The sequence below is a fragment of the Roseibium sp. FZY0029 genome (genome assembly GCF_036350355.1).
Taxonomy (GTDB): Bacteria; Pseudomonadota; Alphaproteobacteria; order Rhizobiales; family Stappiaceae; genus Roseibium.
The window spans coordinates 1-54,570 of the sequence record NZ_JAZDVZ010000006.1; the positions used below are offsets into that span (position 1 = coordinate 1).

60 protein-coding genes and 1 tRNA gene (1 of these 61 only partly in view) are annotated in these 54,570 nt (G+C 60.2%); 28 read left to right on the forward strand and 33 right to left on the reverse strand.

What is annotated here, in order from left to right; all coding sequences use genetic code 11:
• The coding region (locus V1T76_RS17755; RefSeq protein WP_330561988.1) for a hypothetical protein at nt 1–368 on the reverse strand (368 nt) is incomplete at its 3' end.
• A 282-nt stretch (nt 369–650) separates the two neighbouring features.
• Nucleotides 651–1,022, reverse strand: coding sequence for a hypothetical protein (locus V1T76_RS17760; RefSeq protein WP_330561989.1), 372 nt, complete (start codon nt 1,020–1,022; stop codon nt 651–653).
• 329 nt (nt 1,023–1,351) lie between these two features.
• On the opposite strand from V1T76_RS17760, the gene V1T76_RS17765 reads away from it, so the two are divergent.
• The 3 genes from V1T76_RS17765 to V1T76_RS17775 all read left to right on the forward strand — a co-directional run bounded on the left by V1T76_RS17765 (nt 1,352) and on the right by V1T76_RS17775 (nt 4,618).
• A complete protein-coding gene (locus V1T76_RS17765; RefSeq protein WP_330561990.1) occupies nt 1,352–2,350 on the forward strand; it encodes an aldo/keto reductase in 999 nt (332 codons plus the stop codon).
• Nucleotides 2,351–2,606: 256 nt separating this feature from the next.
• Nucleotides 2,607–3,770, forward strand: coding sequence for an MFS transporter (locus V1T76_RS17770; RefSeq protein ID WP_330561991.1), 1,164 nt, complete (start codon nt 2,607–2,609; stop codon nt 3,768–3,770).
• Nucleotides 3,771–3,898: 128 nt separating this feature from the next.
• Entirely contained in the window at nt 3,899–4,618 is a 720-nt protein-coding gene (locus V1T76_RS17775; RefSeq protein ID WP_330561992.1) for a spermidine synthase, read from the forward strand.
• 159 nt (nt 4,619–4,777) lie between these two features.
• Here V1T76_RS17775 and V1T76_RS17780 read toward each other — a convergent pair whose 3' ends face one another.
• Nucleotides 4,778–5,497 (reverse strand): DUF2161 domain-containing phosphodiesterase, encoded by a 720-nt coding sequence (locus V1T76_RS17780; protein WP_330561993.1) that lies wholly within the window; start codon nt 5,495–5,497, stop codon nt 4,778–4,780.
• 328 nt (nt 5,498–5,825) lie between these two features.
• On the opposite strand from V1T76_RS17780, the gene V1T76_RS17785 reads away from it, so the two are divergent.
• A complete protein-coding gene (locus V1T76_RS17785; RefSeq protein WP_330561994.1) occupies nt 5,826–6,314 on the forward strand; it encodes a twin-arginine translocation pathway signal in 489 nt (162 codons plus the stop codon).
• Between the two features lie 19 nt (nt 6,315–6,333).
• Nucleotides 6,334–6,945, forward strand: a complete 612-nt coding sequence (locus V1T76_RS17790; RefSeq protein ID WP_330561995.1) for a ferric reductase-like transmembrane domain-containing protein — start codon at nt 6,334–6,336, stop codon at nt 6,943–6,945.
• A gap of 48 nt (nt 6,946–6,993) precedes the next feature.
• Here V1T76_RS17790 and V1T76_RS17795 read toward each other — a convergent pair whose 3' ends face one another.
• The gene (locus tag V1T76_RS17795) at nt 6,994–7,392 is read right to left on the reverse strand and encodes a hypothetical protein (RefSeq protein WP_330561996.1); all 399 of its coding nucleotides are present in this window, start codon (nt 7,390–7,392) and stop codon (nt 6,994–6,996) included.
• Nucleotides 7,393–7,798: 406 nt separating this feature from the next.
• On the opposite strand from V1T76_RS17795, the gene V1T76_RS17800 reads away from it, so the two are divergent.
• The gene (locus tag V1T76_RS17800) at nt 7,799–9,346 is read left to right on the forward strand and encodes a hypothetical protein (protein WP_330561997.1); all 1,548 of its coding nucleotides are present in this window, start codon (nt 7,799–7,801) and stop codon (nt 9,344–9,346) included.
• 20 nt (nt 9,347–9,366) lie between these two features.
• Here V1T76_RS17800 and V1T76_RS17805 read toward each other — a convergent pair whose 3' ends face one another.
• A complete protein-coding gene (locus V1T76_RS17805) occupies nt 9,367–10,272 on the reverse strand; it encodes a LysR family transcriptional regulator (RefSeq protein ID WP_330561998.1) in 906 nt (301 codons plus the stop codon).
• Between the two features lie 100 nt (nt 10,273–10,372).
• On the opposite strand from V1T76_RS17805, the gene V1T76_RS17810 reads away from it, so the two are divergent.
• Entirely contained in the window at nt 10,373–11,560 is a 1,188-nt protein-coding gene (locus V1T76_RS17810; protein ID WP_330561999.1) for an MFS transporter, read from the forward strand.
• A gap of 16 nt (nt 11,561–11,576) precedes the next feature.
• Nucleotides 11,577–12,611, forward strand: coding sequence for an aldo/keto reductase (locus V1T76_RS17815; protein ID WP_330562000.1), 1,035 nt, complete (start codon nt 11,577–11,579; stop codon nt 12,609–12,611).
• Between the two features lie 64 nt (nt 12,612–12,675).
• Here V1T76_RS17815 and V1T76_RS17820 read toward each other — a convergent pair whose 3' ends face one another.
• On the reverse strand, nt 12,676–13,509 hold the full coding sequence (locus V1T76_RS17820) for a hypothetical protein (protein WP_330562001.1): 834 nt from the start codon (nt 13,507–13,509) through the stop codon (nt 12,676–12,678).
• 374 nt (nt 13,510–13,883) lie between these two features.
• Between V1T76_RS17820 and V1T76_RS17825 the strand changes: the two genes are divergently transcribed.
• Nucleotides 13,884–14,561, forward strand: coding sequence for a FadR/GntR family transcriptional regulator (locus tag V1T76_RS17825; protein WP_330562002.1), 678 nt, complete (start codon nt 13,884–13,886; stop codon nt 14,559–14,561).
• Nucleotides 14,558–15,838, forward strand: a complete 1,281-nt coding sequence (locus tag V1T76_RS17830; RefSeq protein WP_330562003.1) for a CynX/NimT family MFS transporter — start codon at nt 14,558–14,560, stop codon at nt 15,836–15,838. The genes V1T76_RS17825 and V1T76_RS17830 overlap by 4 nt, the downstream gene beginning before the upstream one ends.
• Here V1T76_RS17830 and V1T76_RS17835 read toward each other — a convergent pair.
• Nucleotides 15,822–16,337: a GNAT family N-acetyltransferase gene (locus V1T76_RS17835; RefSeq protein WP_330562004.1), complete on the reverse strand. Its 516-nt coding sequence runs from the start codon at nt 16,335–16,337 to the stop codon at nt 15,822–15,824. The two genes, V1T76_RS17830 and V1T76_RS17835, sit on opposite strands and share 17 nt — an antisense overlap.
• A gap of 147 nt (nt 16,338–16,484) precedes the next feature.
• Nucleotides 16,485–17,015 (reverse strand): winged helix DNA-binding protein, encoded by a 531-nt coding sequence (locus tag V1T76_RS17840; protein ID WP_330562005.1) that lies wholly within the window; start codon nt 17,013–17,015, stop codon nt 16,485–16,487.
• Nucleotides 17,016–17,135: 120 nt separating this feature from the next.
• Here V1T76_RS17840 and V1T76_RS17845 point away from each other — a divergent pair, with 120 nt between their 5' ends.
• The 3 genes from V1T76_RS17845 (at nt 17,136) to V1T76_RS17855 (ending at nt 19,168) form a co-directional block, all read left to right on the forward strand.
• Nucleotides 17,136–18,227, forward strand: a complete 1,092-nt coding sequence (locus V1T76_RS17845) for an LLM class flavin-dependent oxidoreductase (RefSeq protein WP_330562006.1) — start codon at nt 17,136–17,138, stop codon at nt 18,225–18,227.
• A complete protein-coding gene (locus V1T76_RS17850) occupies nt 18,227–18,712 on the forward strand; it encodes a flavin reductase family protein (RefSeq protein ID WP_330562007.1) in 486 nt (161 codons plus the stop codon). Before V1T76_RS17845 ends, V1T76_RS17850 begins: the two co-directional genes overlap by 1 nt.
• 273 nt (nt 18,713–18,985) lie before the next feature.
• Nucleotides 18,986–19,168: a hypothetical protein gene (locus V1T76_RS17855; protein WP_330562008.1), complete on the forward strand. Its 183-nt coding sequence runs from the start codon at nt 18,986–18,988 to the stop codon at nt 19,166–19,168.
• Between the two features lie 146 nt (nt 19,169–19,314).
• Here V1T76_RS17855 and V1T76_RS17860 read toward each other — a convergent pair whose 3' ends face one another.
• The 3 genes from V1T76_RS17860 to V1T76_RS17870 are packed head-to-tail and all read right to left on the reverse strand — an operon-like array spanning nt 19,315 to nt 21,642.
• Nucleotides 19,315–20,481 (reverse strand): glutathionylspermidine synthase family protein, encoded by a 1,167-nt coding sequence (locus V1T76_RS17860; RefSeq protein ID WP_330562009.1) that lies wholly within the window; start codon nt 20,479–20,481, stop codon nt 19,315–19,317.
• Between the two features lie 15 nt (nt 20,482–20,496).
• Nucleotides 20,497–21,168 (reverse strand): PspA/IM30 family protein, encoded by a 672-nt coding sequence (locus V1T76_RS17865; RefSeq protein ID WP_330562010.1) that lies wholly within the window; start codon nt 21,166–21,168, stop codon nt 20,497–20,499.
• Nucleotides 21,169–21,201: 33 nt separating this feature from the next.
• Nucleotides 21,202–21,642 (reverse strand): YjfI family protein, encoded by a 441-nt coding sequence (locus V1T76_RS17870; RefSeq protein WP_330562011.1) that lies wholly within the window; start codon nt 21,640–21,642, stop codon nt 21,202–21,204.
• Nucleotides 21,643–21,805: 163 nt separating this feature from the next.
• Between V1T76_RS17870 and V1T76_RS17875 the strand changes: the two genes are divergently transcribed.
• The 7 genes from V1T76_RS17875 to V1T76_RS17905 all read left to right on the forward strand — a co-directional run bounded on the left by V1T76_RS17875 (nt 21,806) and on the right by V1T76_RS17905 (nt 26,759).
• On the forward strand, nt 21,806–22,861 hold the full coding sequence (locus tag V1T76_RS17875) for a potassium channel family protein (RefSeq protein ID WP_330562012.1): 1,056 nt from the start codon (nt 21,806–21,808) through the stop codon (nt 22,859–22,861).
• Entirely contained in the window at nt 22,842–23,489 is a 648-nt protein-coding gene (locus V1T76_RS17880) for a DUF2491 family protein (protein WP_330562013.1), read from the forward strand. The genes V1T76_RS17875 and V1T76_RS17880 overlap by 20 nt, the downstream gene beginning before the upstream one ends.
• A 20-nt stretch (nt 23,490–23,509) precedes the next feature.
• Nucleotides 23,510–23,920, forward strand: coding sequence for a DUF350 domain-containing protein (locus V1T76_RS17885; RefSeq protein WP_330562014.1), 411 nt, complete (start codon nt 23,510–23,512; stop codon nt 23,918–23,920).
• A gap of 91 nt (nt 23,921–24,011) precedes the next feature.
• Nucleotides 24,012–24,578 carry a DUF1190 domain-containing protein gene (locus V1T76_RS17890; RefSeq protein WP_330562015.1) on the forward strand — a complete coding sequence of 189 codons (567 nt, stop codon included), beginning with the start codon at nt 24,012–24,014 and terminating at the stop codon, nt 24,576–24,578.
• Nucleotides 24,579–24,678: 100 nt separating this feature from the next.
• Nucleotides 24,679–25,257: a glutathione peroxidase gene (locus tag V1T76_RS17895; RefSeq protein WP_330562016.1), complete on the forward strand. Its 579-nt coding sequence runs from the start codon at nt 24,679–24,681 to the stop codon at nt 25,255–25,257.
• Between the two features lie 282 nt (nt 25,258–25,539).
• Entirely contained in the window at nt 25,540–26,226 is a 687-nt protein-coding gene (locus V1T76_RS17900; protein WP_442970141.1) for a ZinT family metal-binding protein, read from the forward strand.
• Between the two features lie 182 nt (nt 26,227–26,408).
• Complete coding sequence (locus V1T76_RS17905) at nt 26,409–26,759, forward strand: carboxymuconolactone decarboxylase family protein (RefSeq protein WP_006933902.1); 351 nt, start codon at nt 26,409–26,411, stop codon at nt 26,757–26,759.
• Between the two features lie 42 nt (nt 26,760–26,801).
• Here V1T76_RS17905 and V1T76_RS17910 read toward each other — a convergent pair whose 3' ends face one another.
• Nucleotides 26,802–27,644: a LysR substrate-binding domain-containing protein gene (locus V1T76_RS17910; RefSeq protein ID WP_330562017.1), complete on the reverse strand. Its 843-nt coding sequence runs from the start codon at nt 27,642–27,644 to the stop codon at nt 26,802–26,804.
• 146 nt (nt 27,645–27,790) lie between these two features.
• Between V1T76_RS17910 and V1T76_RS17915 the strand changes: the two genes are divergently transcribed.
• Entirely contained in the window at nt 27,791–28,711 is a 921-nt protein-coding gene (locus tag V1T76_RS17915; protein WP_330562018.1) for a DMT family transporter, read from the forward strand.
• Nucleotides 28,712–28,730: 19 nt separating this feature from the next.
• Here the strand turns inward: V1T76_RS17915 and V1T76_RS17920 are convergent, their stop codons facing one another.
• From V1T76_RS17920 to V1T76_RS17950, 7 genes are all read right to left on the reverse strand, one after another.
• Entirely contained in the window at nt 28,731–29,561 is an 831-nt protein-coding gene (locus V1T76_RS17920; RefSeq protein WP_330562019.1) for a TolB family protein, read from the reverse strand.
• A gap of 69 nt (nt 29,562–29,630) precedes the next feature.
• Nucleotides 29,631–30,659 (reverse strand): LacI family DNA-binding transcriptional regulator, encoded by a 1,029-nt coding sequence (locus V1T76_RS17925; RefSeq protein WP_330562020.1) that lies wholly within the window; start codon nt 30,657–30,659, stop codon nt 29,631–29,633.
• Nucleotides 30,660–30,670: 11 nt separating this feature from the next.
• The gene (locus V1T76_RS17930) at nt 30,671–32,152 is read right to left on the reverse strand and encodes a glycerophosphodiester phosphodiesterase (RefSeq protein WP_330562021.1); all 1,482 of its coding nucleotides are present in this window, start codon (nt 32,150–32,152) and stop codon (nt 30,671–30,673) included.
• Nucleotides 32,152–33,210, reverse strand: coding sequence for an ABC transporter ATP-binding protein (locus tag V1T76_RS17935; RefSeq protein ID WP_330562022.1), 1,059 nt, complete (start codon nt 33,208–33,210; stop codon nt 32,152–32,154). The genes V1T76_RS17930 and V1T76_RS17935 overlap by 1 nt, the downstream gene beginning before the upstream one ends.
• Nucleotides 33,210–34,037, reverse strand: coding sequence for a carbohydrate ABC transporter permease (locus V1T76_RS17940; RefSeq protein ID WP_330562023.1), 828 nt, complete (start codon nt 34,035–34,037; stop codon nt 33,210–33,212). The genes V1T76_RS17935 and V1T76_RS17940 overlap by 1 nt, the downstream gene beginning before the upstream one ends.
• 13 nt (nt 34,038–34,050) lie before the next feature.
• On the reverse strand, nt 34,051–35,358 hold the full coding sequence (locus V1T76_RS17945) for a carbohydrate ABC transporter permease (RefSeq protein ID WP_330562024.1): 1,308 nt from the start codon (nt 35,356–35,358) through the stop codon (nt 34,051–34,053).
• A 65-nt stretch (nt 35,359–35,423) separates the two neighbouring features.
• On the reverse strand, nt 35,424–36,794 hold the full coding sequence (locus V1T76_RS17950) for an ABC transporter substrate-binding protein (RefSeq protein ID WP_006933880.1): 1,371 nt from the start codon (nt 36,792–36,794) through the stop codon (nt 35,424–35,426).
• 363 nt (nt 36,795–37,157) lie between these two features.
• On the opposite strand from V1T76_RS17950, the gene V1T76_RS17955 reads away from it, so the two are divergent.
• Complete coding sequence (locus tag V1T76_RS17955) at nt 37,158–37,535, forward strand: HAD hydrolase family protein (protein ID WP_330562336.1); 378 nt, start codon at nt 37,158–37,160, stop codon at nt 37,533–37,535.
• A gap of 74 nt (nt 37,536–37,609) precedes the next feature.
• On the opposite strand, the gene V1T76_RS17960 is transcribed toward V1T76_RS17955, so the two are convergent.
• From V1T76_RS17960 to V1T76_RS17985, 6 genes are read right to left on the reverse strand one after another with little or no spacing between them, the layout of a single operon-like run.
• A complete protein-coding gene (locus V1T76_RS17960; RefSeq protein WP_330562025.1) occupies nt 37,610–39,277 on the reverse strand; it encodes a hypothetical protein in 1,668 nt (555 codons plus the stop codon).
• Complete coding sequence (locus tag V1T76_RS17965) at nt 39,274–40,032, reverse strand: glycosyltransferase family 2 protein (protein WP_330562026.1); 759 nt, start codon at nt 40,030–40,032, stop codon at nt 39,274–39,276. The genes V1T76_RS17960 and V1T76_RS17965 overlap by 4 nt, the downstream gene beginning before the upstream one ends.
• Nucleotides 40,032–41,504: a hypothetical protein gene (locus V1T76_RS17970; RefSeq protein ID WP_330562027.1), complete on the reverse strand. Its 1,473-nt coding sequence runs from the start codon at nt 41,502–41,504 to the stop codon at nt 40,032–40,034. Before V1T76_RS17970 ends, V1T76_RS17965 begins: the two co-directional genes overlap by 1 nt.
• The gene (locus V1T76_RS17975; RefSeq protein ID WP_330562028.1) at nt 41,501–42,439 is read right to left on the reverse strand and encodes a lysylphosphatidylglycerol synthase domain-containing protein; all 939 of its coding nucleotides are present in this window, start codon (nt 42,437–42,439) and stop codon (nt 41,501–41,503) included. The genes V1T76_RS17970 and V1T76_RS17975 overlap by 4 nt, the downstream gene beginning before the upstream one ends.
• Nucleotides 42,440–42,449: 10 nt before the next feature.
• Nucleotides 42,450–43,238 (reverse strand): glycosyltransferase family 2 protein, encoded by a 789-nt coding sequence (locus V1T76_RS17980; protein WP_330562029.1) that lies wholly within the window; start codon nt 43,236–43,238, stop codon nt 42,450–42,452.
• A 9-nt stretch (nt 43,239–43,247) separates the two neighbouring features.
• Nucleotides 43,248–43,781: a GtrA family protein gene (locus V1T76_RS17985; RefSeq protein ID WP_330562030.1), complete on the reverse strand. Its 534-nt coding sequence runs from the start codon at nt 43,779–43,781 to the stop codon at nt 43,248–43,250.
• Between the two features lie 392 nt (nt 43,782–44,173).
• Between V1T76_RS17985 and V1T76_RS17990 the strand changes: the two genes are divergently transcribed.
• The 3 genes from V1T76_RS17990 to V1T76_RS18000 all read left to right on the forward strand — a co-directional run bounded on the left by V1T76_RS17990 (nt 44,174) and on the right by V1T76_RS18000 (nt 46,048).
• Nucleotides 44,174–44,980 carry an AraC family transcriptional regulator gene (locus tag V1T76_RS17990; protein WP_330562031.1) on the forward strand — a complete coding sequence of 269 codons (807 nt, stop codon included), beginning with the start codon at nt 44,174–44,176 and terminating at the stop codon, nt 44,978–44,980.
• 66 nt (nt 44,981–45,046) lie between these two features.
• Entirely contained in the window at nt 45,047–45,448 is a 402-nt protein-coding gene (locus tag V1T76_RS17995) for a DUF2000 domain-containing protein (RefSeq protein WP_330562032.1), read from the forward strand.
• A gap of 30 nt (nt 45,449–45,478) precedes the next feature.
• Nucleotides 45,479–46,048, forward strand: coding sequence for a LysE family translocator (locus V1T76_RS18000; RefSeq protein ID WP_330562033.1), 570 nt, complete (start codon nt 45,479–45,481; stop codon nt 46,046–46,048).
• Nucleotides 46,049–46,198: 150 nt separating this feature from the next.
• On the opposite strand, the gene V1T76_RS18005 is transcribed toward V1T76_RS18000, so the two are convergent.
• Nucleotides 46,199–46,274 (reverse strand) — tRNA-Ala (locus V1T76_RS18005).
• Nucleotides 46,275–46,426: 152 nt separating this feature from the next.
• The gene (locus V1T76_RS18010; protein WP_006940296.1) at nt 46,427–46,819 is read right to left on the reverse strand and encodes a TIGR02300 family protein; all 393 of its coding nucleotides are present in this window, start codon (nt 46,817–46,819) and stop codon (nt 46,427–46,429) included.
• A gap of 323 nt (nt 46,820–47,142) precedes the next feature.
• On the opposite strand from V1T76_RS18010, the gene aroA reads away from it, so the two are divergent.
• From aroA to rpsA, 3 genes are all read left to right on the forward strand, one after another.
• On the forward strand, nt 47,143–48,498 hold the full coding sequence (gene aroA, locus V1T76_RS18015; protein ID WP_330562034.1) for a 3-phosphoshikimate 1-carboxyvinyltransferase: 1,356 nt from the start codon (nt 47,143–47,145) through the stop codon (nt 48,496–48,498).
• Nucleotides 48,495–49,121 carry a (d)CMP kinase gene (gene cmk, locus V1T76_RS18020; RefSeq protein ID WP_330562035.1) on the forward strand — a complete coding sequence of 209 codons (627 nt, stop codon included), beginning with the start codon at nt 48,495–48,497 and terminating at the stop codon, nt 49,119–49,121. The genes aroA and cmk overlap by 4 nt, the downstream gene beginning before the upstream one ends.
• A gap of 272 nt (nt 49,122–49,393) precedes the next feature.
• Complete coding sequence (gene rpsA / locus V1T76_RS18025; RefSeq protein ID WP_330562036.1) at nt 49,394–51,091, forward strand: 30S ribosomal protein S1; 1,698 nt, start codon at nt 49,394–49,396, stop codon at nt 51,089–51,091.
• A gap of 185 nt (nt 51,092–51,276) precedes the next feature.
• Here the strand turns inward: rpsA and V1T76_RS18030 are convergent, their stop codons facing one another.
• The 6 genes from V1T76_RS18030 to V1T76_RS18055 all read right to left on the reverse strand — a co-directional run.
• A complete protein-coding gene (locus V1T76_RS18030) occupies nt 51,277–51,531 on the reverse strand; it encodes a hypothetical protein (protein WP_330562037.1) in 255 nt (84 codons plus the stop codon).
• Nucleotides 51,532–51,637: 106 nt separating this feature from the next.
• Entirely contained in the window at nt 51,638–52,045 is a 408-nt protein-coding gene (locus V1T76_RS18035; RefSeq protein ID WP_330562038.1) for a hypothetical protein, read from the reverse strand.
• Nucleotides 52,046–52,110: 65 nt separating this feature from the next.
• A complete protein-coding gene (locus tag V1T76_RS18040; RefSeq protein WP_330562039.1) occupies nt 52,111–52,821 on the reverse strand; it encodes a hypothetical protein in 711 nt (236 codons plus the stop codon).
• A 179-nt stretch (nt 52,822–53,000) separates the two neighbouring features.
• Nucleotides 53,001–53,666 carry a hypothetical protein gene (locus V1T76_RS18045; protein ID WP_330562040.1) on the reverse strand — a complete coding sequence of 222 codons (666 nt, stop codon included), beginning with the start codon at nt 53,664–53,666 and terminating at the stop codon, nt 53,001–53,003.
• A 208-nt stretch (nt 53,667–53,874) separates the two neighbouring features.
• A complete protein-coding gene (locus V1T76_RS18050; RefSeq protein ID WP_330562041.1) occupies nt 53,875–54,225 on the reverse strand; it encodes a helix-turn-helix domain-containing protein in 351 nt (116 codons plus the stop codon).
• 169 nt (nt 54,226–54,394) lie between these two features.
• Nucleotides 54,395–54,570 carry the 3' portion of an FAD-binding monooxygenase gene (locus V1T76_RS18055; protein WP_330562042.1) on the reverse strand. 1,756 nt of this gene lie beyond the right edge of the window, so 176 of the gene's 1,932 nt are visible here — the last part of the coding sequence; its start codon lies off the right edge, out of view — the gene reads right to left on this strand; its stop codon occupies nt 54,395–54,397.

Consider the following 54,570-nt stretch of genomic DNA (forward strand, 5'->3'; position numbering starts at 1 on the left):
ATCACACCGTGAACAGAGCTAACTTTTGAATGCGGACAATCAGGGGAGCAGGTCAACGAGGTCGTAATATGCCTAAGATGCACCTCAAGTTGCGGGTTTCGGGTTTGTAATTCCACGAAACTGTCAATCGACGCAATGATATCCGGTGAGTTTATGGTGACAGCGCCAGAAGTCCTCTTGACTTGAGTTCCCTGCAAGGCATCTCGCGCGACAATTGTGTAGTCCTCAGAGACCTCTAAGAATAGGAACTCATCATCGTTTAAGTCCATACAAGCGAGGGCTGACTGGTACAATTGATATACGTAACCACCAAGGGAATCGATTGCCTCGCGCGCCTCGTTACCTTTGGGTGCCTTTGGTTTTTGCATTCGTGTTATTCGCTTGCAGAAGGAATTAGGCGAAGAATCACTAAGATATCCATCTTAGCGTAGCGCAAACCGGCCCTGGTTACACCCGTAGCTCTTGAGCAAGTCTGCATTTAGTAAGAGGCTTCGTATGGCCGAAATGGGGGATGCCAACGAACTATTGAATCAAAGGGAATCGAACAACCGCTATGGGACGTTTGTGTCCACCAAGCACCAGCTAAAGTCAGGAATGGAGCGCTGCATCGCCACCTGGAGCCCGGAGTGGTCAGCAGGCCACCAGGTTCATCATGAAACACATGGCTCGCTTCCGGGGATTGGGCGGAGTTCAATTTCTCCTGTCTGGGACACTTCGAATTCCAATGCCGTTGTCTGGGGGCTACTGCCAACGACGACGACAGTGTGGTCACCTTTTTCGAAGTTGCTCCTGTGCAGTCCGGAAGCTGAAATCATGGTTTCCAATTCCGACAAAGACTTATGACGCAGGAATTGCTGTAAAAGCTTCTCGGAGCTTTTCAGGGCATCAGCCTCTCGAGCCAGTTGGTCGCACCGGTAGGTGTGCGAAATGCCTTTGTCCAATTGCTCCGCCCCTTCCGTGACAACATACGTTATTCCCCCACCAAGCAGCACGCCCGCCAACATCAGTCCGAGTGCACGCATCAATCATCATCCTTCGTCTTCGAACTCAAACGCATTATCTCCACTGGAAATGTTTACGGCAGGTCTGTTCCGCGTTGCAGTCACTCAACCGTCCATAATTCTGCATCCTGCATAATTGGCCGCTTCGGTGAAAGCTGTGCGAAACAGGTGCTTTTCAAGTTGGTCCGGAAGCCCACTCCAAGCCAAAAGCAGGAGACTGCCTCGGAAGGCCTGTCCGCGCCTGTCCAGAAAATCAACACCGGCTGAGCTGTCACTTCCGCCCTTTCAGCGCCCGGGACAATGGCTTAAGAAAAGAACTCTTCAGCTTTTCCAGCGCGTAGAGGGGACACATGGAACAACGCAGATTGGGTGCCAACGGGCCGGAAGTGGGTGCCATCGGCTATGGGGCGATGTCCTTTTCCGACATGTACGGGCCGACGAACGAAACGGAAAGCCATGCCATTCTGAATGCCTGCCGCGATCTGGGTGTCACGCATCTGGATACGGCCAATGTCTACGGCATGGGCAAATCGGAAAGCGCCATCGGCACCTATCTGAAAGCCAATCCGGGTGCGCGGGACGAGTTCGTGATCGCGACGAAGGCCACGATCACCAAAGATGCGGACGGCAACCGCAGCTTCGACAATTCGGCGGAGCACCTTGAAGCCGAGCTGGACAAGTCTCTGCAGCGGCTCGGCCTGGAGTGCGTGGACCTGTTCTACGCCCATCGCCGCGACCCGCGCTTCACGCCGGAAGAAACGGCGGCCAATCTCGGCCGGCTGGTGGAAAAGGGCAAGACCCGCGCCATCGGCCTGTCGGAAATCGCGCCGTCAACCCTGCGGCGCGCCATGAAGGTGTTTCCTGTCGCGGCCGTTCAATCGGAATATTCGCTCTCCACGCGCGCGCCCGATCTCGGGCTGGTGCAGGCCTGCGCCGAGCTTGGTGTTGCCATGGTGGCCTTCTCGCCCGTGGGCCGGTCACTGCTGACGGACCATCCGATCCCGCGCGAGCGGATCGCCGACCTGCCGTTCCTCAGCACCAACCCGCGGTTCATGGAGCCTAACCTGACGGAGAACCTGCGCATTATGGAGGGCTTCCGCAAGCTCGCAGCGGAGACGGGCACGACGGCGGCGGGGCTGGCCAATGCCTGGTTGCTGACCCGCGGACCGCATGTGATCCCGATCCCGGGAACGCGCTCCGTGGAGCACCTGCGGGAATGCGTCTCGGGCGCGGCGCTGACCCTGACGGCAACGGATCTGGAGCGTATCGAGGCCGTGCTGCCCGTCGGCTGGGCCCACGGCGACCGCTACTCGGAAGCGCAAGGCATCGGGCCGGAGCGTTATTGCTGAGCTGACTACCTGAACCGCCGACGTGCCGGTGCATCTGAAACCGGACGCATAGCGGAGCCGGGCCGTGCAGCAATGCAGGGCCGTGCATCTGCACGAACAGGCTTGGCGGCCGGTCCCGAGCCGGGAGTTTCGTTTAGCACATAGCGTCACCGGAAATCCCGCGTCCTTGCCAGCGTCCGCACAAATGCGCAGCTTGCGCTTGAAGGACAGCCGTGTACTGCTAGGGTCCGCCCCTGGCGGGCAAGGGAGGACGTTCATGCTATCGAACCGCTGGCTGATACTGGCCGTCCTCTTCTTTGCCCGCTTCACGATGGCCTTCCAGTTCCAGTCGATCGGCGCCCTGTCGCCGCTCATCATCGACACTTACTCGGCGGACTTTTCCGACATCGGGCTGCTGGTCGGCCTCTATCTGGCTCCGGGTGTCGTCATTGCCATTCCCGGCAGCGCCATCGCCGTGCGCTTCGGCGACAAGCGCGTGGTTGCGCTCGGCATGGTCATGATGCTTGCCGGCGGCGGGCTGACGACCCTTGTGACGGACTGGAACGTGCTTGTGGGATCCCGGCTTCTGGCCGGTGCCGGCGGGGTCATCCTCAACGTCGTCATGACCAAGATGCTGGTCGACTGGTTTGCCGGAAAGGAGATATCCACCGCGATGGCTATCTTCATCAATTCCTGGCCCGTGGGGATTGCCGCCGCCCTGCTCACGCTGCCCCTGATCGCCGCCTCCGGCGATCTCACGCTGGCCTGGTGGGCCGTTACCGCGGTCATTCTGGCGGGGCTGGTTCTGCTTCTGCTGTTCTACCGTTCGCCCATGGGCGCCACGACGGCACCAAGCCTGCGGATCGCCCAGCTTCCCGTCTATGCCCTGGTGCTCGCCAGCACGATCTGGGCTCTCTACAACGCGGCACTGGCCATGGTGTTCAGCTTCGGCCCCGCGCTGCTCAAGGATCAGGGCTGGACGCTGGCTGCGGCCGGTTCGGTGATCAGTGCCTTCATGGTCGTCTTTTCCATCGCTGTGCCGCTTGGTGGCATCCTGGCCGACAAGACCGGCCGGGCGAACGCGATCATCACCGTAAGCCTCGCCGCCTTTGCCGTGCTGATGCCCCTGGTGCCGGTTCTGCCGCCCTTCGCCGTTGCCGTGGTCTTTCTGATCGTCGGCGGACTGTTCGCGCTTGCGGCAGGACCGATCATGACCCTGCCCTCGTCCATTCTGCCGCCGGCGAGCCGAACCTTCGGGATGGGTGTCTTTTTCTCGATCTACTACGTGGTGATGATGGTTGCCCCGCGGGTTGCCGGGGAACTGGCGGACTGGACCGGAAACGCAAGCATCGCCTTGATCACCGGAGCCGGCATGGCGGCCTTCTGCATTCTTGTCCTCTTCCTGTTCGGCAAGGCCCGGCGCAAGCTGACACCGGCCTGACGGAAGACGGAGAATTTCCCGCGGGCTGGAGGCGCTGCCGCCTTGCGCTTGTGCGCGCGCGGGATATTTCGCCGGCTCAGCTGAAAACATCCCTTTCCAAAACGGCGCTGACCGGTCACGGTGCCCGGATGAGTGCTTTGTTTGAAGAACTGGACTACGCCCCGACGCCGATCGGCGCGATATCCCTGCGCCGCCGGCATATCCTGGCCCTGAAGACCGACGTCTTCGAAATCCTCCTTGGCGAGGAACACCTGATGTCGAGCCTTTTTACCGCGTCGGAAATCGCGCTGGCGGACAAGGGGCTTGCAGCCCTCAGCGGCGACAAGCTGGACGTGCTGGTAGGCGGACTTGGGCTTGGCTACACCGCAAGGGCCGCGCTGGCTCATGAGAGCGTTGCCGACCTTACCGTGGTCGACCTCTTGGCACCCGTGATCCGCTGGCATGAGGAAGGCCTCGTGCCGATGAAAACCGAACTTGCCGACAACCCGCGCTGCCGACTGGTGCAGGGCGATTTCTTCGCCATGGCAGCCTCGGAAGACGGCTTTGATAGAGACCAGCCCGGCCGCCAGTATGACGCTCTGCTGATCGATATCGACCACACCCCGGAACGGCTGCTGCATGGCGGATCCAAAGGCTTTTACACGCCCGAGGGTCTGCGTGCCGTGCAGCGGTTCGTGAAACCGGGCGGGATCGTCGGGCTGTGGTCCGACGAGGCCCCGGACGAGGCCATCACCGCCTTGCTTGGCCAGGCGTTTGGCGAGGCCTGGGCCGAACCGGTGGTGTTCACAAATCCCCTGCAGGACGGGCGCGAGGTGACCCAGGCGGTCTATCTGGGGCGCAAGGGGTGAGTTGGTGCGAAGGGCGGCTGTCCGGTCCCATCTGACGCAAAAGCGCCGCCACACAATCGAGACGGACGTCTTCATCGGTTTTGAAGAGGCCGGCAGGCTTTGCGGTCATTTCGAAGCCGACCTTCGCGCCGGGCGGCAACATCCTCGAGTATTGTTCGCTCACCGCGCCGATCGACGGGCTTTAGGGGTGTCCTTCGAAGGCCCCTCCTCAGTTGCCTCATCAGGCCCCGGCAAAGATGCCAGTCCCTTGGGCGTCAGGGCGTAGATGCCTCTTTCCACCCGCTCGAACCAGCCGTAGTGATCGTCGGCCATCATGCGGGTTGCGGTGGCAACGCCAGTTGCCCTGGCAACATCCGCGCCGCGGCTGGGGCCGTTGGTGGAAAGATGCTCTGCGCAGCGGATCGCGTCCTGGCGGTAAGCTGTCACCAGCGTTGTGCGCGTCGAGCCGCCGGTGTTCGGGTCGCCCACCCGGCGGGCAAACTCCCGCAGGAGCCGATCCTTGCGCGGCTTGGACTTGCGCGGGGTGAAAGGCGCCGGGTCCAGATGCACCTCGACAACGCCATCGGGCAATCTGACGGTGATGACACCGAGGCCAAGCCTTCGGGCAAGCTGCAGGTTTTTCTTGAGCGACTGGATAAACTGCCGCCCCTTGCCCCGGGCAACCGCGACATAGACCGCATCTGTCACCGACTGACGCACGACCGCCTGATGAAACAGGCTCAAGGTGAAGCCGGTCTTGAGTTCGACAATCACCGGATCCGCTCCATCGCGGCAGGCGACGATATCGGCCGAACCGACCTCGGCCTTTACCTCATATCCCTGTTCAACAAGAAAAGCTTTGACCGGCGGGTAGAGCTCGGTTTCCATAATGCGCCCCATGGCGGTATCCTACGTGCGAAGCTATGGGCGGGCAATCATCCGGCCGGGGTCACCGGGCAAAATCCAAGGGTTAGATGCTTTCTTTTCCAAGAGACACAGGAGCCTTGATCTGCTCCGCTTTCGGCCGAAACCTGATCTCTCTTTGGCCGTTTCATTTGCACGACCTTCGGAAACCGGATGGACGGCTGCTCACGCAGGTGTGAGCGCAAAGCCAGGCATGAGCGGGCCGAACGCCTCGGAAATGCCGAGAAGCGCCCTATACTGGTGTATCGGACGCGCCCGGTTTCCCGAGAGAAGCCGGGCCCTAACGCCCGACAGGAGATCGATGATGACAACCGGCCTCATGACCCGCCGCACCCTGCTCCTCACCGGAAGCGCCTTTCTGGTGACGGGCGCATCTGGCTGGAGTGTCCCGGCCCGTGCAAAAGGGCTGGCACCGACCCCTACCATGCGGGGTGGATCCAACAATTATCGGCCCGGCGCGCCAATTGTCGACAGGATCGGCGGTGGCGGCTTCTGGATGACCGGCACCGTGCGGCGTGCAGGCGACGGCGCCCCGCTGGCAGGCCAACGCATACAAATCTGGGCGCATACGACCGAGGGCCACGAGCGCGACCAGCGTAGCCACGGTGCAACGCTTACCGATGCCAATGGCGTGTTCCGCCTGGAAATGCCGCAGATCGTTCCGGCTTTCGGACAGCCTCACGGGCACCTGGCCTATGACAGCGGCACGTTTGAAACCGTTTTTCTGCGACCGGTGATGAAAAGCTCCGCCGACACCAGCCTGGAAGCACATTTCGTGCTGCAGCCTGCTTGATCCGGAGCTGCCCGACGGCATGAGCCGCCTTCGCGCACCCCTGATATGGGCCGCCCTGGCAATCATCGTTCTTGTGCCGATCCTTGCGGCTTCGGTAAGCCCGCTTCTGCAATGGCGCCAGCCGATCTATATCGCGGCAGGCTTTGCCGGCATCGCCGCGATGGTGCTGCTTTTGCTGCAGCCGTTGCTGGCCGGTGGCTATTTACCGGGCGCGACCGGCCTGCGCGGACGGCGCTTTCACCGCTGGACCGGTTTTTTGCTGGTAACGGCGATCATTCTCCACGTCGGCGGGCTCTGGATCACCAGCCCGCCGGACGTGATCGACGCCCTTCTCTTCAGATCGCCGACACCGTTTTCCGTCTGGGGTGTCATCGCCATGTGGGCCGTCTTCGCCGCAGCCTTTCTTGCCGCGTTCCGACGGAGCCTTGCCCTTTCTCCCCGCCTCTGGCGCCGGCTGCACACCCTGCTGGCGATGGTGATCGTTACCGGCAGCGTGGTTCATGCGCTGTTGATCGAAGGCACCATGGAGACATTCTCCAAAGCCGCACTTTGCGCGCTGGCCGTGGCCGCGACGGTGAAGGTGATTTTTGACCTGAAGATCTGGGCGAGGCGTTCACGCGGGGAAAGCTGAAACTCCCTCGCGAAGCGGGCCAGGCATCAATTCATCAGCTCAGAAACCTTAGAAATGCGCTGCCCAGTAGCCAAAGGTTATGTTTTTCGGATCCTGTGGCAATTTCTTGATCAACGCTGTTTGCGGATTCGTCAGAGGGCCGCTGTTTTTTCCATCAATGTAATGGCGCCGAAAATTCTGCCTGCACGCACCGAATTCCGCTGTGCGGATAATCTGTTCGCAAAGATACAGAACCGTTCGGGCGTTCGGGTTTTTCAGATCCACATTCTCCATGAGCAAGGGATGGATCCTCATGTAATCATCACGCGCCTGAATCCGTCCGCAAACGATGTCAGCGGCGAACCCTGCAAGCGGAATTTTGGAAATACTGGCTCCCAGGCCTTTGCACGACAAATCAAACCAGGGCACGCTGTTTGGGTCATCGACTGAATTCTGGTTACCGGCCATTTTACCCCCAACGAAAAAATCAAATACAACCGATGAAAAACTTCTCGTTGAGGAAAATAGTCACGAAGTCTGTCGCAAATCAACAAGTAAAACCTCGCTTATAACCACGCTGAAAGTCCCCCGTGCAAAGACTGGATATGGCGAGGTTCATCACTTCAGGTCACGTAAATATTCAGTTCGAAACGGCAACGCCGCACATTGCATGTCTGCCCTTTTCCGCAATTTCTAATGTAAATTTTGCGCCAGAGCGCCGCGTCTCAAGCCGTGTGTGAACGGCTGTTCCCGTGCTATGTTTTTCCGGAATTCTGTTTCTAACGAAAGAGCTGCCCACCTGTTGTCTCGCCTGAGGAATTTCGTCCTGAGGAACAGTGCGCCTGCTACGCCCTTTTCGAAAGCCTGATGTGCCATGCTTGTCCGTTTGCTTCCCCGGTTCCTTCTGCCGTTTGCCGCGCTTCTGTTCTTCTATGGGGGTGCTTCCGCCGCCGAATTGACGCTTGTCTCCTTCCGTTACAGCGATGCCGCACCGGTCGTGCATCTGCGGCTGGAAGGGGAGATCCGGGCCGATGACGGCGAGCGGGTTGAAAAGGCCTTTGTGCAGCTCGCGCACTGTTCGGGTGCGGCCTGCAACAACGACTTTGGCGGACCGCGCGCCGTCGTCTCTCTGGCGAGCCCCGGCGGCTCCTATTCGGCAGGGGTGAAGCTTGCGGATTTCTTCAGAAACAACACCATTGCGACGGTGGTCGAAGCCGGAGACACCTGCGTTTCGGCCTGCGCGATGGCGTTTCTGGGCGGCTCATCCTTCTGGCCGACCGGCGGTATCGGCACCTTCATCGACCGGACCATCGAACCGGGTGCGCGGGTTGGTTTTCACTCGCCCTATTTCACCGAGGACATAGCGGTGGCGGCCGTCCGCAGCGGCCAGTTGGGCCAGCTTCTGGATCTCACACGGCTTGCGATCGCCGACATCGTCAAGAACCTGACACGCTACTCGGTCAGTCAGCACGTTCTGGACCGGATCATCAGCATGGGGCCGGAAGGATTTTTTGAAGTCGATACGCCCGCCGCGCTGTTTGCCATCAGAGCGCAACTGCCCAGCTTCGACCCGGCCCTTCTGGAGATCCCGTTCGAGGAGCAGATCCTCAACGTTTGCAGCCGCCTTGCCGCGCTGCATTACGAGCAGCCCCTGAGCCTGCTCGACGCATCACTGCTTGAAGACACCAACGACGGTCGCACGCCGGAGGGCGACAGGATCCGGCTTTACGACCTTGCCGACCGGCCGCTCAACGTTGCAGGTTGCGGTGTTCCGCATGACAAGCAGACCGGGCCCCTCGCCACCATGTCACTCTACCGGCTTGTCAGCGACGGTGAGATCTTCGAACCACTGCTCTCTTTCCATACGTCAAACGAGGGCGGCTGGTCGGCCCTCGGCTATCGGGGTGGCCGGGCAACGGACGCCTTCATCAAGCTCGGGCCGCTCAACCATGTGCTGATGGCTCCGGATGAAAAGCTGAACGACTTGCCGCCGGCAGTTACGGCAGAAATCGAAATTGCCAAAGGCAGGGTCGCCGACCCGCACCTGCCGAGCCACAGCCGCCCCTGGCCGGCCGAGACACTGTTCGCCGCGCCTTGGTCGCGCAGCTACCTTGGCGCCGGACTGACGATTGTCGAACAGACCGGCCCTGCGAAACTCTTTGAAGAACTGGCCGAGCAGGCGGAAGGAACCAGCATTCTCTATAGCCAGGACAAGCCGGGCATTCTGGTCCGGTCCGGCGAGGACACCGAAAACGGCACCTCCTACTACTGGCTCGCCCTTCGCTCCGGCAACCGAACCGCCACCATCCGCCTCGAAGCCCCCGTCCTGGCGGCCAGCCTCACCGATGCCCAGAAATCCCTGATGAGCCTCGTGGCATGTTCAACCGATTTCGAAGGGGTTCATCTGGGGTGTTTCAAGTAGGCAGAAGTTGACACCTGGTGTCAGGTCACTGCGCCATGTTCTGCAAGAAAGTTCAGCAGCACCCGCACACGTGCGGGTAATGGCCCGCCCTGGCCGGTGTAGACGGCGTGGAAGGCTTCGCTGTCGTCAGCGGAGCACGCTTCGAGAACCGGCTTCAGACGTCCCGCCGCGATGTCGTCGCGGACGGTAAAGGCAGCAAGACGGGCAAGGCCCAGACCATGGATTGCCAGCCGGCGGATGGCCTCGCCGTCGCTGGCCTGAACGCGGCCGGGAGGGCAAACCGCGATCGGTTCGTCGTCCCGCAGAAAGCGCCAGGTGTCGACTTCCCGTGGATAGTTGAAGCCAATTTTCCTGTGTCCTTCCAGATCCGCGACGCTGGCCGGTTCCCCGGCACGCCGAAGATAGCCGGGCGACGCGACGATCAGCATTGGCGTTTCGCCGAGCTTGCGTGCAACCAGACTGGAATCCTTGAGCGGCCCGGCCCGCACCACAACGTCCGTCCGCTCCGCGAGAAGGTCAATCAGGGCGTCGGTCAGAATGATTTCGAGTGAGATATCCGGATACTGCTCGAGGAAGAGAGGCAGAACCGGTTCCAGAATGTGGGTCGCATAAGAGGCGCTGGTGTTCAGCCGGATGCGGCCGACCGGCTGCTCGCCCAGCCCTGCCTGCCGTTCTGCTTCATCGATGCTTGAGAGAATTTCACTCGCGCGTTCGTAAAACACACAGCCTTCCGCCGTCAGATCCAGACGTCGGGTGGACCGGTTGAAAAGCCGTGCGCCGAGCCGGGTCTCCAGCCGGGAAATCAGCTTGCTGACGGCCGACTGGGTCATCCCCAGTTGCCTGGCCGCGTGAGAGAACCCACCCAGTTCGACGACCTGGACAAAGACCTCCATCTCACCGCTGCGGTTAATGCTGGCACGCGACATATGATTTCAATTCACTTATCTTATTCATTCCGGGCGTATAGTTCATGATATGATTGCTGCCTAGGTTCCGTCCATCGAAATGTCTTGGACGGAACCCACAATGCCTATTGCCCTTTATGCGCTGGCGGCCGGAGCCTTCGGCATCGGCGTCACAGAATTCGTCATCATGGGCCTTCTGCTTGAGGTCAGCCGCGATCTCGGTGTCTCGGTCGCTTCGGCGGGAATGCTCATTTCCGGCTACGCCCTCGGTGTGGTGGTCGGCGCCCCCATCCTGACTGTCTTCACCGCGACCTGGAACAGGAAGCGCGTGCTGGTCGGCCTGATGGTGATCTTCATCATCGGCAACGCTGCCTGCGCACTCGCGCCCAGTTACGGCCTGCTGATGGCAGCCCGTATCCTCACGGCCCTCGCCCACGGAACCTATTTCGGTGTCGGCTCCGTCTTCGCCGCCTCCATGGTCGGCAAGGACAAGCAGGCGTCCGCAATTGCCATCATGTTCACAGGTCTGACGCTTGCCAACATCCTCGGTGTTCCTGCCGGAACCTGGCTTGGCCAGCAATTCGGCTGGCGCATGACCTTCTGGGCCGTGACGCTGATCGGCCTGGCCTCCCTGGCCGTGCTCCTTCTGCTCGTCCCGGCCGATCACTCGCGTCCCGTTCCATCCGGCTGGAGGGCCGATCTGAAGGCCGTGACGCGCGCAACCGTCCTGCTCGGTTTCCTGACCACGGTTCTGGGGTTTGCGGGCGTCTTCACCCTGTTCACCTATATCGCCCCGTTGCTGACGCAGGTCAGCGGATTTGCCGACACGGCAGTCTCTCCCATCCTGTTGATCTTTGGTGGCGGCCTGGTCGCCGGGAACCTTTTGGGCGGCAAACTTGCCGACATCAGACTGAAGACAGCGCTTATCGGCAGCATGGCGACCCTGGCGCTCGTTCTGGCGGTCATGTCCGCCGCCTTTGAAAACCAGATCGCGGCTGTGGTGCTGACGGCGCTGCTCGGCGTGGCGGGGTTCGCGACGGTTCCGCCGCTGCAGTCCTGGGTTTTGTCGAAAGCCGTTGGTGCCGGAGAAAGCCTTGCCTCCAGCCTGAACATTGCCGCCTTCAATCTCGGCAATGCGCTTGGGGCCTGGGCCGGAGGCATCGCCATCTCCCATGGGCCCGGACTGGAAAACCTGCCTCTCGTCGCCGCGGGCTTTCCTCTCCTTGCCATCGTGATCGCGCTTGCCTCCTTCGCGATTGAACGGCGGCCCGCCGCCTCTCCGACCTCCACCCACCAGACTGCCAGCTAGAAAGGACACCATCGACATGGACTATCGTTATCTGGGAAACTCCGGGCTCAAGGTTCCTGCCCTCAGCTTCGGTGCCGGTACATTCGGCGGCTCCGGCCCGCTCTTCAGTCATTGGGGCACAACGGACATCGCGGAGGCGCGGCGGCTCGTCGACATCTGCCTTGAGGCCGGCGTCAACCTGTTCGACACGGCAGACAACTACTCCGAAGGCGCTTCGGAAGACGTGCTTGGCGAAGCGATCAAGGGCCGCCGCGACGCGGTGCTGCTGTCAACGAAAATGAGCCTTCCACTGGGGGACGGACCCAATGAGGCAGGGTCTTCACGCTTCAGGTTGATCAGGAGTGTCGAGGCCGCTCTCAAGCGCATTGGGACGGACTATATCGATCTTCTGCAACTGCACGCCTTCGATGCCTTCACACCGGTTGAGGAGGTGCTGTCGACGCTCGACCAGCTCGTCCGCGACGGGAAGATCCGCTATGTCGGGGTTTCCAACTTCTCCGGATGGCAGATCATGAAATCGCTCGCCGTAGCAGAGAAATACGGCTGGCCGCGCTATGTCGCCAATCAGGTCTATTATTCGCTTGTCGGCCGGGACTACGAGTGGGATCTGATGCCGCTCGGCGCGGACCAGGGCCTTGGCGCCATGGTGTGGAGCCCGCTTGGCTGGGGCCGGCTAACAGGCAAGATCCGCAGGAACAACCCGATCCCCGAGGGCAGCCGACTGCATGAGACCGCAAGTTTCGGACCGCCCGTCGAGGACGATCTGCTCTATTCGGTTGTCGATGTCCTGGATGCGATTGCGGAAGAAACCGGCAAGACAGTTCCGCAAGTGGCGATCAACTGGCTACTTCGGCGCCCAACCGTCGCGTCGGTCATCATCGGCGCGCGCAACGAGGCGCAACTTCGCGACAATCTGGGGGCGACCGGCTGGGTCCTGACAGACGAGCAGATTGCCCGTCTTGATGCCTCAAGCACGCGGACTGCGCCCTATCCGCATTTTCCCTATCAGCAGCAGGACGCTTTCGCACAGCTCAATCCATCCCTGGTCTGAAGAGCAAGGAAGAACGGCGCGGCAGGTGAATGCGTGAACCTGTCGCGCCAGTGGGCCTTCCTGCTCAATACCAGAACCCTTCCCGCCGCCAGATGGTGAAATGACCACGCACCGGCGGGTAAGGGGTGCCACCGTCGATCGTGAATTCGCACCCGCCTTTGAGGCCCTTGCCACCGGTTCGGCGCAGGGTGACATATTCGTTGCACTGCGGGCCACCGCTGGAGCTCTGGCACATGTCGATCCGGGCGCGTTTGTCGTCCATTACATCCCAGACCCAGTCCACCAACGCAACGTGACCTCCCCAGACCATGAAGTCGAGCGGTTTAACCTCGTTGATGTCATCGATGTTGATCTTGGCAACGTTGTCCGGGTACTGCTTGGGCACCCAACCGTGATATTTGTCCCACTCTCCGGTGTAGATCAGGAAATTGGCGACGAAGCCGATGCAGTCCATGCCGAAAAACCGATCCTGCACCATTTGCTGCAGTGCTGCCTGGTCTGACATCTTGTCAAAATAAAGCTTCTTGATCTTACCCTTCTGCTCGACATTCTTGCTGCCGTCCTTGTTGGCCCGGCCGCAGACTTCGACCGTATACTGATCCAGAAGATGTTTGTTCTTCAGCATGAAGTTCCAGATCTTGATGAAAGTCTTGTCGTTTCCCTGGCCCTTCAGCGCCAGGTCGATGGCACTGGTACCGAGATGCTGGTTCAGCGAGATGCCATCGGCGTCCTTCATCCAGCGAAATTGCTTGAAAAAACTGTGCGCACTGTCGTTGCCGCCATTGGAGCGGGTCTTGCACAAATATTGTGAAAGCTTGACCGGTCCGGCGCTGGTCGGCAGGCCCGGGTTGGTGAGATAATCAACATATTCGTAAGGCAGAAAAAAAGACTCGGCCACATTCACTCTCCCGTGGTTAGGCCCCCTCAATGGCCCCTGAAGTTGCGTGCGTATTCGGCGTCTTTCGTAGGCTTGCCGGTGCAGCCAAATAGCCACGTCCCCGGCGAAGGTGTCTGTCTTCCACGTCACACAATTTATCATTGTTCCAGTGCGCGGCATCACACCCTTTGATAGGGATTGGCTGGTAAGATTTGACCAATTCTCTGTGCCTAGCGCGAAACAACCGATCATCCAGTGGTATTCGATCCCGGCGCATGTTTCGTTCCACTAGGCCGGCACCGGCACAAGACGCCTTGACCCCATGCAATTTCGCCAATGGACAAGCTTCATCACCAGCCGTATGATCAAGTCATCTGATGATTTGGTAATTTGTGATGCAATCTCTGGCAAAAACCAGCCTTGTCGACAGTGCGGTAGAGGCGATCCGGGCGGAAATCGTAGGCCATCGCTGGTCCGTGGGCGAAAAGCTGCCCAACGAGGCTCAACTTTCGGCGCAGCTTTCCATCAGCCGCGGCACCGTGCGCGAAGCCGTGCGCGTTCTTGTTTCGCAAGGCTATCTGGAAACCCGGCAGGGCTCGGGAACGTATGTGCTATCGGTCGTGGATGCTACCGGCCCGCTGACCATGGCACGGCGAGCCACCTTACGCGACCAGTTTGAGGCCAGACTGGCGCTGGATGCGGAGGCTGCCCGGCTGGCAGCCCACCGCCAGACACCGGAAGTGATTTCGGACCTGCGCCGCTTGCTGGCAGAGCGGGGCAACTATGATGGTCAGGACAAGGCCGGCTTCGTGGACCGTGACTTCGCCTTTCACCGGGCTGTTGTTGCCGCCTCGCAAAACAGCGTGCTGGTCAACATGTACGAATTCTTCTCCGGTCTGATCGGCGAGACCATCGAGGCGACACTCGGAAAAGACCTGCAGGAACCGGACATGGCCGCGCATGCCGCCATTGTCGACGGCATCGAGACAGGCGATCCCGAGATGGCCGAGGCCGCCGTTCGCCGCTTCATGGCTCCGGTGCTGAGAGACCTCGAACGACTGCTCGGCTCATGAGCAAGGCCTCTGAAATCGATCCGGGCTCCATCGAACTGATCGATGCCGAAGACATCGACGTTTCCACCGCACAACCACAGCCCGCCGCGCAGAGCGGACTGGTGCGCTTTCTGCTGGGTGCCAGCCTGGTGATGATTGCCTTCAATCTGCGCCCCGTCTTTTCCAGCGCATCGGCTCTGCTGCCGGAAATCCGAGAGAGCTTCGGTCTGTCACCAACCGGTGCAAGCCTTCTGACGACGCTGCCCGTCGTCTGTCTTGGCCTGTTCTCGCCGCTGGCACCACGTCTTGCCCGGCGCATCGGCACCGAACGCACCTTGCTTGCGGTCGTGCTTCTGCTGGCCCTTGGCACGGCGGCGCGCGGTGCATCTTCCGTGCCGTTGCTGTTTCTGGGAACAGCATTGGCAGGCGCCTGCATTGCCGTGGGCAATGTGCTGCTGCCCGGGCTGGTAAAACGCGACTTTCCCGACAAGGCCGCACTCGTGACCGGCTGGTACACGATGGCGCTTTGCGCAGGCGCTGCCGCCGGCGCGGGGCTGACCATTCCGTTTGAAGCGGCCCTTGGCGGCTCTATCGAGGGAGCGCTTGCGATCTGGGCTGTACCGGCGCTGGTGGTGGCTGTCCTGTGGTTTCCGCAGGTGATGGCAACGCGCAAGCGGCCGAGGGGGGCAACTTATGGTGTGAAAGGCATGTGGGGCGACAGGCTGGCCTGGCATGTCACCTTGTTCATGGGTCTGCAATCCGCCCTTGCCTATTGCGTTTTCGGCTGGCTGGTGCCGATCCTGCGAGCCCGCGGGCTGGACGGCGTTACCGCCGGGGCGATCGTATCGGTGTCGGTGATGGTGCAGGCTGCCGCCTGCCTGATCGCGCCGCATCTTGCCGTTCGCGGCAAGGATCAGCGGCTGATCAACGTCACGCTTTGCGCCATAGCGGTTATCGCCCTGCTGGGTCTGCAATTCGCGCCGCTGTCCACCGTCTGGATCTGGGCGGTGCTGCAGGGCATCGGTCAGGGCGGACTGATTGCGGTGGCACTTACGGTCATCGTGTTGCGGACTGAGGATTCCCATTCCGCCGCACAGCTTTCCGGCATGGCCCAATGTGTCGGTTATACGCTGGCTGCCATCGGGCCGCTGATTGTCGGACTTATCCGAAGCTGGACGGGAAGCTTTGCCTGGAGTGCGGTGTTGTTCGTGGCGCTTGGCCTTGGCGCTGCGATCAACGGCTGGTTTGCCGGAAAGGCGAGCCACGTCAACGTGGAAACGGTCAAGCTGTCCGGCTGACCTTGCCAGCAGAGCCTGATGTTTCCAGCCGGTATTTCAGGAAACGGGTGCCGTCATAATCCGTGTCGCCAATGTACTGTGCCCCCATGCGTCGCAGAGCACTGAGGTTCCGGCGGGACGGCGGCAGCAGGAAGGTGACGAAAGGAATGCGTGGGTCTTCATTGGCAAAGGCCAGCGCCTTTCTGGTGATCGGCATGCCGAGGCCGAAGGCTGACGGATGCAGCACCAGGCCGAAATCCCACTCCTCGCCTTCCTTCTGAAATCCGCCCCAGCCGACATAACGGCCATCTGCCAGAAAGGCCCAGTGCCCAAGCCCGTCGCGCTGCCAGCAGGCTTCCTTGGCCGCGACGAACTTTTCAGCGACGTCCCGATCCCAGGTGAAGGTCAGAAGCGGCATATGCGTGCCGACACGCGGGTCGGACATATGCGCGACCAAGTCCTCCAGAGCGATGTCCGGCAGGCGCACAAACTCGATTATCGGCTGACTAGATCTGGGCATGGGCTGGCGTCTCCTGAAACTGGCCAGCGCCTCTTGCACCCAAAATTGCGGCTTCGATCAAGACAACTCAATTGCCGGACGATCAACACTGCGTGTTCAGAAGGCCAAGCCGGTTTTCAGGCCGGCGGAAACAGTCAACAGCCGCCGTTACCGGCGGTACGTCGCGGCGATGCGGGAAATCTCTTCGTAGATGCCCGCCAGGATGTTCAGGCTCTGGCCCGCCTCTTTCAGGCGGGTATCGAACTCGGGCAGGCTTGAGATCTGCTCAATCAACAGCCGCTTGCGGACAGCACCGTAGTCATCGGTGATCTTCTTGCCTTCCGCCGTCGCCTGATAGGTGACGCCCGAGCGGCCTGAGCCCTGCTTTTCAATCAAGCCCGCAGCCAGAAGCTTTCGCATCGAATACTGAATGTTCGGAATGTCGTCCCTGTTGGTGAGGCGGGCCAGTTCCTTGATGCTTTTGGCCCTGTCGTTCATGCGCACGATATGCAGCAGTGCGTTTTCCGGGCCTGTCGCCCCGACATCGCTGACGGAGGCCAGACACTCGGTTTGCCAGCGTCCAAACGCCTCAAAGCAACGCATCAAGGCGAATTCCAGCTCGGTGCAGACGACTTCCGCATCATTCTCTGAAAGGTGCCAGTGATAATTGAGCTTCTGATCGTCCGACTTGCCGGTCATCGGGTCCTCTTCGTTTTTCAATCCGAATATAGCTGCGATTCCGTTTGACGTAAGGGCGTTTTTGCACATAGTTTCAAATAAAAAATACAATTTAAAATCTATCCTAAATGGAGGGGATGCATGTCTAGCAATATGATGAAAGACAAGACCGGCTTTAAACTCGGGACGTTTTCGTCCAACTGCTCGTCCGGAATGACAGTCACCAAATCGCCGTCCCGATGGGTCAACAGTTGGGAAAACAACCTCAAACTCGGCCAGATGCTGGACGAGGCCGGCATCGATTTCATGCTGCCGATTGCCCGCTGGATCGGATACGGCGGCGAGACGGATTTTCACGGCAGCGTTCTGGAAACGATCACCTGGGCAACCGCGCTGCTGGCCTCGACGAAAAACCTCACTGTCTTTGCCACGGTCCATACCGCTGCAAACAATCCGGTGGTCGTGGCCAAGCAGATCGCCACGATGGATCAGGTGGGCAATGGCCGCGCGGGGCTGAACATTGTCGCCGGCTGGAACAAGCCGGAATACGAAGCCCTGGGCCTGACCCTGCCCGACGATCACGAAACCCGCTATGGCTACGCCCAGGAGTGGTTTGACGTGGTTGAAAAGCTCTGGACCTCGCAGGAGTACTTCGACTGGGAGGGCAAGTATTTCAACCTGAAGCATGTCGCGGGGGATCCCAAGCCCGTCAACGGCCGCCCGCCCATCCTGAATGCGGCAGGCTCGGCAACCGGACGCACCTTTGCCACCGACAACGCCGACTACCTGTTCACTCCGGCCATCGATCTCAGCCGCTCTGTTGACGAAATCAAGGAACTGAAAGCGCAGGCGGCCGAGAAAGGCCGCGCTGTCGGCGTTCTGACCTTCAGCCACGTCATCTGCCGCGAGACGGAAGAAGAAGCGACCGCCCTTCGGGACCGGCTGATGGGCGATCTGGCCGATTGGGAAGCAGTGGACAATCTGGTCAATCTGCAGTTTGCGCACGCGCAGTCGTTTCCCCACGACCTGCTGGCCCAGATCAAGAACCTCTTCGCCATGGGCCACGGCGGCTTCCCGCTGGTCGGGACACCGCGGCAGGTTGCCGACGGCATCCTCAAGCTGCATGAGACAGGCTTTGCCGGAACGACGCTCTCCTTTGTCGACTACGTGGAGGAGTTCCCCTATTTCCGCGACAACGTACTGCCGCTGCTTGCGGAAGCCGGTATCCGGTAATGGAACCCGTACCGTCCAAAGACTTCACCAACGCCATGCGGGCGTTGGTGGGCAATTGTTCCGTGATCACGGTCGGTGAGGGAGAGGACATTTCCGGCCTTCTCGTCACATCGGCCATGTCGCTGAGCGCCGATCCGCCGATGGTGCTGGCCTGTGTCAACAAGGCGTCTTCCAGTTGGCCTCTGCTGAAAAAATACCCGAAATTCGGGTGGTCTTCGCTTGGCCCGGAACACCGGAAGGTTGCCGAGAACTTTTCCGGCTTCGGCGGGGTCAAAGGCGCAGAACGATATGCCGGGGCCAATTGGCGCACAGCGGAAACCGGGGCTCTTCTTCTGGAAGGCGCACCGGCGGCTTTCGATTGCGAAGTTGAGGAAATGATCGACAGGGCAACCCATTCGATTGTCATCGGCAAGGTGCGTGCTATCCGGCAAAACCGGTCAAAGGGTGCTCTGGTTTACTGGAACGGAGCCTTCCACCCCCTGTGAGGGCTTGGCGGTCAAAGCCATCGATGTGAGAGCCTGCGGGCGGAGAGGACCGGCCTTTGCCGAAGAAGCGTCTCTCCGCCCTTCGCACCTGAAAAGATCTGGAACCTTTCTCTGCGACCACAACGGGTCCGGAGGGCCCGCATTCTTGTGGGTTTCAGAGAATCTCCTCCTCATGAATTTCGGGTTTGCCGTGTTCCCTGGGCGCTGGCCAGGGAACCATTCTGCCTGCCACCCGTTACTTCAGTGGACCCACATCAAGTACAGGAGGACCAGATGGACCTTTCCGTGAAAGACCTCAGCCCAAAACTTCGCGAAGAAGCTGAAGCGGAGGCAAAAAAGATCAAACGGGTCGCCGACAAAACCAACGCCGGCGGACAGCTCGGCGGTACTTTTTTCGGACAGGAACCGGACGACGGCATGGCGCCGCCGAAATCGGTAGCAGCCGGTCGCTCCTGACACACATACGGCTTATACGGCAGGCTGACCTAGCCTGCCGGTGAACCGACCGGCGGCCTGCGGCCCAAAATAATAAGAACGACCCATCCAGGCGCCCGGCCGCCGGGTCGGTTTCACTCAAGATCGTCCCCTTTCCCTGAAGACGATCATCCTTCCAAAATCAGATGCGGTACGAAACGGGACAGATCCTGCGTGACAGGCGCTTTATCCTCACGCAAACAGATGCCCGATGCCTGACCGCCAATGATCCACGACCCAATCATCACATAGTCGTCGCCGAACTTCGGCGGCTCGGCATAGGCCTGTAAAATGTGCCCTTCCGCGCCATACGTTCCCGGTGTGCTGAGATCTTCGCCGCCGGCACCGCGCACCGTGATATTCGCGCCTTCGCGGCTGAAGAAGGGTTTGCGCACATGCGCATTTTTCAAGAACGTCTCATCCGCCTCGCCCTCGAAGTAAGACGGCAAAAGGTTCGGATGATCTGGAAACATTTCCCAGAGAACCGGCAGAATTGCCTTGTTTGACAGCACAGCCTTCCAGGGCGGTTCCAGAAGGTGGATCGGCGCATCCGGCAGGTAGGGGCCGTAATCCTCGCGTAGCATGTCCTCGTAAGGATAGAGCTTGAACAGCGCGTCTATGACGAAGCTGTCGGCGTCGGCAAAACGACCTTCTGCGTCCAGTCCGATTTCTTCCACGGCAACGAAATGCGGTATCAGCCCAGCCTGTCTGGCGCAGTCTTCCAGGTAGCGCACCGTGGCGCGATCTTCGTCGTGATCCTTCGATGAGGCGAAGTGGATGTGATAGCCGGGTGCAAACATGGCGGCGAAGCGATCGATCAGGCGATCCTGCACGGAATTGAACTGATCGCTGTTAGTTGGCAAAACGCCAGCTGCCATCTGCTGTTCCAGCCACATCCACTGAAAGAAGCCGGTTTCATAAAGCGCCGTCGGTGTATCGGCGTTGAATTCGAGAAGTTTGGCCGGACCGCTGCCGTCGTAGAAGAAGTCAAAACGGCCATAGAGCGACGGCTGATGCTGTTCCCAGGACTTGCGGATCCAGGAACGGTATTTTTCCGGGATGGCCATTTTATCCAGAAGCGCGTCGTCACGCACGGCCCGGTCGACCAGATCGAGACACATGCCGTAAAGCTCCTGGGAGGGATCTTCCAGGTCGTCCTCGATCTCTCGCAGGCTGAACTGATAGGCGTGGGTCTCGTCCCAGTAAGGCGCGCCATACATGGTGTGAAAGCCGAAGCCGAGCCGCTCGGCTTCTTCCTTCCACCCCGGTCTTTCAGGAACTTCGATCCGCTTCATGCTGTAATCAGAGCGTCAGAGTTTGGCCAGAAGGGCCTGCACGTCGTTGCGAGCCGGATTTTCCAGGGCCTTGATCTTGGCTTCCAGATCGGCGCCGCTTTCCAGGCGGGCATCTTCCTCGGCCGCTTCCAGCATGGCCTGCTGTTCGGCCTGACGCTGTTCCAGCCGGGCAAGGCTGTCGACCGCGCTGGCCAGCCGGCCGTCGGACGCAGTGGTGTTGGTGGAAGCTGCCTTCTGGGCCTTGATCAAGGCTTCGTTGGCCCTGGCGCTTTCCATCTTGCGCTGCAGGGTTTCGATCTTGTTCATCGACTGGCGAATGGTGCTGTCCATCCGCTCTTCGGTGGTCTTGTACTGGTCGAACAGAGCCTGGTCTGCTTCCGCCTTGTCGCGCAACTTCAGAACGCTCTCGATGATCTCGATCGCAAGAGGCTCGTCGCCCTGTGCCTTGGCGCTGCGGGCCGCTTCGGTGCGGCGCTCGATCTCGGTCATCAACTCGGCGACGGATTTTTCCTTCAGCTTGCGGTTGGCCGCCATGCGCGCCTTTTCGTCCTTGGCCGCGCCGATCGCCTGTTTCGCCTCACGGATTTCCTGTTCCAGGATCGTCATCAGGTTGGCGTCCTGAACGGACTCCGCGGCATTGTGGGCGTGGCCCTTGAACGCCGTGATCAATTTGCCCCAAACACTCATCTTCAAATGTCCTTCTTCAAATTGGCGGCGGGATCAGGCAGCGGCCGTCGGACCGACGTCGGCGGCCAGTTCCAGGGCGCAGTTGGCGATGGTGCGCAGTTCCGTCTCGACAGAATCGAGGGTCGAGCGCACGGACATGGCGCCGAAAAGCTCGTAATATTCACGTCCGTCGATCATATCGATGGACAGCGCGCAGAGCGGCAGAAGCTTCTTGTGGTTGCGCAGCATCATAGCTTCAAAGGAAGCCGGATCGTCCTGGGCGTCGCAGGGCCAAAGGACGGTGGACGTCAGGATCTGCGTCTCGCCGACAACCATGAACAGGGTAATCTCACCGGCCGACTGAAGCTGGACTTCCAGCACGCCGGGTTGGTCCGGACTGATCACGCAACCGATTTCACCTTCGCCGAAAGTATCCGATTGCTCCAGAGCTTCCTTGAGCTCCGAAAGTGTCCAGGGAGATTGCCGCGTACTCATCCAAAGCCCTCCATTTCAAAGCCGGAACCGGGATCCGGCACCGAACAAGTAGAAGCGCTGCCTACCCGTTTCAAGCGATTATTCAGGAAGCTATGCCGAATTGACAAGGAGGCGGCGGCTGGTCAGAGTAGCCCGCGACCGAAACAGGGGGCAAATTTCAGCGGTGCCGATCCTGCAACTCATCATTTCCCGGCTCTACCAGCACGTCCTTGAGCTCAAGCTCTGGCTGCTTGCGACGATGATCTGCGCCTATATGGTGATTTCCTGGATCCTGTTTTTCCTGGCCGGAGAAACAGGGCTGACAGGCAATCCGCTGACCTTCATCTATTTTGCGGCGACGACCGCTTCGACGGTCGGTTACGGCGACCTGTCGCCGTCAACGGAAGCGGGTCGGATGGTAGCTGCCTTCTGGTTCTTTCCGGGCGCACTGCTGATTTTCTCCGCGGTACTGGGCCGGTTGACGGGTATCCTTGTGGAAGGAGTGAGGCGTATGGCTGACGGCAACGGAAACTATGAGCGCGTGCAGAACGCCACGGTGATTGTCGGCTACCACCGGGACAAGACACCGCTGATGGTGGAGAACCTGATCGCCGGCCAGGACGGCGACGACAAGATCATCCTGCTTGCGGATTCCAAGAACGTGGAAGTGCCCGAAGGGGTCCGTCTGATCCGGGCCGAACGCATGGATGCCCTGCAGTCGCTGCGGCGCGCAGCCATTCCCGGTGCGCAGAAAGTGCTGGTCTATGCCAGCTCGGATGCGGAAACCTTCAACACCTGCCTCGCCATTCGGGAACTGAACGACACCGTGCATATCGCAGCCTATTTCGAGGATCGCGATACAGCCCGGCGTGCGGGCAAGCTCGCCCATATCGAGCCGGTGGTGTCGAACGCCTGTGAGGCTCTGGTCCGCGCCGCGCAGGATCCGGGCGCGGGCCAGATCCTGATGGCGCTGTCTACAGCGGGCCTTGGCGCCACCATCTATTCGGCCATCGTCCAGAGCAGCGGCGGCACGGATACCGGCTCTCTGGAGCAGGCCCTTTCCAAATCCGAAGGCACACTGATCGCCGTTTCCCAGCCGGACAACCAGGATTTCCTGTTCAGGCCTTTCCCCAAGACGTTAAAACCGGGTGGTTCGATCTATTATCTCGCGAACAAACGTCTCGCAGCGCGCGAGATCGAGGAGGGTCTTGGGGGAACTGATGTTCGGATCACTGTTTAACAAGAAGGACAAGGGCTGGCAGCCGCCGGAAATTCTCGGCCTGACCATCGGGCGGGGCATCTCCTTCGACCCGATCGCGCTGCGCCTTCTGCCCGCCGACAGCCTGATTGAGCGGCCAGACACCACGCTGATGATCACCGCCCAGGGCCATTGCGATCTCGGCGAGCAATCGCACATGCATCGTTTCTATCCGGACGACGACCGTTTCCTGATCCAGTTTCAGGGCGGCGACGGCAAGGACGACGAGCGCGTCGACGAGATCATGCTGTGGTATTTCTATGACGTGCAGTATCCGACCGGCGATGCCGAGTGGAACCGCGTGAAGTCCGCCATCCGCCAGACCAGCTTCTCGCTGCCGGGTGAAGAAGGCGACTACCGCTTCGAGCGGGCCTGGTTCGACACCTCGACTGCCCCGGAAGATCCCATGACCTACTGGGAAGAAGTCTGCGACGACCGCAATGGCGGCGGCAGGCGCAAGATATTCCAGACCGCCATGCTTTTTGCCCGGTCTCTCAAGGATGGGCGAGACGAAATGCTGCTCGTCAACATGGAGGAGCCGGAAAATGCGGAACGCAGCGTCGCGTTCATGCTAGGCTTCCCTCTAGAACGTCATAATTTTTCTGTCTGAACTGAATAGTGGAGACCAACATGGCAGACCTTCAGGCGTCCCTTTCAGGCATCGTTCCTTTTATTGCCTATTTCATTGTAGCCATCGTCATGCTGCTGGTTTTCATGAAGATCTATACGGTGATGACACCCCATGACGAGATGGCCTTGATCAAGGAAAACAATGTTGCCGCGTCGGTGGTCTTCAGCGCGGCGTTTCTGGGCTTTTCGTTGCCGCTGGCCAGCGCCGCGGCCAATTCGGTGAGCATCTTCGACTTTATTGTCTGGGCCATCATCGCCTGCGCCGCACAGCTTGTCGTCTATCAGGTCTTCCGCCGGTTTTTCCCGAAGGTCACGGATCGTATCAAGGGCGGCGAAATGGCGATCAGCACCAATCTTGCTGCCATTTCACTTACGGTCGGCCTGCTGAACGCGGCCTGCATCACCTACTGACCGGGCCGGATCGGGCACGGTTCTGAACCGATGCCCAGGCCGCATCACGAAAAGCATTTCATCAGACCGTTATAAGGTCGGGAGAAAATTCATGAAACGCTCCAAGTCGATCAAGCTGATGGTCATGGCGACGACAACCGTGACCATTGCGGGCTGTTCGGACGAACCAACACTGGATGGCAAGGTCTACAAGACCGAGGCGGAATGCGTCGCCGACAGCTATGTTCCGGACGAGGTTTGCGTCGAGGCAATCACCGCCGGCAAGGCGATCCACAAGGTTTCGGGACCGCGCTATGAAAATGTCCAGCTTTGCAACGAGCAACACGGCAACAATGCGTGCGCCTATGACACCGGCAGCGACGGAAAGTCCTACTACACGCCGTTTCCGGCAGGCTACTTCCTGGCAGGGGCGCTGACCGGTGCCGTCACCAACCAGTTGATCCAGAGCAATGTCCGCCCGATCTACCCGGAGCGTGGCAGCACACGGTATTACACATCCGGCGGATATTACGTCGGCAGCTACGGCGGTGGCAGCTGGCGCACCTATGACGACGCAGTCAAAACGCCGCCCAAGCCTGCACAGGTCCAGACACGGACTTCCGTTGCCTCGCGCGGCGGGTTCGGCAGCCGGTCAAGTTCCGGGTTCCGGGGCGGGTAACTGTCCCCTCCGGTCACGCGCTTTGAAGCTGGCGGGGCCGGGTCCGGTGATCTGAAGCCAAGCCTTGCGCGTATCATTTTCAAACCGCAAGGGTGTTGAGATGTTCCGGCTTTTATCATTCGTTTCGTGTCTGGCGGCTGTGGTGCTCTCCACCGCCGTGCAGGCCAAGGACGTCAAGGCGCAGAGTGAAGCCGGTCATTCGGCGCATGCCTTCACATTCGAAATGCCCTACGGCGAACCGCTTGCGCTGAAGGACTACGCCGGCAAGGCAGTGCTGGTCGTCAACACGGCCACGGAATGCGGCTTCAGCGGTCAGTTGGCCGGTCTGCAGAAACTCCATGAAACCTACTCGGACCGGGGCTTGCTGGTGCTTGGAGTCCCTTCAAATGATTTCGGCGGCCAGGAACCCCGTGCAGACGGTGACATCGCCAAGTTCTGTGAGGCCAAATACGGTGCGGAATTTCCGCTGGCCGCCAAGACGGTGGTGAAGGGCGATCAGGCCCATCCGTTTTATCTCTGGGCTGCCCGCGAACTTGGCCCGACGGCGCGGCCCTACTGGAACTTCCACAAGTATCTGATTGGGCCGGACGGCAACATCGTTGCCTGGTTTCCGACACCGGTGCCCCCGACCGCGCCGGATGTAACAGCCGCGATCGAAAAAGTCTTGCCTGGGTCCTGATCCCACCTCTTCATCGTTTCAAGACTGGTAATGCGCTCGAGAGCCCGTGCGAACACTCTTCTGCTCGCGGGGATGCGCAAGACGCCGTGATTTGCAAGCTGGCGACCCCGGTCTTTGTTTGTCCCGCCGAATTTTTCCCTCCCCTCTGCGTCTTCGCTGCGTGGAAACCGTGTCTTTGCCGTTGCCTCTGCGCGTGCAATGCGCTAGGCAACACAAGTAATGTAATAACATTACGAATCAATTTGACACTTCTCTCCCTTTTTTCAGCAGAGGACCATCTCCATGCAGTCACGGTTTGGCAGGCTGGCGAGCGCTTGTGCGCTCCTAGCGTCGTTTCTTATGGCCGCTCCTGCCCAGGCGCAGGAAGCCAAGGCCACAGCGACGAAACACGACCATTCCCACGCACATTCCCACGACCACTCAAACGATGCAGAGCAGCAGATTTACAAGGGCTATTTCGAGGACAGCCAGATCCAGCCGCGCCTACTCACCGATTGGCAAGGCGAGTGGCAATCTGTTTATCCCTACCTTCAGGACGGGACACTGGACCCGGTGATGGCACATAAAGCCGAACACGGCAGCAAATCGGCAGAAGAGTACAAAGCCTACTATGAGGCGGGCTATCGCGCCGATGTGGACCGGATCGTGATCGGTGCGGACAGCGTCACTTTCCAGACGGAAACCCGCGCCTTCGAAGGGCAGTATGCCGCCGATGGCTTCGAGATCCTGACTTATGAAAAAGGCAATCGCGGCGTCCGCTTCATCTTCAAGAAAACCGCAGGCGATGACAAGGCTCCGGCCTTCATTCAGTTCAGCGACCACCGGATCGCCCCCTCGAAATCCGACCATTATCACCTTTACTGGGGCGACGACCGAAAGGAGATCCTGAAGGAACTGACCAACTGGCCGACTTATTATCCGGCCGCATTGAGCGGAGACGAGATCGTCCATGAAATGATGGCGCACTAACGACGCTCAAGCCAACACCGACGATGCGCGCCGGCTGGTCACCATAAAGCCAGGCCGAGCGCGCGTTGTCCCTCGCGGCTGGAGAAAGCCCCCTCGTCCAGCCCTCTTGAGCCACATCAACGCCAGTATCTCTGTCCACGCCTAGGCTGCCGGCAGTTTTTCCCGCAACATGGAGATGAAGCATGGCTGTTTCCGACTGGAACGACTTTGTGGCCCAAACCGATGAACGCATGGCCGCTGTACGTAAGGGCATTCCGGAGGTCGCCAAGGGCTTCGGATCTCTGGCGAAAGCCGCGACCGCACCAGGTGCTCTCGATGCGAAGACCAAGGAACTGATCGCGCTGGCGATCGGCATTACCGCCCGCTGTGATGGCTGCCTGGCCTATCACGCCCGCGCCGCCGCACGCCTTGGAGCGAACAGGGACGAGATCCTCGAAGTGATAGGCGTCTCCGTCTACATGGGTGGCGGCCCGTCGATGATCTATGGCGCCGAGGCGCTCGCAGCCTTTGACGGGCTGAAAGACGACGGCTGAGCAAAAGATTTCCCCCGGTAGGCTGGACGGCTGTCGGCAGGCTCACCCCTCCCCTTCCAGCAGTGCGGTCGCCAAGGCTTCGCGAGCGCTGGATCGGGTGTGTTTGCTGCGTACCAGAATGATGTCCAGCGGGTCCAGGGGCGGCAGGCCGCTGTCGTGATCGACACGTTCGACCGTCGGGGGAACCGCCATCTGTACGACGGCGGCAACCGCAAGGCCCGCCTCGACAAGCGTGACCAGCGCCGAATGGCTGAAGCTGGAATAGGCGGAGCGGTAGCGCAGGCCACTGCGCCCCAGCGCGGCCAACGCAACCGTCCGGGCCTGGCTGCCAGGTTCATAAAGCGCAACGGGCAGCGGGTCCCGTTCCAGGGCCTGGCCATCGCGGGAGCTGATCCAGACCATCGGCTCCCTGCGGATGAGCCGCCCTTCCGTTCCGCCTGTGCGCGTGACGATGGCAAGATCGATCCGGCCATCCTCGACCTGCGGCAGCAGAGCCGTCGATTGGGCACAGACGACGTTTAACTCCACACGCGGAAACAGACTGGCGAACCGCCTGAGAACATTTGGCAGCATTGCGGCGATGTAGTCGTCCGGCGCTCCTATGGTGACCGTCCCTTCCATCTCGGGCTGGCGAAAGGCTTCCACGGCCTCATCGTGCAGGCGTAGGATTCTCCTTGCGTAACCTTCCAGTTCCTCTCCCGTCCGCGTGAGGGCCAGATTGCGCGTGTCGCGCACAAACAGCGGCTTGCCGATGCGGTCTTCCAGCCGCTGGATCTGCATGGACACTGTCGCCGGCGACTTGTGCACGCGGGTTGCCGCGCGCGAAAAGCTCATGGCATCGACACAGGCGAGAAAGGTGCGCAGAAGGGCGTGATCGAGCTGCATTATTCTTCAACAGTTCTAAAGAGTATCTTCAGATTATATCGTTTGACCAAACAATAAAAGAGGCCGCACTTTACCACCAGACGGCGGACCCTCGCCGATGTTGCATCAATTGCAGCGGCTGAGCGCTGCCAATCAGGACACGTCCCATGACCAGACACATGGAAGGCATGATCGGCCTCATCACGGCACAGACCCTGCTTGGCACGATCGGCCTGTGTGTTCTGGAAAGCGGGGCGGATCCGGTCACCGTTGCTTTCTATCGCTGTGCAATCGGGGGCCTGGCCCTGGCTCTCTATTGCCAGTATCGCGGGGACCTGATGCGGCTTGTTAGGCTTTCGCCGCGCATTCTGGCCATGGCTGTTGCCAGCGGCGTGCTGATGGCGGGCAACTGGGTGCTGTTCTTCGAGGGCATACAGCGAACGGGCATTGCCGTTGCCACCATCACCTTCCACATCCAGCCGTTTCTCGTGGTGCTGCTGGGCGCGTTCGTGTTCCGGGAAAAGCTTCGTGTCGTCACGATGCTCTGGATCGGTGTTGCCCTGGCCGGTCTTGCACTGGCCACGGGGCTAAGCGGAATGGAGCTGGCAGCAGACCGGTCCTATGTCATCGGGCTCGCATCAACGCTGGCCGCTGCCTTTCTTTATTCCGGCGTGACAATCATCGCCAAGGGACTGACCGGGATATCCGCGCCGCAGCTTGCCACGGTTCAATTCGCGACCGGCACCGTGATGCTGGCAGCCTTCAATCCTGCCAGCCCTCTGACATTGACTGCCGATCAGTGGGGCTGGCTTGCGGTCATCGGGCTCGTGCATACCGGCGGTGTCTATGTCGTGCTCTACAAGGCACTGCCGAAACTGACGACACCCGTCATCGCCGTGCTCTTGTTTCTTTATCCGGCCAGCGCCGTGCTGGTGGACGCCGTGGCCTACGGCCATCTGATCGGTCTTTTGCAGCTGACCGGCCTCGGACTGATCATTCTGGCCAGTCTTGCGGTCACCTTGCGCTGGGGCATACGGACAGTGCCCCCAGCCGAAGGCCCGCAGATCATCCCGCCGACCTCCCGCTAGCTCTCGCAACCTCCTCCCGTCACACCTCGTAGCGCATATAGGCAAAACGCCTGCTGTCCGGTGCCCAGGACGGAACATTGAGCGTTCCCTGACCGCCGAAAAGCGACAGCAGGATGCGCGGCGAACCGCCTTCAGCGGGCATAAGGCGCAACTCGACTGTCCTTTCGGCTGGATGGCCAGTCGTGCCAGCCTCATAGGCGAGGTAGGCAACAGTTTTGCCGTCGGGAGACGGATGCGGAAACCAGTTGACCTGCTCGTCCTTCGTCATCTGCTGCAAGCCGCTGCCGTCCGTCTGGACCCGCCAGAGCTGGACAGACCCTTCCCGTTCGCCGTTGAACCAGATCCATTTGCCGTCGGGCGTATAGTCCGGCCCGTCACAATGATCGAACTCGCGGGTGATCTGCCGTTCTTCACCGCCATCAAGACCAATCGTGAAGACCTGAAACGTGCCCCCGGTTTCCGGCCTTTTGCCGACATAGGCAAGTGTCTCGCCATCCGGCGACCAGCCGTGCCAATAGGACGGCGTTAGCGATGTGACCCGCCGGGGCTCACCTCCTGTCACGGGCAACGTGTAGATGCAGCTTGCCCCGGTCTCCGTCGCATCGCTGACCGCCAGCATGGAACCATCCGGCGACGGACCGTGATCATTGTTGAGGGCTGTGGCAAAGCCGGTATCGATCTCAACAAGCCCCGGATCGTCGAGCGAAAACCGGTAGAGCCGGCCACCGCCATTGACGATCAGAGCCGCCCCGTCCGGTGTCCAGTTCGGCGCTTCCAGATGGCGCTCCGTCTCGCAGAGAACGGTTTCCGTGGCGGTTTCAACATCGATCGTTGCAAGAATGCTCTTCATCGGCGGCTCCTGATTTCTCTGGAGCTTGGCACGGGACTACGCTTTTGAGAAAGGGCGGATACGGCACGCTCAGCCTCCGGCCATCCCCAGGGTGGTCGTCCGTTGCACCAGATGCACGTCGCAGACCCTGACCTGTTGTGGCAAATCCGGGTTTTCCAGACGCTGCATCAAGAGGTCCAGCGTTGCCTCGCACAGGTCCTGACGGCTTTGCGAAAAGGTGGTCAGGTCGTAGGCTTTCCAGGCAGCCTGGGGAATGTCGTCGTAGCCAACCAGTTGGATATCCTGCGGCACTCGCAGTCCGTGGATGTGGCGCAAGCCGTCAAGAACCCCCAGCGCCAGATAATCTGCCGCGCAAAAGACGCCGTCGACCTCGGCCCTTACCCGGTTAAGGAATTCGGCGGCCACCAGTCCGCCATCGTAAGTCTGTGCGCCCTGTGCGATCCGGAGGACCGGCACGCCTCTGTCATTGGCGGCCTGCTCGAACGCAAGTGCGCGTCCATTAATGGAAAAGGACGAGCGTTCCGGCGTGACCACCGCCAGCTTGCGGCAGCCGCTTGCGATCAGGTGTTCACACGCCATCCGGCCGCCGTCCTCGAAGGCGGTCACGACCCGGTCGACCGGCGCTCCGGGGTCGCGCTTGTTGACCACCACCAGAGGCACGCCGTTCTCCAGACATTCGATGCAGATTTCTTCCGGCGGGGTGTCGGACGTCACGATGACACCGGCAACGCTGTATTGCAGCAGGGACCCGATCAGATCGGCGACATCCGTCGATTTTTCTCCTCGCAGCAGGATCGGCCTGAAGCCGCATTCCAGCAGCCCCTTCGACAGAAGGTCTATCTGCTCGGAGCGAAAGGGATTGTCGAGATCGGCCGCGACGACGCCGACCAGATCGGACTTCTGCTTGTGCAGCGAACGGGCCAGCACATTGACCCGGTACCCGAGTTGACGTGCCGCCGCGATGACCTTGTCCCGGGTTTCCTTGGAGACACTCGCGCCGTCCGTGAAGGTTCTGGAAACAGCCGAACGCGACACGCCGGCAAGGCGGGCGACGTCGAAGGAATTGACCGTTTTCTTGAAACCTGGTGCGTCCGACATGTTTCTTCCGTTTATTCGCTTTTACCGAGCATCCGGGCGACGAGAAAGGGCTCATTCACGTTGAAGAGATCCGGCTTCAAGGCCAGCAGGCGTTCGATCTCGGTGGGGTCCTTGCCCATGTAAGCGATCATCGGCCTTCGCCCGGCAGCCCTGACCGTTTCAAAGGCCTCAAGACTGGCATTCGACGCATTGAATTCGATGATGCCTGCCTGGAGCGAAGACAGGCAGGTTTCAAGACTATCAAAATCCTCCGCCCGCGCCATCAGCCGCGCCTGCGGAAAGGCCTCCTCAATAGTCCGAAGCCTCACGGGATTCTGCGCCCAGAAGAAGACGTCTTCCGTCGCCAGTGTTCCCAGAACACTTCTCACCGTGTGATGCGGATCGGCCTCCTTCAGCTCGACATAGAGTTTGCCGCCCATCTGCGAGGCTGTTTCCAGAACCGCACCCAGGAGCGGGATGCCTTCGTCTTTGAAAAACGGAGCAAACTTTCCCCCCGCGTCCAGCATCGCCAGTTCAGCGCCTGTCTTTTCCGCAATCGCGCCGGAACCGTTCGTGGTGCGGTCGAGCGTGGCGTCGTGATGGACCACGAGTTGCCCGTCCGCCGTTTGCTGCACGTCGATCTCAACGTAAGCGAAGCCGGCTGCCCAGGCGGCCTTTGCTGACGCCAGCGTGTTTTCAGGTGCGATCTTGCAGGCGCCGCGATGGCAGACAATCTCCGGCCCCGGACCTGCGGAGCGGGCGAACCGTGCCACCATTTCCGGCTGATCGGAGCAGATGCCGAGAATCGGCCTCTTCACAAGCGTTTCGATGACTTCGGCGCGCTCCTCATGCCAGGTCACGACCGGCAAGCCACGGTCCCTTGCCTTGGCAAAAAAGGCTTCATCGAGCAAGTGGTCCGGCCTTTGGCCTGCCCGCTCCCAACAGGGGTGGATGATTTCAGCGCCGCATCGGTCTGCAATCGGAAAGGGATCCTTGCCAAGGCCGACCAGGATGGAAACGGGATAGGGACAGCCGTTTGCAATCAGCGCCGCTGCATAGTCCGGTGTGTTCGCGCCGACGATGACACGCTCGATCCGGTGTTCCAGAAGGTCCGCGACGGCCAGCGAGGCTGCCTCTCCCTCCTTTGCGTCCAGATAGATGCTGGCGCCAAGACGGGCTGCAAGGGCTGCGATCTGCGAGAACAGGGGCGCCTCGCGTCCGGCTTCGGCGGTCAGGGCCTGCAGCCGGGTTGCCGTCAGATCTGCCACCTTGAGGTCAAGGCCGCAGACCGCTTTCAGATCCTCATCGTGAAAGGCAACCGGAACCCGGTCAGCAGTCAGCCGGACATCGACCTCCCACATGTCGGCGCCAAGCTCATGGGCAATTTCATAAGCCCGCAACGTGTTGTCGAAGGCATAAGCGCTCGCGCCGCGATGGGCGATGGAAAGCGGCCAGGAACGCGGCTCGCTGAGCCAGACCCGGCCGGGCCGGAAGGTTTGCAGTACCGATGCCATCAGAGCCTGCCTCCGTCCGGACCGAAGGCGAGGATGCGGTCTTGCGCGATGCCCCAGGTCACTTCGTCGCCCAGCTTGTGATTGCCGCCATGCGGCTGGATCGAGCGCAGCACGGCGCCGTTCTCCAGAGTGACGTCGTAAAGTTCTTCCCGGCCCTGGATCTCGACGAAGCTGACCTTGCCGGTCACCTTCAGCGGATTGTCCGGCTGGAAGAACTCCGGCCGGACACCAAGGCGCATCGGCACGCCTGAGCCGGCAATGGCAAGATTGGACGGGATCGGCAGGGTGACTCTGGAATTTGCCAGGCGGAAACCGCCCTCTTCCGTTGTCCCGTCCAGAAACGCGATCGGCGGATTGCCGAGAAAGCCCGCGACGAAATCCGATGACGGGTTGTCATACATTTCGGACGGGCTGGACAGTTGCACGATCTCACCCTTTTTCATGATCGCGATGCGGTCGCACATGGACATGGCTTCCACCTGATCGTGGGTGACAAGCACCGCTGTGATGCCGGTTTCCTGCTGGATACGGCGGATCTCCGAGCGCATTTCCAAACGCAGTTTCGCATCCAGGTTGGCCAGCGGTTCGTCAAGCAGCAGGATGTCCGGTTCGCGCACCAGCGCCCGTGCCAGCGCGACACGCTGCTGCTGCCCGCCGGAGAGTTGCGCGGGCCGGCGAGCCATCAACTCGCCGATCTGGACAAGGCCTGCAATCTTCTCGACCTTGCGGTCGGTATCGGCCCTGTTTTCCCGACGCACTTTCAGCGGGAAGGCAATGTTTTCATGAACGGTCATATGCGGATAAAGCGCGTAGTTCTGGAAAACGACGCCGACATTGCGTTGCTGCGAAGGGAGCGTCGTAACGTCCCGCTCGCCGAACAGAAGCCGGCCACCATCCATGCGGTGAATGCCGCAAACGGCAAAAAGCGTGGTGGATTTGCCGCAGCCGGACGGCCCAAGCAGAGCCAGCATCTCGCCGCTGTCGATCGTCAGGGACATGTTGTCGATGACGGTGGTTTCACCAAACGTCTTGGTGAAATTTTCAAGTGCGATACGCATCAGCCTTTCGTGCCTCCGCCATAGATGTTCATGAGTTTGCGGTTGAAAACCACGTAGATCAGAATGACCGGCAGGGCGTAGAACAGCCCGATGGACTTGAAGAGGTTAAAGTCCGGCTTGCGGTCGTCCATGATGGTGTTCTGAAGATAGGTCGCCAGAACCTGCGACGCGCCGCTGGGGGCCAGCACCTGGGGCAGGATGAACTCCTTCCAGGCTTCCAGGAACGAGAACAGCGCCAGAGCCGCTATACCGGGCTGGACCTGCGGCAGGACCAGTTTCCACCACACGGTGAAGCGGCTGGCGCCATCGGTGATCCCGGCCATCTCGATTTCCCAGGGCACGGTGTCGTAAAACCCCTTCATGATCCAGATACCGAGCGGCAGCTCCAAAGCTGTCTTCACCAGGATCACGCCGATAAGCGTGTTGTAGAGACCGCTCATCTGCAGCATCAGGAAGATGGCGATTATGAGGGTGACCGTCGGAAAGGCATGAAGGGTCAAGATGCCGCCAAGAAAGAACTTGCGGAACGGCATGTTCAACCTGGACAGGGCGTAGCCTGCGGTCAGCGATACCATCACGACGATCAGGCTGGTGGCGGAGGCAAAGAGGAAAGTGTTGGCCGTGACCGGCCAGATGCTTGCGCGGCCGCTTTCCGGCTTTTCGAACAGGAATTTCCAGTGTTCGAGGGTAAACCTGTCCGGCAGCAGCGAGCCTGCCGTAGTATCCGTGACGGTGTCCACGACCAGGTAGAAATACATCAGCACCAGCGGCAACGACAGGATGCTGAGCAGCACCAGGATCGGCCAGATACGGAAGTTGGGTCTCATGTCCGTCTCTCCCCTATTGCTCGATACGCGGCTTGGCCACGAGGTCGTCGAAATTGAAGAGGCGCAGATAGATCAGCGCAGCGGCGATGCCGATGACCACCAGGACCATCGCCAGCGCGGCCCCAAGGCCGTATTGCAACACGCCGCCGTAGTTGTTCAGCGCGGTGTGGAAGGTATAGAGCGCCCAGACTTCCGTGGCCTTGCCCGGCCCGCCATCCGTCGACAGGTAGATGTAGTCGAAGGACGTCAGCAACGAGAGCGTCTGATAGGCGGTGGTGAACAGGATCGGCCATCTGAGTTGCGGCATGATGATGTAGCGAATTTGCTGGAGACGGTTGGCGCCATCCACCTCACTGGCATGCAGCATGGTTTCCGGGATTGCCTTGATGGCGCTTGAGAAAAGGATCATGCCGAGCGAAGCGCCAACGAAACCGTTGATGAGCACCACGACCACCCAGGCATTGATGTCGGAATGCAGCATCCAGTTTCGCGGGGGTACGCCGAAATGGGCCAGAAAGCTGGACAGGAACCCGGTATCCCAGGCCATCCATTTCCACATCATCACGTAGATGACCGGCGGCAGGATGCGCGGCAGAAACCAGATCGTGCGAAAGGTGGTTGCAACGCCGGACGGCAGATAGAAAGTTGTGACAGCCAGGAACAGGCCGAACCCGATGCTGAACGCCAGGGTGAAGGACACATAGATCAACGTGTTGCCGGCGGCCCGAAGGGTAGACGGCAGTGAGGCGATCAGACTGTAGTTTTCCGTCGTCCAGACCCAGCCGGTATAGGCGGTTCTGGTCAGCTCCGCCGTTTCTGTTTTTCCAAGACCGAGATCCAGTTCGTCCACGGACGCCAGAAAGGCTTGCTCGGTTTCAAACCGCGTGTTGAGGATCGAGCGCTTGAAGAGGTCGGCCGCTTTTTTCAGATCCCGAGTCGAGCGCGGACGTTCCTTCAGCCGCTTCAGCTCACGCTCCAGGTCACGTCGGCCGGCGAATGTCTTGCCGGACAATTCAGCCTCGATCTCCTGCGCGAAGGCCTTGCCGAAGTCGGCCTGGACAGCTGCGAGACCGGCAACGTCGATCTTGTAGGTATCCTCGGCCAGACGGTCGGCCGTCGTTTCCGGAAAGCCCTGATCCTTGAGCAACCGGATCGTGCGTTCCGTCACCTCGTAAGCGCCGCCGGAGGAAATGCCGGTTCCGGAACTCATGTTGGTGAAGGAGAACATCATTGTCAGCACCACCGGCGCCAGGAACAGAAACACAATGATGAAGAGCGCAGGGGTCATGAACCCCAGCCCGAGCAGGTGCGCGCGTTTCATCTTATCCTCTTGAAGGGTGAGCCGGGCGGCGGACCGCCCGGCAAGGCAGATGGAGGATGGATGGCTTAGCGGACGATCAGGTCGTCACCGAGCACGGCCGTCATTTCCGCTTCCACTTCGGCAACCGCGTCAGCCGGAGATTTCGTGCCGGTCCAGGCCGTTTCCAGACCCTTGAACATGATCTCGGAGAACTTGCCGTAGTTCGGGTTGTTCGGCTGGGAATTGGCATACGGCAGCAGGCGACGGGTTGCTTCGGCTGCCCAACGATCGTTGGCGTAAAGCTCGATGTTGGACTGCTCCCTGGCAATGCCCAGGTGTGCAGACTTGATGGCATGCAGCGTGTTGATGCGCGGTTCGGACGCAATCTTGATCAGCTGTGCGGCGATCTCGATATCGTCTTCGTTGTCCTGCTTGGTGAGCAGGTAGGCCAGCGGGTGCGTGATGGTGTTGGCCTGGCCGTTTTCATTGCCTGCCGGGATGAGCGTGAACTGGATGTTGCCGAAGAAATCGTCCAGACCTTCCTTACCGGTGTAGCGGGCATAGTGCCAGGTGCCGCCGTGCCACAGGGCCGCCTTGCCGGACGCCACTTCCGCGTACCACTGGTCCCACTCGGTGCCGATGTGGTTCTTGCGGGTCACCTTTGCTTCCACCGCGTCCACGAAGAACTGGTAGAAATCGGTCATCGCCTGCTTGTCCAGGACCAGCTTACCGGTTTCCTTGTCCATCAGCTCACCGCCGAACGACTGGTAGAACTGGGCATAGTCCGGACCGTTGGAAACGCGCGGATAGAAGCCGTAACCTTCCTCTACGATTTCCATGTCGACAGCTTTCTTGGCATCTTCCAGCACGTTCTGGAGTGTGTATTCGCCAGCTTCCACCTTGGCCGGGAGCGCGTCGATCTCTTCGTCGGTGTAGCCGATCTTCTTCATGGTATCGCGCCAGAAGAAGAACGGACGGCTTTCCGCATCCTGCGGCAGACCATAAACGACGCCGTTATAGGTCGTGATATCGAGCAGGTTTTCGTAGATGTTGTTGATCGGCCAGGTGTCCATATCGACATAATCCTCGACCGGAACGATCAGGCCCGACTGGCTCCAGGGCGCGATGTCCAGGTGGCTGGTCACGACGATGTTCGGCGCGCTGCCTGCTTCGGCGGCCAGGGTCACGGCCTGCCTGAATTCGTCCCAGCCGGCAAAGTCGCGCTTCTTTTCAACGCTGATGTTCAGCTCTTCGCCACGGATCGCATATTCGCGGGACAGGATGTCGGCCGCCATCTCGATGGCATCGAGACGGTAGACGTCGCTGTCGTTGGAACCACCTGCCCAGACGGTGATGGTGAGGTCTTTGGCCAGGGCGTCTCCGGCAAAGGCCGCGGTTGTGAGTGCCAGAACGGCAGCCGCTGTGGACTGGCGCAGTTTGGAAACAAGAATGCTCATCGTATTTCGCCTGCTGTCTGTGTTGGGGCACCTCACTCCCGGAAGTGCCTTGGAAAGAACAAATGCGCTTGCACACGTGTGCAAGCGGCGTTCTAGCGGGCGGGTATTACGGGCATATGACAGCCTTGCGGAATATCAGGACCGGGACATGCGGCAGGTCCTGTTTCAGCCAGAGTGTAAAAGCGGATCACGACGGCAGGACGACAGCAGACCTGGCGACACCTGAAGAGGCAGCCCCGGCACGACAGAACCGGGGAGCGGGCTTTACCCGGCCTTGATGATTTTTGGGTATAGCAACACCCCGAACGGCAATTTCATGATCTTCCGGTCTCTGCGGAGCCGGACCAGCGGGGAGTTGAACCCATTAAGCGCCTTGTTATCGATCTGGACGGAACCCTGACCCTGGCGGATACCTCCGACTACCGGAACGTCTCACCGAACCTGCCCCTTGTCGAAAAGCTGCGGGAGTACAAGGAACAGGGGTTCGAGATCGTCATCCAGACCGCACGCAACATGCGGACGCACGAAAACAACGTCGGCAAGATCACGGCGCACACCGTGCCGATCATCATCGAATGGCTGCAGAAACACGACATTCCCTATGACGAGATCTTCGTCGGCAAGCCCTGGTGCGGGCACGAGGGATTTTACGTCGACGACCGCGCCATCCGGCCGGACGAATTCGTCCGCCTGTCGAAACCGGAAATCGACGCCCTTCTCGACAACGCGCCGAAAAACTGACGCCTTAACAGGGTCCGCAGCCAGTGACCTGCGGCCCCTGCCGCCTTGTCAGCGCTAATGGTTCTGGGTCGGCGTTAAAGGTCCTGGCCGTCCGGCCCTTTCTTCCGGTAGACGGTCCACGAGGGGCTCGTGGCAACCTCCCGGTAGTGTTCCAGCACATAAGGCTGGTAGATTTCCCAGAGCATTTCGCCAGACGGGTCTCCATGCCCAACGATAACGAATTCCGCGTCGGAGAAGAACTCGTCTTCCGGCTGGTGAATTTCCTTGGAGAACGTTCTGCCGTTGTGGAACCAGATCGGTACCCTGGCGGGCGAAGGCTTGTTCAGAAGCGATGGAAACGGGTTGGCGAAGTTGAGCGCAAGCACGGGCCCGGCATCCGGCTCCGCCGCCCCGGCCTGTCGCAGCAGGTTGAACCCGTCCAGCATCCGGTTGTAGTCGACAGTCACTTCCTCTTCGGGCTGCTCGTGCCAGCGCGGATGCAGGACAAAGCCCGCCTGACCTGTGCCAGCCAGCCGTTCGTCCGCCGGATATTGCCGGCTTTGCAGGAACTGCGCGACCATGGCCCCGCCGTCGCGCACCGGATAGATCAAGGCAAGTGCGATGGTCAGAACCGAAAGGATGTCGAGCGTCAGGGCCTGCGATGCCGTTTGCCCCGACTGCTCCACGAGCCCGTCCTTGCGGAACAGCCCGGCCCACTGCGCGGCGATGACCGGAAGCACCGCGTAGACCGGGCTTTCAGACAGCCAGTGGTTCTGCATGAGAATGACGCAGGCCATGGCGGCGGCAACCAGGATCAGAACGACAGGTGTGAAGCGTTTTCGCTCAGAGCTGTTTTCACATAGCAGCAGATAAAGCACGGCACTGCCGATGGCCCAGACGGCCGCTTCGCCTAGCTGGGTAATCAGCTTGATGATACGCCAGGCTTCCTTTGCAAATCCGGAGACGGTCTTGATGTCCGCAAGGTTCGCGCTGACCTGACCGGTGACCAGCTCCGCCGCTGCAAGGGAGGCCGCAAGGCCAAGCAGAACAACGACGGCATGTTTTATCGAAACGTTCCGGAACACTGTTGCCACAACCAGCAATCCGACCAGCGCCGCACCGAAGGTGACCTTGATCAGGCAGACGACGGCAATCGAGACGCCAAGCAGAAAAGCTTCCGGTATGCCCCTGCGTCCGGGTGGACAGCAGAAGGCTGCCGTCACAACGGCCGCAAGAGCCGCCGCCCAGCGATTGTAGGGGGCGAGCCAGCTCATGCTGGTCTGGGCGAAGATCATGTCCGGTTCGCGCGGCGTGACGACCGTGGCAACAGCGATCAGCACCACAAGACCGAGCGTGCCGAAATTGACCTGACGCGTCAGCGTGAGGAGCGCAAGCACCAGCGTGCCCAGAGCAAAAATGGCGTTTGCCAGAGGAACCGACGTTGCATCCACCTGACGCAGACCCGCCGCGATCCTGAAGACCCAGTCGTAGACCGGGCCGATCGGGCTGAAATAATCGACGCTCGAGGCCTGGCCGAAGGCGGATTTGTTGGCCGTGTCGAAGGCCGTCCAGAGGTCGTGCAGGTAGCGTTCGTGATCAAAGAACAGATGCGGCAGCGTGGCGCTGACGACGATCAGCCCGACGGCGCCGACCAGGCAGAGCAGCCCGACAATGCCGGAGGCGTAGTCCTTGCGCAGGTACCAGACCGCAACGAGCGCCGGAAACAGCAGGATGGCAAAGGCATAGGTCGAAAGGGCAATCATTTGGCTATCGTCCACTTTGCCGCGGAAGGCGGCGGGGAAGCGATGAAGGCTTCCAGCTGTTCCGGCGTGCCGAGCATGCCGACATCTTCGAAGGCAAGCTGGCTGATGGTGACATCCGCTCCGTCCGCGATGATCTGGTTGTACATCGGCGCGATGTAGCGCTCGCCCTTCTCCTCTCCGCTTGCGCGGAAGAAACGGGCATAGACGTCCCGGTAACGTGCGACGCTGTCGAACCAGTAGAGACCAACGGTCGCGTGATCGGAGATCCGCTCCTTCTCGCGCAGTTCCACCACACGGCCGGTCTCGTCAGTGCGCGCGAAGGACCAGCCGTCACCCGGTCCGGGAAAACACGGCACATGCCCGGCGCACATCGCCGGGTCGGCAGGCGCCATCGCGCCCGGCGCCACATAGGTATCGATGTTGAAGATGGCGAGCGGCTGGTTTTCGGAGGCTGTTGCCACCAATACCAGCGCCGTCGTCGCCTGACCGTCAGTCAGTTCGTCAAGCTGGACGATGCCGTCTACCTTGATGCCAAGCGCCTTGCAGCGGGCCGTCAGGAAGTCCGGCGCGTTCAATCCACTGCGCACGGCAAAACGGAACGACCAGCCGGCTTCCCGGTAAGCCTCCAGCGAGAGCATGGACCAGTCGAACAGGGGCCGTCCGAGCGCCTCAATTTCATATTTCGGCCGGTCGTATCCGGCCTTGGTGAAACGGCTGCCGAGACCGGCCATGGTAATTGCGACGATGCCGCTCATCAGTTGGCCTTTCTCTGGCGTTTCTGCCCGCTTTCGAGCTGGTCGAGGATCGAGGCCGCGATCAGCGCAAAGCCGACAAGCTTGTCCGGATGGTCGGTGTGAAGCGGCAGCATGGACAGGAACAGCGACAGTTCGACCGCACGCACATGGGCAACGTCGAGGCCTTCCGCCTCCAGCCTGTCGCAGAAGTGCCGTTCGGCCCAATCCGCCGGGGGCGCAATCGTCCAGTCGAGTTCCAGCTTCAGGTCCTTGTTCAGATAGACGCGGAACAGGCCATTGTTGACATAGTCGTAGCTGCCCAGAATGGAGTGGCTGATCTTGGCCACGTCATAGAGCGGATGCATCATGGCATCGTCCGCGGACAAGGCGCCACGCGGATCGATCAGCCGCATCAGACCGATCCGCCTGTCGAACAGGATGTTGGAGAAGCATGGATCGCCATGGGAAAACACCAGTTGATCCGTGCTGGCGACCGCCTTGCGAACGAATGGTCGGGCCTGTTCCAGCATGTCGGGCAAACCGCCGCGCGGTCCCGCTCGTTCCAGGATCTGGTTGGTCTGCCTGCCACGCTCGGTTTCCAGGAACGCCGCGAGGCGCTTGTCCAGTTTTTCCAGTATCTGCGTTTCCGCGCGGGCCCGGTCTTTCTTTCCCGTCGGTCTCGCGTTCAGATAATTGAAGATCTGATCGAGCAGGACCCTGAAGTCTCCTTCGGTGAAGGAGTGATGCACCCATTGCAGCGCCGCGTCCGGGATCGCCAGATGCTCCATGCGATAGCCGGCCTGCTTGCCATCTTCCCAGAAGCCGAAGGTCGGCAACAGAAACCGTTGCAGCTCCGGTGGTGCAGCATGAAAGAAGCCGTGCTCGGCACGCATTTTTGCAATGTCGCTGGACTGCTTGTGAAAGACGTTGTCTTCCGCACGGGCGGAATTGAAATGACGCAGTTCTGTCGCGCCGGACAAAAACAGCATCAGGTTGCGCGGTTCCCGAATATCGATGAACCTGGCGTGATCCGTGATGATCTCCGTGCGATCGCGCAGCGACAGCAGCAGCAGGCGACGCGCCTCGGGCGTGTCCGCACACAGAAGCGATGCGGCCTCGGTGTGAAACAGGACGGCAACGGCCTCGTCTTCGATCACCGGGGTGGCCAGCATGGTCTTCAGGGCGTATCCGGCCTTGCGAACCAGCACCGAAAAGCCTTCCGGGTCAAGCGGCGGCAGGCAAAGCGGCACGCGTAGATAGATGGCCGCATCGCCCCGGTCGCGGATGCGGTCGGCAAGTTCGACACCGCTTTCCGGCGAGGTCAGATGTTCGACCGATTCCGCTCCGGCCTCCAGCGACATGGCCGTCAGTTCTTTCGCCAGGGTCTGGCGGCGGCGCATGATGTCGGAAAACCGGACTTCGCCCAGCGCGGCCCGCACGCTTTCGGCCGGCGGGTCCCGGTCATCGAGAATTACGGAAAGCGCTTTCGTCATAAAACACCGGTCCTGTTCTGGGCACGCAGCGGTTCGTTGCGCACGCGCGGCAGGTAGATCCACATGGCAAGCGGCCAGACCAGCGCAAGGGACAGAAGACACAGGCTGCTCCAGGTACCGACGACCCCCTGGAAGCTGGCGACGGGGCCTTCGAACACCCGTTCCGCCAGGAGCACGATCCCGCTGGTTCCAACAAAGTTGGCGGAGGTCAGGGCCAGCACTGTCGCGGCCAGCGCCTCCAGACCCCAGATGACCATGGACATGACCAGCAGCACGGGCCCCTGCACACGGAAAAGATCGGCCCCGCGTGTCGTGATCTGGCGCAGACCGTCGAGCTGGCCGAGGTGCCGCAGTGAATTCGGGTTGCGGTGGTTCAGAACCACATAGTGCTGCACGGCCCGCAAGATGCCGGGCCCAAGCACGAAGACGACAAGGCCTGCCAGCACGGCAATGCTGGTGACGGCCAGAAGAACCATCGGACCTGTGGCCAGCGGGCCGTGATAGGCATAGACGATGCCAAGCAGCACCAGGATCATCAGCCCGTCGAAAAACCGCTCCAGGAGAATGATGATCAGCGCCCCGGGAAAGCTTTTGCCCAGATACCAGAGCTGATGCAGCCTCAGGATCTCGCCGAGCTTGAAGGGAATGACAAGGGCGCCCGGGCTGGTCACCATATGCAGGAGCGCGCTGGAGCGCCCGGATATGCCGAGCAGCCGCGAAGCCATGATCGCCAGACGCACGGCGCGCACGCAATGGGAGGCGAGGTAGATGCTTCCTGCAAGAACAAGTGCCTGCCAGGGCTTGCCGGCAAGGTCGGCCACCCCCTGTTCAACCAGCCACCAGAGCGCAAGGCCGAACGGCAGGAACAGGACCGCATAATGCAGGGCAAGGCCCGCTGGCAGCCTGGCATTTCGCAACCGGCCAGATGTCCGCACGGCCCGCACCTCAGGCAATCCGCGTCGAGGGATAGGCGGCGCGCGGTGTCTGCCTGTGATCGGCGGCAAAGAAAGCCGATGGCCTGAACAGACGGAAGCCGACGATACGCAGGAGCTGAACGCCCATCTTGCCGAGCTTGGCGTTGGAGATCTGGTCGTCTTCACGCCAGGTCAGCGGAAAGAACGCCAGCCGGAACCGGTTCCGCACGACACCCAGGATCAGGTAATAATTGAACGTCAGGTCGTCGGCGTATTTCAGGTGGAAGCCGGACCTGAAAGCCTCGACCCGGAAGAGGTTCAACCCGGAGCCGAGGTCGAAGAGACGCTGGCCGCTGATGGCCGAGAAGATCAGGTTGAAGGCATGATTGGCCGCCGTGCGCACCAGCGAATAGCCCTCCAGCTTTGAGCCTTTCATGAAGCGCGCGCCCATCAGGAAATCGAGGTCCTTGTGGCGGCCGGCCAATATATGCGGCACCAGGTCGGTGATCGAACCCTGATCATCGCCGTGCAGCACGACCAGATAGTCGTAGCCGTTCACCATCGCGAAGTTGATCGCAACCTTGTGCGACCCGCCAAGACCATAATTGTCGTCGTTGTGCAGCAGCGCGGTTTCGGCATATCCGAGCTTCGTCAATCCGGCCTCGGCCGCCTCACGCGTGCCGTCCGTCGAGCGGTTGTCGACACACAGGACGCCATCGACGACAGCCTTCACCTCGGGTGCCTCAAGCTGTTTCAGCACACGCGGGATCTGCGCTTCGCAATTGTAGCAGGGAATGAAAACAAGAACGCGGCCGGTCATGAAGGCCCCTCAATCTGACTTGCGGTGTTCGAGCAGAAACCGCATGAAAAAGAAATTCGCGACAAGGGTGAACGGCGTGACCAGCATCTTGGCGGTAATGCCGCACAGGGTCACCGGCTTCAAGCTGAACCCGGCCACGAAAGCCGTTCCGCCGGCGGCCTCCAGCAGTGACAACAACGCCCAGCTCAAGGCGGCCGTCAGGGCAGAGGCGGCCGTCACCGCAACGACCTGCCAGATCCAGTAGAGCACCAGAAGAGTTGCCGTCGATCTGTTGCCGGCCTTTTCGAAAATGTGCTTTCCGGCAACGAAGAAGACGAAGGTCACACCGCAGAAGGCACCGATGAAATTCGCCCAGAACACGGGCAGACCGCTCTGCGTGAGCGTTGCCATGGTCAGGAAATCCAAGCACCAGCCGATTCCGGAGATCAGGGCAAACCCCGAGAAGCGCTTTGCAATTGCATTGTAACGGTTCAAGGAAGACAACCCTGACTTCTGTTTGCCGTCACGATCCGCAACGTTGGATACGCTTCCGATATGCTTCATGAAGCCACCGTCAGCAAGCACGGGAATGACGGTCGATCCATGTGCTGAAATTGCCCTCGGCCGGCATCGGAAAAACCTGTTCACATCCTGAAAACAAAGAAGCCGTTTCCGCCGAACTCAGCGACCGAAACGACCCGATCTCACGCTGCGAAACCCTAACGTTGAATTGTTTCAATGCCGTTAATCGGCGAATCTGACAATGGATCAGCCTTTCGGGCCGGTGTCAGTACGTGTGCAAGGCCGAGCTGCGATGTCGTCTTTTGTCTGTGAGATTTGCCTTTCATGGGCTTTGGCAGCACCCGAAGCTGCCGTTCAAACAGCGCGCTGCAAACGGGTGGAAAGAGCCCTTCCAAGACCTTACCAAGACAAATCCACGATGCTATTTTCCGGCGATGCAGGGCAATCGCTATCACCATCTCGGCTGGCATCACGGGGTTCAGCTCTTCGAGGCTTCGTTCAGTCGGCAGACCTTCACCCGGCACGCGCACGAAGGATTTGCCATAGGCGCCATCGCCGCTGGCGCCGGCGGGTACATCTGCCGCGGTGAGAGCATGACGCTTCCTGCGGGGTCACTTTCGCTCATGAATCCCGAGGAGCCCCATACCGGGCATGCCGCGACCAACCACGTGCGTTACAATATGCTCTATGCGTCGGAAGAGGCGGTGCGCGCCATCCTCGATCTGAAAGAGCTGCGCGGTTTCAGCCAGGTCGCTCCCCGGGACCACGGCCTTCGGCTGGCACGAGCACTCGGTGACCTTGCCCGTTTTGTGAACATGCCCGCGTCGGCTGACCGGACCCTGGCAGTGGAAGAGGCTGTTCACGATGTTCTCTCCGTCGCGTTCACTTGCTATGGCAGAGCGGACCTGCGTCCCTCCGGCCGCGAACCTGCGACGGTCGGTCTGGTGCGGGCGCGAGTGATGGCAGCGGTCGAGACCGGCGAGCCTCTGACCCTTGATGATCTGGCGGCCGAAGCCAATCTCAGCGTGTCCTACCTGATCCGAAGTGTCCGACGCGCCACCGGCATGACGCCGCACGCCCTGATCGTCCAGGCCCGTGTCGATCATGCGCAGCGGTTGCTACTGGATGGCGTTCCTGCGGCTGAAGCTGCCCACGAAGCGGGGTTCTGTGATCAGGCCCATTTGATCCGGCAGTTTCGCCGTCATTACGGCGTGACACCCGGCGCTCTGAAACGGCACTGACGGTTCACTTTTGTCCAATCCTCCCGGACCAGTCCATGCCAATAGCGTTCCGAAAGGAGCGCGTTCATGTCATTCAAACCTGTTATCATTTTGTCCCAGGAGCTCCCCCTCGGCGTGAAAGCCAATTTCGCCGCCGTTCTGGGGATGAGCCTTGGACACCTTCGCCCGGACCTCATCGGAGCCGAGACGCCAACCCACGACGGCGTTTGCCTTCCCGGTATTACCAATACCGCCCTTCCGGTCCTGAGTGCCCCTGCCGACGATCTGCCTGCGCTGTTCTTCGCCGCAGAGGACCTACCGGTCCGGTTGGCTTACATGCGCGACGCCTTCGAGGCGAAGGACTATGTCGATTACACGGCCCGGATCGCGTCCAGGCCAATCTCCGACCATGCACCGCAAGCGATCCTGCTTGGAGGACCCAGAAAGAAGGTCGATCGCATTTGTGGCCGCCTGCCCTTGTTGCGCTGACCCATGCCTACGTTGGAAACAATTGTGGCCATGTCAGGCTTTGCCGTTGCTGCCTCGGCAACGCCCGGGCCGGTCAACATCATCGGAGCGATGACCGGCGCGCGCTACGGGATGGGGCAGGCTCTGATCTTTGTCACTGGCGCTACTGCAAGTTTTCTCCTCATTCTCCTCGCCTTGGGCGCGGGCCTCCTGGGCGGGGCAGCGTGGATCACGGCATTGCAAGTCCCGATGATGGTGATCGGCAGCACCTATCTGATCTGGATGGCAGTGGGCCTCCTCCGCGACGACGGGGTAACAGACCGCCCAAACTTCCTCCGTACGCCAGGCTTCTGGTCGGGGGTGCTGGTTCAGGGGTTAAACCCGAAAGCGTGGCTTACGGTGATCTCGTCGCTTTCGGCATTCGTGCTGCCGCTGACCGACCCCGTCACGGGACTGGCAGTGTTCGCCGCGCTTTTCGGCGCAATCTGTTGGGCATCCCTGGCCATGTGGGCCTGGGGCGGCGCTCAAATCACGCCCAACCGGATGCGTTTGCTCAACCGTGCGATGGCCCTCGCACTCGTGATCGCGGTGACGTGGATGTTGGGCAAGACTTTCGGATGAAGTCTCTTTCGCTTCCGAGGCAGCTTTGCCCCGCTTTGTCCCTGCTCGCCTTTGTCTCGGAGAAAGGCCGCTTCGGCATAAGGCTAGTGGCTCAGAGGCAATGCATCTGGCGGATAAGGCAGATTTATCTGGAGCTGTCCGAAAGAGGAATGGTGGAGCCAAGGGGAATCGAACCCCTGACCTCTACAATGCCATTGTAGCGCTCTCCCAACTGAGCTATGGCCCCATGTTCCATATGCGCACCGGCTTGGGTGTCCGGCGTCGATGGAGGCGGGTTATAGTCACACCTCCACACAAGATCAAGCAGAAAATATCAGGATCATTTCCGCCGCTTGTGGAAAAGCCCGGACAGGCGGAAAAGCCTGCCCGGACAATAGTTTAGCGATCCGGATCTTCGTCGATTTCGACGCGGATGCCCGGAACGGATTCTTCGTCTTCGTCCTCATCGTCGATGAAGACGTCGTCGTCGCTGCTTTCGTCGTCATCGAGATCGACGTCCGTATCTTCCAGATCCGGCACATCGTCATCGCCGCCTTCGGCTTCTGCATCGGCCTCTTCCAAGGTCACGATTTCCGGAGCCGCGACGTCGTCCTCGTCTTCATCGTCTTCCGGCGTCTCTTCGACCTTCGCAGCCTTCGCGGCACGGGAGGTCATGACCGCCTCGAACACCGTGCCGCATTTGGGGCAGGTGATCGGGTTGCGGTTGAGATCGTAGTATTTGGCGCCGCAGCTCGGGCAAAGCCGCTTTGTGCCAAGTTCAGGTTTTGCCACTGTGCTCACCCTTCTTCGTTATGTAATCGACTTGAATTCGTGGGTGGCCCCATAGCGTCAAGCCGTTCCGGTGTCAAAGGCAAATCAATCGAAAAACATTCTTCGGATTATTGTTCTGCACGTTGTGACTCAAATTTCAAGCGCCTGACAGCGTTACCCACACGACCTGCAGACCGGCACACGGTTGAATCCGTTGCCGTTCGGCCAATGCCGGGAAATCCCGCGAAGTTGAGATTCGGGCGGTCTGAACGGATGACGCAGGCGCGTCCACATGATAGGACGTGTCACCTTTTGACAACCGATCCAATTTGCGGACATTGAAAATGTCACACGATTCTGCGCTCAAGCCACTGACTTCCAGGCTGGGCAGCCCCTTGACCGGCACGATCCGCGTGCCCGGCGACAAATCCATCTCGCACAGATCCCTGATGTTCGGCGCGCTTGCCGTTGGCCGGACCACCGTGAAGGGTCTGCTTGAATCGGAAGATGTTCTGGCGACGGCTGATGCCATGCGCGCCGTCGGCGCGACCATTACCAAACTCGAAGACGGCAGCTATACCGTGGACGGGATCGGGCTCGGCAGCCTGCTGGAGCCGGAACACGTCATCGATTTTGGCAACGCCGGCACCGGCGTGCGCCTGACCATGGGCATTCTCGGCAGCCACAACATCGCCGCCACGTTTGTGGGCGATGCCTCCCTGTCCAAACGGCCGATGGGCCGCGTGCTCAATCCGCTACGCGACATGGGCACCAACGTGATTGCCCGCGACGGCGACCGTCTGCCGGCCTCAATCCGGGGCCCGGAGCAGGCGCTGCCGATCACCTACCGGGTGCCGATGCCGTCTGCACAGGTGAAATCGGCCGTTCTGCTGGCCGGCCTCAATGCGGCTGGCGAAACCACCGTGATCGAACCGATCCCGACCCGTGATCATACGGAAAAGATGCTGAAGGGGTTCGGCGCCGATATTTCCGTGACCCTGAATGAAGCCGGCGAACGCGTGATCAAGCTGCAGGGCCAGCCGGAGCTGAAGCCGCAGGACATCGACGTGCCTGGCGACCCCTCCTCCGCAGCGTTCCCGCTGGTGGCCGCGCTGATCGTGCCGGGGTCTGACATTGTCATCGAGAACGTTCTGTTGAACGAGCACCGCAACGGACTGATCACCACCTTGATCGAAATGGGCGGCGACATCTCCATTCTCAACCGGCGCGAAACGGGCGGTGAGGAAGTGGGCGATCTGCACGTGAAGGCCAGCAAGCTGAAAGGCATCACCGTACCGGCCGAGCGCGCGCCGTCGATGATCGATGAATATCCGGTGCTGGCCGTTGCCGCTGCCTTTGCTGAAGGCGAGACCTTCATGCCCGGGCTAGACGAATTGCGCGTGAAGGAATCCGACCGTCTGGCCGCAGTCGCCCGCGGACTGGAAGCCAACGGCATCCCTTGCGTTGAAACCGAAGACACGCTGACCGTGACCGGCGGCGCCAATGCCATCGGCGGCGGCACGGTGGTGACCCATCTCGACCACCGCATCGCCATGTCGTTCCTGGTGCTGGGCATGGCCGCCCACAAGCCGGTGACGGTGGACGACGGCGCGGTGATCGCGACCAGCTTCCCGACGTTCACCAGCCTCTTCGACGGCCTTGGCGCTCAGATTACCGCAAACACCAGCGAGGCCGCATGATCATCGCAATCGACGGACCGGCCGCATCCGGCAAGGGTACCCTTTCCCGCCGGCTGGCTGACCATTTCGGACTGCGCCACCTGGACACCGGGCTGACCTATCGCGCCGTCGCGGCCGCACTCCTTGCCAACGGCCTGCCGCTTGGCGACGAGGGCGTGGCCATCGAGATCGCCCATAATCTTGACCTCGCCCAGATGGACAAGTCGGTCCTGTCGGCACACGAGATCGGCGAGGCGGCATCGCGCATTGCGGTGCTGGGTGGTCTTCGCGAGGAGCTGGTACAGCTTCAGCGCCGGTTCGCGCAGACACCTCCCGGTGCCGTTCTCGACGGGCGCGACATCGGCACGGTGGTATGCCCCGATGCGACGGTGAAGCTGTTCGTGACAGCCTCTCCCGAGGCCCGCGCAAAGCGCAGGACCGACGAGATGGTCTCCAAGGGACAGGACGCGCAATATGCCGCCGTTCTGGAGGATCTCAAGCGCCGGGACGAGCGCGATTCCAAGCGAACTGTGGCTCCGATGCGCCAGGCAGACGATGCGGTCTTGCTTGATACGACAGAAATGGATATAGAGACCGCGTTCCAGGCGGCTGTGGATATCGTTTCCCGCGCCAGGGATGCCTGATAAGGACAAGGGGTTCACCACCGGTGCGCCCCTGTTTGTGCATCCGGAACGCATGTGGCCTCAGGCCATCGGTTCTTTTATGGAACGACAGAGAATTTCGGCAGGGCGCCCATTGCGGCGACCTGTGACGAGACCGGATTTTCCGCCTCTCGCCCCGCCGGCCCGCTTTAAAAAGCGGCAGGATCAGCGGAAACCGCGATCCCGGGAGAAGGACAGATCCGGAGTGCAACACCAACCCGCCGGCGGCGCGCCTGAAGGCGCCAGGAGCATATATGTCTGATTATAATCCCTCCATGGAGGATTTCTCCGCTCTTCTCGAAGAGTCCTTCGTTCAGAACGACCTGTATGAAGGTGCCGTCGTAAAGGGCACCGTCGTCGCGATCGAAAAAGACCTGGCAGTCATCGACGTCGGTCTGAAGGTCGAAGGCCGCGTGCCGCTGAAGGAATTCGGCGCTAAAGGCCGTGACGGCGAAATGAAGGTCGGCGACGAAGTCGAGGTTTACCTGGAGCGCGTTGAAAACGCTCTTGGCGAAGCTGTTCTGTCGCGCGAAAAAGCTCGCCGCGAAGAAAGCTGGGTCCGCCTGGAAGTCGCTTTCGAAGCCAACGAAAAGGTTACCGGCCAGATCTTCAACCAGGTCAAGGGTGGTTTCACCGTCGATCTGGATGGCGCCGTTGCCTTCCTGCCGCGTTCGCAGGTCGATATCCGTCCGGTTCGCGACGTGACCCCGCTGATGCACACCCCGCAGCCGTTCCAGATTCTGAAGATGGACAAGCGCCGCGGCAACATCGTCGTGTCCCGCCGTGTCGTTCTGGAAGAAACCCGCGCCGAACAGCGTTCGGAACTGGTCCAGAGCCTGGAAGAAGGTCATACCGTGGAAGGTGTGGTCAAGAACATCACCGATTACGGTGCGTTCGTCGACCTTGGCGGTATCGATGGCCTGCTGCACGTCACCGACATTGCGTGGCGCCGCATCAACCATCCGTCGGAAGTTCTCACCATCGGCCAGACCGTCAAGGTGCAGATCATCCGCGTCAACCAGGAAACGCACCGCATCAGCCTCGGCATGAAGCAGCTTGAAACCGATCCGTGGGATGGCATCGAAGCCAAGTACCCGATCGAAGCCAAGTTCACCGGCCGCGTGACCAACATCACCGATTACGGCGCATTCGTGGAACTGGAGCCGGGCATCGAAGGCCTGATCCACGTTTCCGAAATGTCCTGGACCAAGAAGAACGTCCATCCGGGCAAGATCGTTTCCACTTCTCAGGAAGTCGAAGTGATGATCCTGGAAGTCGATCCGGTCAAGCGCCGCATCTCCCTGGGCCTGAAGCAGACCCTGCAGAACCCGTGGGATGCATTCGCTGAACAGTTCCCGATCGGCACCGAAGTCGAAGGCGAAGTCAAGAACAAGACCGAATTCGGCCTGTTCATCGGCCTCGACGGCGACGTGGACGGCATGGTTCACCTCTCCGACCTCGACTGGAACCGTCCGGGCGAGCAGGTTATCGAAGAGTTCAAGAAGGGCGACATGGTCAAGGCCGTCGTTCTGGACGTGGACGTCGACAAGGAGCGTATCTCCCTCGGCATCAAGCAGCTTTCCGGCGATCCGATGGAATCGGGTGCAGCTGGCGAACTGCGCAAGAACTCCGTCGTGACCTGTGAAGTCATCGAAATCAAAGACGGCGGCCTGGACGTCAAGATCGCAGACAGCGACCTGACTGCCTTCATTCGCCGCGCCGACCTGTCCCGCGACCGCGAGGAACAGCGTCCGGAGCGTTACTCCGTTGGCGACAAGTTCGATGCCCGCATCACCCAGTTCGACAAGAAGACCCGTCGGGTCACCGTGTCGATCAAGGCTCTCGAGATCGCAGAAGAGAAGGAAGCTGTCGCTCAGTACGGCTCTTCCGACAGCGGTGCGTCTCTCGGCGACATCCTGGGTGCTGCTCTGAAGCAGCAGAACGAAGACTAAAATTTTCGTCTCTCTCACGAGAGTTGAAAGCGAAAGGCCCGGCAGCAATGCCGGGCCTTTTGTTTTGCGTTGCTAGGGGCCTGCAACGTTCAATATGCCGTTGCGATACCCCCATTTGGGGAATGCTCACCGCCCCTGAATTTGCGTCTGTTCTCGTTGAAACAGGCGCACACTCTTGTGGTCCCTCAGGCGACCCCCTCACGAACATAGGTGAAGGCGTTCAGCCCGGACCCAATCGCGACAACCTTGATCTTGCGCTTGACGCCGCCGGGCATCGGATCATCGAGCCGGTAGACACCGCCCCGACTGAGCCCGAGGCCTGCGGCGGCAGGCACCCAGCCGGCCTGTGCATATTCCTCGAACGCCCCGGTTGCCTGAGGCGCGTCTGTGGTCTGGGACAAGGTCGCCCCGGTTTCGTAGGATTTCAGGATATACGGCATTGCTCTTCTTTCCTCTGCAGGTTCAGGAAAAGCTGTCCCTTGAGACGAATGGACAAGGGGCAAGAGGCGCCTGTCCGCGCTGGACGACAGGCGGGCAGCTTTACGGCTACTGACACGCCGGCAGCCCGCCCGGGTTGACGATGGCCTGGAACCCGACCTGAAGGATGGTCGCGTCGTTGCGGGCCTGGAAGCAATAATTGTCGTCAGGATCGGGCGCGGCGACCACGCAGGAGTTCACGCCCGCGGGCACGACATAGTTGTTCAGACCATTGATGGCGAACACGGTGGCGGTTCCAGCCGGATGCGGCACCGGATGCTTGGAAAACAGGATTGCATTTTGTGGCGGGTTCACCTGGATTTGCTGGTGGTTCCGGCAATCCGGCGAGAAGGCCAGTTGCGCCTGCGCCGTTTGCGCGGCAGCAAGGCTGCAGAAGGCCACGGCTGCTAAGGCCAGGAGAGGCCTGCGGGCCGTGTGAACCGGACGGGGTGCATCGGCCAAGGGAATGGTTAACATGGCATTTCCTTTCAGTAACACATTGAAAGACAGAGAGATTTCAAGTTTCCGGTGCTGCTTGATGTCTACCTCCCTTTTGTCGTGAAGGTTCCGTCTGCGTTGTAGGCAACGCTGAAGACCGAATAGCCTTGCGAGAAGTCGCATTTGGCCGCTTGCGACGTGTCGTAGGTGATGACCTCGCCTACGGCGTGGGACCCGGTCTTGACGAAGTAGACCGGGAGTGGAGCGCACACGAGCTGACTGTTCGGCTGCGGTGCAACGAAACTCGACAGGGTGACACCGCCGTTCTGATTGATGGCGGCGCTGCCACAGTAGAGGTTCGGCGTTGGCGCCGGAGTGAAGGCCGGGACCTGGATGCCGAAGCTTCCGGGCAGTGGCCCGGTCTGATAGATGGCTGCCGACAGCCCCAGCGGGTTGAGCGACAGATCCGTATGATTGTTGCTCTGACCGGACACGGGCGTCAGGTCGACCGGTTGAATGGCCGAGGTTTGGCTGACCACCATCTCGTTGGTCGAAAATGAAATTCGCACACTGAAATTTGCCACAGCGGCCTGGGTGTCCGGTTCAATCGCGCCGGCATAGATCTGGGTATCGAACCCGAAGGTGAGTTGAGACCCGGAAGACGCATGCGGTGCCAGTGGCCCCGTTGCCAGACTGCTCGATTGCACCGCCAGCTTCGCACCGGCGTTGGTGAAACCGGCCTGCTGCTGGAACGCATAGAAACTGATCGTCTGTTTCGACAGATTCTGAATGATGATCTGGTGCTGAGAGGTCATGGGTCAGCGCCCTCGCTTGTTTTCGCCGCCGACAGATCTCGACCGCCGTAACGGGATGGCCGGAACCTGGTGAAGCAATCGCGCAGGGAAAGTTCCGTGCTGCCAGCCATGGGCGGTGTGAGCAGGCCGGATGGCAAAAGACCTGCTCACAGACTGAAGGACCTTGAAAGGATCCGACGTTACTTGACGATGGATGTATTCCAGGTGCCGTCAGCATTCAGCGTCACATCAATGATCGAATGACCACCGGTGAAGTCGCAGACGGCCGCATCCACGCTCGAAGCCGTGAAGTTCATCACGGTGCCCGGCGTGTAGTCACCGGTCTGGACGTAGTATTTCAGGATCGGCTGGCAATCCGTGTTGTTGTTCGGGTTGGCGACAACGAAGTTGGACAGCGTGATGCCACCGTTCACTTCCACCGCGGAGCCGACGTTGTAGATCGCGGGCGGCGAATAGGTTGGCGTGGTGATGCGGAACGCACCGGGCTGAACGCCCGTGCCGGATGTCGGCTGGCTCAGGCCGAGCGGGTTCACGGACGCCGTGACCCAGTCGTTTGCCGTCCCAGACGCGGGAGCGAGGTCGATAGCCCGGCTGGCTGACGAAAAACCGGACGACTGACCGACCTTCGGTGTGCTGTGCGCCTCCTGAATACCAGCGTAATACTGCATGTTGACCTGGAACGTCAGGATCGACCCGGTTTGGGCATAGTTGCCAAGGCTCTGGGAATACAGGCTGTTGCTGTAAACTTGGCCACCCCCGGTATAGATCGCCGGCTGCTGGAAAAAATAAAAACCCTGGGTGGCGCTTTCCAAGTTCTTTACGTTGATTGTCAAAAGAGTGGACATGTTCTCGGTCTCCATATTTTATCTTAAAAAAGGGCCGCAAACGCCTTTCCGTATTCGAAATTATTTTCTATGAACACTTGTTTCATCTGCATCGCCCTCGAGACCATCTTCGGCGAATTTCAAAAATTTTCTATCTTTAGTTGTTTACTGGCGGTTTATACAATCTTCTTGATATTTACCTGTGGTTGTTTTTTGATCTCTGTTCCCGCTAAAATCGCTCGGGGATCTCGGTGACAAGATTGAGCAGAAGTTTCACGATCCGCGCTGGCCGGGTACGCAGCTTTTCAACCAGCTCCAGCTCTTGCTTACTCATGTTGTTCGGCAACAGCCAATCAGGCCCATTGCGACCAAGCAAAAGCCAATCCAATGAAATATCTAGAGAATTTGCCAGGTTGCACGCGTTCTCAATCGACATTGCATGCCCCTGCTTCCATTTGGTGATGGCTGCGGGCGAAATGTTCAGCTCCGCTGCCAGAGCCATGGCTTTTCGGTGACCGCGGCTGCGCATTGCCTGCGTCAGCCGATCTCCCCGGTCTTTGTCGATGTCTTGCGACCCCATGCCCGCGCCTCCCCAAAAAGAAGAGTAGACGCGAGATTCTCTCAAAAAGAGATTTTTACATGATACTGCATTTTTAGGTTGTATTCTTTTTAGCGTAAATCAGAATGTCTAGTTTTATCCGCTTTATTACGTAGAGTTATTTTTAGATACGACCACATAATTTTCAGGCTCACTGTCTGCGCTTGAGAATGCGGTTGAAGTAGCTGGAAAGGCTCTCAAAGGCCTCAAGAGGCAAAACCTCGGCAACGTATTGATCCGGCCGGACGATCACCACACATCCCTTGCCCCGGTCGATGCCGCGCATGTCGAAAATATCGCAGCCGCTCTTGAGGTCCGGACAGAACA

Coding starts and splice junctions, on each gene's coding strand:
- V1T76_RS17760 (WP_330561989.1), bottom strand. CDS start 1,022: ATGCGTGCACTCGGACTGATGTTGGCGGGCGTGCTGCTTGGTGGGGGA.
- V1T76_RS17765 (WP_330561990.1), top strand. CDS start 1,352: ATGGAACAACGCAGATTGGGTGCCAACGGGCCGGAAGTGGGTGCCATC.
- V1T76_RS17770 (WP_330561991.1), top strand. CDS start 2,607: ATGCTATCGAACCGCTGGCTGATACTGGCCGTCCTCTTCTTTGCCCGC.
- V1T76_RS17775 (WP_330561992.1), top strand. CDS start 3,899: ATGAGTGCTTTGTTTGAAGAACTGGACTACGCCCCGACGCCGATCGGC.
- V1T76_RS17780 (WP_330561993.1), bottom strand. CDS start 5,497: ATGGGGCGCATTATGGAAACCGAGCTCTACCCGCCGGTCAAAGCTTTT.
- V1T76_RS17785 (WP_330561994.1), top strand. CDS start 5,826: ATGACAACCGGCCTCATGACCCGCCGCACCCTGCTCCTCACCGGAAGC.
- V1T76_RS17790 (WP_330561995.1), top strand. CDS start 6,334: ATGAGCCGCCTTCGCGCACCCCTGATATGGGCCGCCCTGGCAATCATC.
- V1T76_RS17795 (WP_330561996.1), bottom strand. CDS start 7,392: ATGGCCGGTAACCAGAATTCAGTCGATGACCCAAACAGCGTGCCCTGG.
- V1T76_RS17800 (WP_330561997.1), top strand. CDS start 7,799: ATGCTTGTCCGTTTGCTTCCCCGGTTCCTTCTGCCGTTTGCCGCGCTT.
- V1T76_RS17805 (WP_330561998.1), bottom strand. CDS start 10,272: ATGTCGCGTGCCAGCATTAACCGCAGCGGTGAGATGGAGGTCTTTGTC.
- V1T76_RS17810 (WP_330561999.1), top strand. CDS start 10,373: ATGCCTATTGCCCTTTATGCGCTGGCGGCCGGAGCCTTCGGCATCGGC.
- V1T76_RS17815 (WP_330562000.1), top strand. CDS start 11,577: ATGGACTATCGTTATCTGGGAAACTCCGGGCTCAAGGTTCCTGCCCTC.
- V1T76_RS17825 (WP_330562002.1), top strand. CDS start 13,884: ATGCAATCTCTGGCAAAAACCAGCCTTGTCGACAGTGCGGTAGAGGCG.
- V1T76_RS17830 (WP_330562003.1), top strand. CDS start 14,558: ATGAGCAAGGCCTCTGAAATCGATCCGGGCTCCATCGAACTGATCGAT.
- V1T76_RS17835 (WP_330562004.1), bottom strand. CDS start 16,337: ATGCCCAGATCTAGTCAGCCGATAATCGAGTTTGTGCGCCTGCCGGAC.
- V1T76_RS17840 (WP_330562005.1), bottom strand. CDS start 17,015: ATGACCGGCAAGTCGGACGATCAGAAGCTCAATTATCACTGGCACCTT.
- V1T76_RS17845 (WP_330562006.1), top strand. CDS start 17,136: ATGTCTAGCAATATGATGAAAGACAAGACCGGCTTTAAACTCGGGACG.
- V1T76_RS17850 (WP_330562007.1), top strand. CDS start 18,227: ATGGAACCCGTACCGTCCAAAGACTTCACCAACGCCATGCGGGCGTTG.
- V1T76_RS17855 (WP_330562008.1), top strand. CDS start 18,986: ATGGACCTTTCCGTGAAAGACCTCAGCCCAAAACTTCGCGAAGAAGCT.
- V1T76_RS17860 (WP_330562009.1), bottom strand. CDS start 20,481: ATGAAGCGGATCGAAGTTCCTGAAAGACCGGGGTGGAAGGAAGAAGCC.
- V1T76_RS17865 (WP_330562010.1), bottom strand. CDS start 21,168: ATGAGTGTTTGGGGCAAATTGATCACGGCGTTCAAGGGCCACGCCCAC.
- V1T76_RS17870 (WP_330562011.1), bottom strand. CDS start 21,642: ATGAGTACGCGGCAATCTCCCTGGACACTTTCGGAGCTCAAGGAAGCT.
- V1T76_RS17880 (WP_330562013.1), top strand. CDS start 22,842: ATGTTCGGATCACTGTTTAACAAGAAGGACAAGGGCTGGCAGCCGCCG.
- V1T76_RS17885 (WP_330562014.1), top strand. CDS start 23,510: ATGGCAGACCTTCAGGCGTCCCTTTCAGGCATCGTTCCTTTTATTGCC.
- V1T76_RS17890 (WP_330562015.1), top strand. CDS start 24,012: ATGAAACGCTCCAAGTCGATCAAGCTGATGGTCATGGCGACGACAACC.
- V1T76_RS17895 (WP_330562016.1), top strand. CDS start 24,679: ATGTTCCGGCTTTTATCATTCGTTTCGTGTCTGGCGGCTGTGGTGCTC.
- V1T76_RS17900 (WP_442970141.1), top strand. CDS start 25,540: ATGCAGTCACGGTTTGGCAGGCTGGCGAGCGCTTGTGCGCTCCTAGCG.
- V1T76_RS17905 (WP_006933902.1), top strand. CDS start 26,409: ATGGCTGTTTCCGACTGGAACGACTTTGTGGCCCAAACCGATGAACGC.
- V1T76_RS17910 (WP_330562017.1), bottom strand. CDS start 27,644: ATGCAGCTCGATCACGCCCTTCTGCGCACCTTTCTCGCCTGTGTCGAT.
- V1T76_RS17915 (WP_330562018.1), top strand. CDS start 27,791: ATGACCAGACACATGGAAGGCATGATCGGCCTCATCACGGCACAGACC.
- V1T76_RS17920 (WP_330562019.1), bottom strand. CDS start 29,561: ATGAAGAGCATTCTTGCAACGATCGATGTTGAAACCGCCACGGAAACC.
- V1T76_RS17925 (WP_330562020.1), bottom strand. CDS start 30,659: ATGTCGGACGCACCAGGTTTCAAGAAAACGGTCAATTCCTTCGACGTC.
- V1T76_RS17930 (WP_330562021.1), bottom strand. CDS start 32,152: ATGGCATCGGTACTGCAAACCTTCCGGCCCGGCCGGGTCTGGCTCAGC.
- V1T76_RS17935 (WP_330562022.1), bottom strand. CDS start 33,210: ATGCGTATCGCACTTGAAAATTTCACCAAGACGTTTGGTGAAACCACC.
- V1T76_RS17940 (WP_330562023.1), bottom strand. CDS start 34,037: ATGAGACCCAACTTCCGTATCTGGCCGATCCTGGTGCTGCTCAGCATC.
- V1T76_RS17945 (WP_330562024.1), bottom strand. CDS start 35,358: ATGAAACGCGCGCACCTGCTCGGGCTGGGGTTCATGACCCCTGCGCTC.
- V1T76_RS17950 (WP_006933880.1), bottom strand. CDS start 36,794: ATGAGCATTCTTGTTTCCAAACTGCGCCAGTCCACAGCGGCTGCCGTT.
- V1T76_RS17960 (WP_330562025.1), bottom strand. CDS start 39,277: ATGATTGCCCTTTCGACCTATGCCTTTGCCATCCTGCTGTTTCCGGCG.
- V1T76_RS17965 (WP_330562026.1), bottom strand. CDS start 40,032: ATGAGCGGCATCGTCGCAATTACCATGGCCGGTCTCGGCAGCCGTTTC.
- V1T76_RS17970 (WP_330562027.1), bottom strand. CDS start 41,504: ATGACGAAAGCGCTTTCCGTAATTCTCGATGACCGGGACCCGCCGGCC.
- V1T76_RS17980 (WP_330562029.1), bottom strand. CDS start 43,238: ATGACCGGCCGCGTTCTTGTTTTCATTCCCTGCTACAATTGCGAAGCG.
- V1T76_RS17985 (WP_330562030.1), bottom strand. CDS start 43,781: ATGAAGCATATCGGAAGCGTATCCAACGTTGCGGATCGTGACGGCAAA.
- V1T76_RS17990 (WP_330562031.1), top strand. CDS start 44,174: ATGCAGGGCAATCGCTATCACCATCTCGGCTGGCATCACGGGGTTCAG.
- V1T76_RS17995 (WP_330562032.1), top strand. CDS start 45,047: ATGTCATTCAAACCTGTTATCATTTTGTCCCAGGAGCTCCCCCTCGGC.
- V1T76_RS18000 (WP_330562033.1), top strand. CDS start 45,479: ATGTCAGGCTTTGCCGTTGCTGCCTCGGCAACGCCCGGGCCGGTCAAC.
- aroA (WP_330562034.1), top strand. CDS start 47,143: ATGTCACACGATTCTGCGCTCAAGCCACTGACTTCCAGGCTGGGCAGC.
- cmk (WP_330562035.1), top strand. CDS start 48,495: ATGATCATCGCAATCGACGGACCGGCCGCATCCGGCAAGGGTACCCTT.
- rpsA (WP_330562036.1), top strand. CDS start 49,394: ATGTCTGATTATAATCCCTCCATGGAGGATTTCTCCGCTCTTCTCGAA.
- V1T76_RS18030 (WP_330562037.1), bottom strand. CDS start 51,531: ATGCCGTATATCCTGAAATCCTACGAAACCGGGGCGACCTTGTCCCAG.
- V1T76_RS18035 (WP_330562038.1), bottom strand. CDS start 52,045: ATGTTAACCATTCCCTTGGCCGATGCACCCCGTCCGGTTCACACGGCC.
- V1T76_RS18040 (WP_330562039.1), bottom strand. CDS start 52,821: ATGACCTCTCAGCACCAGATCATCATTCAGAATCTGTCGAAACAGACG.
- V1T76_RS18045 (WP_330562040.1), bottom strand. CDS start 53,666: ATGTCCACTCTTTTGACAATCAACGTAAAGAACTTGGAAAGCGCCACC.
- V1T76_RS18050 (WP_330562041.1), bottom strand. CDS start 54,225: ATGGGGTCGCAAGACATCGACAAAGACCGGGGAGATCGGCTGACGCAG.